The 41,276-nt window shown below is 68.9% G+C and carries 38 protein-coding genes and 1 pseudogene; 22 read left to right on the top strand and 17 right to left on the bottom strand.

Annotation, left to right across the window (positions count from 1 at the left end; translation table 11 throughout):
• Nucleotides 1–486: 486 nt before the first annotated feature.
• Entirely contained in the window at nucleotides 487–1,875 is a 1,389-nt protein-coding gene (locus tag DPV79_RS38070; protein WP_042977444.1) for a nucleobase:cation symporter-2 family protein, read from the bottom strand.
• A 150-nt stretch (nucleotides 1,876–2,025) separates the two neighbouring features.
• Complete coding sequence (locus tag DPV79_RS38065; RefSeq protein ID WP_113047828.1) at nucleotides 2,026–2,982, bottom strand: LysR family transcriptional regulator; 957 nt, start codon at nucleotides 2,980–2,982, stop codon at nucleotides 2,026–2,028.
• A gap of 103 nt (nucleotides 2,983–3,085) precedes the next feature.
• On the opposite strand from DPV79_RS38065, the gene DPV79_RS38060 reads away from it, so the two are divergent.
• Nucleotides 3,086–3,823 carry an SDR family oxidoreductase gene (locus DPV79_RS38060; protein ID WP_113047827.1) on the top strand — a complete coding sequence of 246 codons (738 nt, stop codon included), beginning with the start codon at nucleotides 3,086–3,088 and terminating at the stop codon, nucleotides 3,821–3,823.
• A gap of 8 nt (nucleotides 3,824–3,831) precedes the next feature.
• Here DPV79_RS38060 and DPV79_RS38055 read toward each other — a convergent pair whose 3' ends face one another.
• Nucleotides 3,832–4,827: a LysR family transcriptional regulator gene (locus DPV79_RS38055; protein ID WP_113047826.1), complete on the bottom strand. Its 996-nt coding sequence runs from the start codon at nucleotides 4,825–4,827 to the stop codon at nucleotides 3,832–3,834.
• 133 nt (nucleotides 4,828–4,960) lie between these two features.
• Here DPV79_RS38055 and DPV79_RS38050 point away from each other — a divergent pair, with 133 nt between their 5' ends.
• The 3 genes from DPV79_RS38050 (at nucleotide 4,961) to DPV79_RS38040 (ending at nucleotide 7,394) form a co-directional block, all read left to right on the top strand.
• A complete protein-coding gene (locus tag DPV79_RS38050; protein WP_113047825.1) occupies nucleotides 4,961–5,677 on the top strand; it encodes an SDR family oxidoreductase in 717 nt (238 codons plus the stop codon).
• Between the two features lie 227 nt (nucleotides 5,678–5,904).
• Nucleotides 5,905–6,237 carry a putative quinol monooxygenase gene (locus tag DPV79_RS38045; RefSeq protein ID WP_048026491.1) on the top strand — a complete coding sequence of 111 codons (333 nt, stop codon included), beginning with the start codon at nucleotides 5,905–5,907 and terminating at the stop codon, nucleotides 6,235–6,237.
• Nucleotides 6,237–7,394, top strand: a complete 1,158-nt coding sequence (locus DPV79_RS38040; protein WP_113047824.1) for an iron-containing alcohol dehydrogenase — start codon at nucleotides 6,237–6,239, stop codon at nucleotides 7,392–7,394. The genes DPV79_RS38045 and DPV79_RS38040 overlap by 1 nt, the downstream gene beginning before the upstream one ends.
• Nucleotides 7,395–7,490: 96 nt before the next feature.
• Here DPV79_RS38040 and DPV79_RS38035 read toward each other — a convergent pair whose 3' ends face one another.
• Nucleotides 7,491–9,671: an ornithine decarboxylase gene (locus DPV79_RS38035; protein WP_165843617.1), complete on the bottom strand. Its 2,181-nt coding sequence runs from the start codon at nucleotides 9,669–9,671 to the stop codon at nucleotides 7,491–7,493.
• Nucleotides 9,672–9,780: 109 nt separating this feature from the next.
• Between DPV79_RS38035 and DPV79_RS38030 the strand changes: the two genes are divergently transcribed.
• The 3 genes from DPV79_RS38030 (at nucleotide 9,781) to potE (ending at nucleotide 13,992) form a co-directional block, all read left to right on the top strand.
• Nucleotides 9,781–9,987: a hypothetical protein gene (locus DPV79_RS38030; RefSeq protein ID WP_244321875.1), complete on the top strand. Its 207-nt coding sequence runs from the start codon at nucleotides 9,781–9,783 to the stop codon at nucleotides 9,985–9,987.
• Between the two features lie 200 nt (nucleotides 9,988–10,187).
• On the top strand, nucleotides 10,188–12,488 hold the full coding sequence (locus DPV79_RS38025) for an Orn/Lys/Arg family decarboxylase (protein WP_048026489.1): 2,301 nt from the start codon (nucleotides 10,188–10,190) through the stop codon (nucleotides 12,486–12,488).
• A gap of 118 nt (nucleotides 12,489–12,606) precedes the next feature.
• Nucleotides 12,607–13,992: a putrescine-ornithine antiporter gene (potE, locus tag DPV79_RS38020; RefSeq protein ID WP_021162888.1), complete on the top strand. Its 1,386-nt coding sequence runs from the start codon at nucleotides 12,607–12,609 to the stop codon at nucleotides 13,990–13,992.
• Nucleotides 13,993–14,007: 15 nt separating this feature from the next.
• On the opposite strand, the gene DPV79_RS38015 is transcribed toward potE, so the two are convergent.
• Nucleotides 14,008–14,916 (bottom strand): LysR family transcriptional regulator, encoded by a 909-nt coding sequence (locus tag DPV79_RS38015; RefSeq protein ID WP_113047823.1) that lies wholly within the window; start codon nucleotides 14,914–14,916, stop codon nucleotides 14,008–14,010.
• A 174-nt stretch (nucleotides 14,917–15,090) separates the two neighbouring features.
• Between DPV79_RS38015 and DPV79_RS38010 the strand changes: the two genes are divergently transcribed.
• Nucleotides 15,091–15,675 carry a putative glycolipid-binding domain-containing protein gene (locus DPV79_RS38010; RefSeq protein WP_113047822.1) on the top strand — a complete coding sequence of 195 codons (585 nt, stop codon included), beginning with the start codon at nucleotides 15,091–15,093 and terminating at the stop codon, nucleotides 15,673–15,675.
• Between the two features lie 39 nt (nucleotides 15,676–15,714).
• On the opposite strand, the gene DPV79_RS38005 is transcribed toward DPV79_RS38010, so the two are convergent.
• Both DPV79_RS38005 and DPV79_RS38000 read right to left on the bottom strand, forming a co-directional pair.
• Complete coding sequence (locus tag DPV79_RS38005) at nucleotides 15,715–16,707, bottom strand: sulfonate ABC transporter substrate-binding protein (RefSeq protein ID WP_060065589.1); 993 nt, start codon at nucleotides 16,705–16,707, stop codon at nucleotides 15,715–15,717.
• A 384-nt stretch (nucleotides 16,708–17,091) separates the two neighbouring features.
• Nucleotides 17,092–17,499: a DUF427 domain-containing protein gene (locus tag DPV79_RS38000; protein WP_027791198.1), complete on the bottom strand. Its 408-nt coding sequence runs from the start codon at nucleotides 17,497–17,499 to the stop codon at nucleotides 17,092–17,094.
• 265 nt (nucleotides 17,500–17,764) lie between these two features.
• Here DPV79_RS38000 and DPV79_RS37995 point away from each other — a divergent pair, with 265 nt between their 5' ends.
• Nucleotides 17,765–19,426, top strand: a complete 1,662-nt coding sequence (locus tag DPV79_RS37995; protein ID WP_113047821.1) for an ABC transporter substrate-binding protein — start codon at nucleotides 17,765–17,767, stop codon at nucleotides 19,424–19,426.
• 100 nt (nucleotides 19,427–19,526) lie between these two features.
• On the opposite strand, the gene DPV79_RS37990 is transcribed toward DPV79_RS37995, so the two are convergent.
• The 6 genes from DPV79_RS37990 to DPV79_RS37965 all read right to left on the bottom strand — a co-directional run bounded on the left by DPV79_RS37990 (nucleotide 19,527) and on the right by DPV79_RS37965 (nucleotide 25,413).
• Nucleotides 19,527–20,474 (bottom strand): TauD/TfdA dioxygenase family protein, encoded by a 948-nt coding sequence (locus DPV79_RS37990; RefSeq protein WP_021162895.1) that lies wholly within the window; start codon nucleotides 20,472–20,474, stop codon nucleotides 19,527–19,529.
• Nucleotides 20,475–20,630: 156 nt separating this feature from the next.
• On the bottom strand, nucleotides 20,631–21,584 hold the full coding sequence (locus DPV79_RS37985; RefSeq protein ID WP_021162896.1) for a TauD/TfdA dioxygenase family protein: 954 nt from the start codon (nucleotides 21,582–21,584) through the stop codon (nucleotides 20,631–20,633).
• A 148-nt stretch (nucleotides 21,585–21,732) separates the two neighbouring features.
• On the bottom strand, nucleotides 21,733–22,578 hold the full coding sequence (locus DPV79_RS37980) for an ABC transporter ATP-binding protein (RefSeq protein ID WP_113047820.1): 846 nt from the start codon (nucleotides 22,576–22,578) through the stop codon (nucleotides 21,733–21,735).
• A gap of 34 nt (nucleotides 22,579–22,612) precedes the next feature.
• Nucleotides 22,613–23,431 (bottom strand): ABC transporter permease, encoded by an 819-nt coding sequence (locus DPV79_RS37975; protein ID WP_113047819.1) that lies wholly within the window; start codon nucleotides 23,429–23,431, stop codon nucleotides 22,613–22,615.
• A 48-nt stretch (nucleotides 23,432–23,479) separates the two neighbouring features.
• Nucleotides 23,480–24,331, bottom strand: a complete 852-nt coding sequence (locus DPV79_RS37970; RefSeq protein ID WP_059552944.1) for an ABC transporter permease — start codon at nucleotides 24,329–24,331, stop codon at nucleotides 23,480–23,482.
• A 14-nt stretch (nucleotides 24,332–24,345) separates the two neighbouring features.
• Nucleotides 24,346–25,413 (bottom strand): ABC transporter substrate-binding protein, encoded by a 1,068-nt coding sequence (locus DPV79_RS37965; RefSeq protein WP_059484247.1) that lies wholly within the window; start codon nucleotides 25,411–25,413, stop codon nucleotides 24,346–24,348.
• Between the two features lie 99 nt (nucleotides 25,414–25,512).
• Between DPV79_RS37965 and DPV79_RS42355 the strand changes: the two genes are divergently transcribed.
• From DPV79_RS42355 to DPV79_RS37905, 13 genes are all read left to right on the top strand, one after another.
• Entirely contained in the window at nucleotides 25,513–25,932 is a 420-nt protein-coding gene (locus DPV79_RS42355; RefSeq protein ID WP_133295766.1) for a hypothetical protein, read from the top strand.
• Nucleotides 25,933–26,276: 344 nt separating this feature from the next.
• The gene (locus DPV79_RS37960; RefSeq protein WP_021162901.1) at nucleotides 26,277–26,459 is read left to right on the top strand and encodes a Flp family type IVb pilin; all 183 of its coding nucleotides are present in this window, start codon (nucleotides 26,277–26,279) and stop codon (nucleotides 26,457–26,459) included.
• Between the two features lie 90 nt (nucleotides 26,460–26,549).
• Nucleotides 26,550–27,023 (top strand): A24 family peptidase, encoded by a 474-nt coding sequence (locus tag DPV79_RS37955; protein ID WP_113047818.1) that lies wholly within the window; start codon nucleotides 26,550–26,552, stop codon nucleotides 27,021–27,023.
• A 20-nt stretch (nucleotides 27,024–27,043) separates the two neighbouring features.
• A complete protein-coding gene (cpaB, locus tag DPV79_RS37950) occupies nucleotides 27,044–28,063 on the top strand; it encodes a Flp pilus assembly protein CpaB (RefSeq protein ID WP_113047817.1) in 1,020 nt (339 codons plus the stop codon).
• A gap of 54 nt (nucleotides 28,064–28,117) precedes the next feature.
• The gene (locus tag DPV79_RS37945; protein WP_021164088.1) at nucleotides 28,118–29,500 is read left to right on the top strand and encodes a type II and III secretion system protein family protein; all 1,383 of its coding nucleotides are present in this window, start codon (nucleotides 28,118–28,120) and stop codon (nucleotides 29,498–29,500) included.
• Nucleotides 29,501–29,515: 15 nt separating this feature from the next.
• Nucleotides 29,516–29,896 (top strand): CpaD family pilus assembly lipoprotein, encoded by a 381-nt coding sequence (locus DPV79_RS37940; protein ID WP_113047816.1) that lies wholly within the window; start codon nucleotides 29,516–29,518, stop codon nucleotides 29,894–29,896.
• 21 nt (nucleotides 29,897–29,917) lie between these two features.
• Nucleotides 29,918–31,141 carry a CpaE/TadZ family protein gene (locus DPV79_RS37935; protein ID WP_113047815.1) on the top strand — a complete coding sequence of 408 codons (1,224 nt, stop codon included), beginning with the start codon at nucleotides 29,918–29,920 and terminating at the stop codon, nucleotides 31,139–31,141.
• Entirely contained in the window at nucleotides 31,138–32,562 is a 1,425-nt protein-coding gene (locus DPV79_RS37930; RefSeq protein WP_113047829.1) for a TadA family conjugal transfer-associated ATPase, read from the top strand. The genes DPV79_RS37935 and DPV79_RS37930 overlap by 4 nt, the downstream gene beginning before the upstream one ends.
• The gene (locus DPV79_RS37925) at nucleotides 32,559–33,536 is read left to right on the top strand and encodes a type II secretion system F family protein (protein ID WP_113047814.1); all 978 of its coding nucleotides are present in this window, start codon (nucleotides 32,559–32,561) and stop codon (nucleotides 33,534–33,536) included. Before DPV79_RS37930 ends, DPV79_RS37925 begins: the two co-directional genes overlap by 4 nt.
• A complete protein-coding gene (locus DPV79_RS37920) occupies nucleotides 33,533–34,477 on the top strand; it encodes a type II secretion system F family protein (RefSeq protein ID WP_059621998.1) in 945 nt (314 codons plus the stop codon). Before DPV79_RS37925 ends, DPV79_RS37920 begins: the two co-directional genes overlap by 4 nt.
• Complete coding sequence (locus DPV79_RS37915) at nucleotides 34,474–35,355, top strand: tetratricopeptide repeat protein (RefSeq protein ID WP_048026465.1); 882 nt, start codon at nucleotides 34,474–34,476, stop codon at nucleotides 35,353–35,355. Before DPV79_RS37920 ends, DPV79_RS37915 begins: the two co-directional genes overlap by 4 nt.
• On the top strand, nucleotides 35,352–35,780 hold the full coding sequence (locus DPV79_RS37910) for a TadE/TadG family type IV pilus assembly protein (RefSeq protein ID WP_021162502.1): 429 nt from the start codon (nucleotides 35,352–35,354) through the stop codon (nucleotides 35,778–35,780). Before DPV79_RS37915 ends, DPV79_RS37910 begins: the two co-directional genes overlap by 4 nt.
• Nucleotides 35,773–36,813, top strand: coding sequence for a TadG family pilus assembly protein (locus tag DPV79_RS37905; protein WP_113047813.1), 1,041 nt, complete (start codon nucleotides 35,773–35,775; stop codon nucleotides 36,811–36,813). Before DPV79_RS37910 ends, DPV79_RS37905 begins: the two co-directional genes overlap by 8 nt.
• Here DPV79_RS37905 and DPV79_RS37900 read toward each other — a convergent pair.
• From DPV79_RS37900 to DPV79_RS37885, 4 genes and pseudogenes are all read right to left on the bottom strand, one after another.
• Nucleotides 36,786–38,039: a glycosyltransferase family 87 protein gene (locus DPV79_RS37900; protein WP_113047812.1), complete on the bottom strand. Its 1,254-nt coding sequence runs from the start codon at nucleotides 38,037–38,039 to the stop codon at nucleotides 36,786–36,788. The genes DPV79_RS37905 and DPV79_RS37900 overlap by 28 nt on opposite strands.
• Nucleotides 38,040–38,054: 15 nt before the next feature.
• Nucleotides 38,055–39,134: a glycosyltransferase family 2 protein gene (locus DPV79_RS37895; RefSeq protein ID WP_113047811.1), complete on the bottom strand. Its 1,080-nt coding sequence runs from the start codon at nucleotides 39,132–39,134 to the stop codon at nucleotides 38,055–38,057.
• 259 nt (nucleotides 39,135–39,393) lie between these two features.
• The gene (locus DPV79_RS37890; protein ID WP_060331960.1) at nucleotides 39,394–40,656 is read right to left on the bottom strand and encodes a glycosyltransferase family 87 protein; all 1,263 of its coding nucleotides are present in this window, start codon (nucleotides 40,654–40,656) and stop codon (nucleotides 39,394–39,396) included.
• Between the two features lie 6 nt (nucleotides 40,657–40,662).
• Nucleotides 40,663–41,276: pseudogene (locus DPV79_RS37885) on the bottom strand (glycosyltransferase); the annotation flags it as partial.

Genomic DNA, 41,276 nt, shown 5'->3' with positions numbered 1-41,276 from the left:
GAGACAGGTTGGGGGCAGGGGCGCGGGGCATGTCGTGATTCTAACCAGCCCAAATTGATCGGCCAAGGCGGCATGACCGAGTTTGACCTTTGATCGCCGCCGACACGGGGTCGATAAACCCGGGGTACGCTGAAAGCGCAGTTCGGCGTGTGCGTTTCGTGGGGGGTGGCTGGTGGCTTGTGCCGCGCCGGACGCCCTTGCGATGGCGGGCTGCTGCCGGTTCACGACGTGGTGGCTGTCGTGCGTACGCTGCTTCAATTCTCCGATGCGGCGTTCGTACGGGAACCGGTGATGCCGGCGACAGCGGCCGAGCGGTTCCAGGCGCGCCGCGGCGCCGCGTGGAATCGGGGCAACGGGTGGCGCGAGCGGAGTCGGCCGGTTGGCGATACGCCGATTGCGTTGCCCGCACCGGGCGCCGCGGATGCCGGCCGGTACGACGCGCGGTGCGGCCCGTCAGGCGTACCGCGCGTCGTGGGGCTCATCCGCTTACTTCTTTTCCGGCAGGAACCAGTTCATCACGAGCGCGCAGATGCCGCCCGTCGCCACGCCCGATTCCAGCACGTTCTTCAGCGCGTGCGGCAGGCTGTTGAGGATGTCCGGCACCTGCGACACGCCGAGGCCGAGCGCGAGCGACACCGCGATGATCAGCAGCGCGCGGCGATCGAGCTGGACGCCCGCGAGGATGTTGATGCCCGATGCGGCCACCGCGCCGAACATCACCATCGCCGCGCCGCCGAGCACGGGTTCCGGCACGGCCTGCAGCACGCCGGCGACGACCGGGAACAGGCCGAGCACCACGAGCATGCCCGCGATCCAGATGCCGACGTGGCGGCTCGCGACGCCGGTGATCTGGATCACGCCGTTGTTCTGCGCGAACACCGAGCTCGGAAACGTGTTGAACACACCGGCCAGCAGCGAGTTCGCGCCGTTGACGAGCACGCCGCCCTTGATCCGCTGCATCCACACCGGCCCTTCGACCGGCTCGTTCGAGATCTTGCTGGTGGCTGTCACGTCGCCGATCGCTTCGAGCGACGTGACGAGGTAGATGATCAGCATCGGCACGAACAGCGACCACGAGAAGCCGATGCCGAAGTGCAGCGGCGTCGGGACCTGGAACAGCGCGGCCTGGTGCATGCCGGTGAAGTCGAGGCGGCCGAGGAACGCGGCCGCGAGATAACCGATGACGAGCGCGATGACGAGCGCGGTGCTGCGCACCCACACGATCGGCACGCGGTTCAGCAGGATGATCGTGCCGAGCACGAGGCCCGACAGCGTCAGGTTCTCCGCGCTCGCGAAGGTGCCGTTGGCCATCGCGCCGAAGCCGCCGCCCATGCTGATGAGGCCGACCTTGATCAGCGTGAGGCCGATCAGCAGCACGACGATGCCGGTGACGAGCGGCGTGATCAGGCGCTTCACGAACGGCAGGATGCGCGACACGCCCATTTCGACGAACGATCCGGCAATCACGACGCCGAAGATCGCGGCCATCACGGTTTCGACCGGCGTGCCTTGCTTGACCATCAGGCTGCCGCCGGCGATCAGCGGGCCGACGAAGTTGAAGCTGGTGCCCTGGACGATCAGCAGGCCGGCGCCCAGCGGGCCGAAGCGCTTGCACTGGACGAAGGTGGCGATGCCGGAAATCACCAGCGACATCGACACGATGAGGGTCGTATCGCGGCTGGACACGCCGAGCGCCTGGCAGATCAGCAGGCCGGGCGTGACGATCGGCACGATGATCGCCAGCAGGTGCTGCAGCGCTGCGATGAAGGCGACCATCGGCGCCGGCCGGTCGTTCGGGCCGTAGACGAGGTCGCGGGCCGCACCTGCGGCGTCGGCGCCATGGGCGGCGGGTTGGGCGGAGGAGGCGGGTTGCATGGCGAGCGGGCCGGACAAGGTGGAAAGTGCGGCATTTTAGCCGAACGGCCTGCCGCCGCCGCCGGGGGCGCCGCAATAGCGGGAATTCGGCGGATCGGGAAAACGGTGGCGGATCGGCACCCGGGCGCCCGTGACCGCGAGGCCCGCCGGTCAGCGGGGCTGCCGCGATGCGCGCGCGGCCGGGTTGGCGGTCGCGGCGGTCGTCGCATGGAACCCGGGCAGCCCGGGAATCCGCTGCTCCATGAACTGCAGGAACGTGCGGGTCCTGAGCGGCAGATACCGGCGCGACGCATACACGAGGTGCAGCGCATGCGGCGGCACCATGTCCCACTTCGGCAGCAACCGGACGAGTTGACCGCTGTCGATCAGGTCCTGAACCAGCCACGCCGGCCCGCTGCCCACCGCGTTCCCGGCGAGAAAGCATTCCCGCAGCGCCATCGAGCTGTTTACGCGATACCGGCCGCGCACCGGAACGGCGACCTGCTCGTCGCCGCGGGCGAATGCCAGTTCGTTGCCGATGTCCGCGCGTGCGTAGCCGACGTACTCGTGCCGAGCCAGGTCTTCCGGCCGGCGGAGCCTCGGTGCCTGCGCGACGTACTTCGGCGTGGCGACGAGCAGGCGGGGCGACGACGCGATGGGGCGCGCCACGACATCCGGCGGCAGCAGGTGGCCGAGGCGAATGGCGACGTCGACGCCTTCTTCGACCAGATCGATCACGCGATCGGTCAATTGCAGCTCGACCTCGATCTCCGGCCATGCGGCGAGGAATTCGAGCACGAGCGCATTCAGCCTCAGCTCGCCCAGCCCCAGCGGCGCATTGACGACCAGCTTGCCGACCGGCCGCACCGTTTGCCCGCGCACCTCGGCCACCGCGCTCGCGTATTCGTCGATCACGCGCTTGCAGCGATCGTAGAACCGGCGGCCTTCGTCGGTGGGCGCGAGGCTCGTGGTCGAGCGTTCGAGCAGGCGGACGCCCAGTTCCTTTTCGAACGCGGCGACGATCTTGCTGATCGTCGGCTGGCCGGTGCCTTCCTCGCGCGCGACCGCCGAGAAATTGCCGAGCTCGATGGCTCGGACGAACACGCGCATGGATCGCAGCGATTCCATCTTATTCCTTTCGGGAATGAACCTTATTCAAGTCTCCCACGTTCCTGCGCAATGGAGAATGACCTAACGTTCGCGAACCTTCAATCCCTGACGAGGAGTCGACATGAACGAGGCAACGCAATCTTCGGCACTGGACGGTGCGCACGTCGTGGTATTCGGCGGAAGCTCCGGAATCGGCCTCGATGCCGCGGCCGCCGCGAAGGCGAAAGGCGCGAGCGTCACGCTGGTCGGCCGGACCCGCGCGAAGCTCGAGGCCGCCGCGCAAGCGATCGGCGGCGCGCGCATCGCGGTGGCCGACATCGCGGACCGGCAGGCGGTGCAGGCCGTATTCGACTCGCTCACGCGCGTCGATCACCTGGTCGTCACGGCCGGCCGGTTCATTGCGGGCAAGCTGAACGAGACCGATCCCGATCACCTGCTCGCCGCGCTGCAGGAACGTATCGCCGGGCCGGTCTACGCGATCCGGGCCGCGTTGCCGCTGATGCCGGCAACCGGCTCGATCGTGCTGACCGGCGGGCAACTGTCGGATCGTCCGGCCGCCCACGGCACGTCCGTCATTGCCGCCGCCGTGCGCGGCGTCGAGGCGCTGGCGCAGTCGCTCGCGCTGGAACTGAAGCCGATTCGCGTGAACGTCGTCGCGCCCGGCTTCGTCGAGACGCCGCTCTACGACGCGTTCGGCGCGGAAGCGCGCGACACGATTCTCGCGGGTGCGGCGTCGGCTTTGCCCGGCGGCCGGGTCGGGCGCGCCGATGAAGTGGGGGAGGCGATCGCGTTCCTGCTGGGCAACGGCTTCATGAACGGCGAGATCCTGCACATCGACGGCGGCGGCCGGCTGGTCTGAACCGCGTGTCAGCCTGCGGCGCGCGGGCCGGTGCGGCGTGCCGGCGGGCGTGATGTGTGCGATGTGTGCGGTGTGCGGGAATCCGGATACGCGCGCTGGCAGACGGCGATGACCGCATCGCGCAGACGGCGATGCACGGGGTCGCCGTGCATGCGCGGATGCCACAGCGCGGAAACGAGGATCCCGGGCAGGCGCACCGGGATCTCGAAGCTGCGCAGCCCGAGGGCGTCCGTAAGCCCAGGCGAGAACGCGTTGCCGAGGCTCGAGCGCGGCACGAGCGCGATCAGGTCGGTGCTGGCCGCGACACGCATCGCATCGGGGTAGCCCGGTACGACGACGCGCACGGTGTCGCCCTGGCCGGCCCCGCCGGCCGGGTCGTCGACCGGCCCGCCGAAATCGCCGAGCTGCGACGCGATCACGTGACGGCAGGCCGCATAACGCGCGGGCGTGATCCTGCCCGATGCGAACAGCGGATGCCCGGCGCGTGCCACCGCGACGTGCCAGTCGTGAAACAGCATGCGTGTGTGCAGTTCGGGGGCATCGTCGCCGCGTTTGCCGATTTCCAGATCGACGGCGCCGTCGCGCAGCGCTTGCGGATCGCGGTCGGGTTTCGGGACGAAGCGGATGCGCACCTGCGGCGCGATTTCGCCGAGTGCGGCGACCACCGGGCCGGACAGCATTTCCATGAACGATGCGGCCGCGCGGATGGTGAACGTGGACGCGTGCGTCGCCAGATCCACGTCGGCCGTTGCCGGCCGCAGCACCGCGCGCGCATCGGTTGCGAGCGCGTGCACGCGGTCGCGCAACGCGGCTGCGTGCGGCGTCGGCACGAGCTTGCGCCCGGCGCGCACGAGCAGCTGATCGCCGGTGGACACCCGCAGCCGCGTGAGCGTGCGGCTCATCGCGGACGTGCTCAGGCCAAGCCGGCGCGCGGCGCCGGTCACGCTGCCTTCCGACAGCAGCACGTCGAGCGCGGTGACGAGGTTCAGGTCGATGTCTTCCATGGCGACAGGATACGCCACCGGACGATGTGACATGGCGTTCGGTGCAACTATGGTTTGAGTCGGGTGCGTCTGGCGCCTGTCGGGATGCGCACCTATAGTGGCTGCATGACGCAACCCGGCAAAGGCGGACACCATGCAATCGACTGTATCGAGTAAAAACGCACCGACGATCCTGCTCGTCGCGGCCTCGCGCGGCCTCGGGCTCGCGATGGCGGAGCAATTCCTGGGCAAGGGCTGGAGCGTCACGGGCACCGTGCGGGAAGGAGCGGGGCGCACGCGGCTGCACGATCTTGCCGACCGGTTCGACGGCCGGCTCGACATCGAGACGCTCGACATCTGCGAGCCGGCGCAACTGGCGGCGCTGCGCGAGCGGCTGTCGGGCCGGCGCTTCGACATGCTGTTCGTGAATGCGGGAACGACGAACGAGCCGACCGAAACGATCGGCGAAGTGACGACCGACGAGTTCGTGCGCGTGATGGTCACGAATGCGCTGGCGCCGATGCGCGTGATCGAGACGCTGCAGGATCGCGTGACCGCGGACGGCCTGATCGGTGCGATGTCGTCGGGGCAGGGCAGCGTCGCGAACAACGTCAGCGGGATGCGCGAGGTCTATCGCGGCAGCAAGGCCGCGCTGAACCAGTTCATGCGCAGCTTCGCGGCGCGCCAGGCCGATACGCGGCGTGCGATGGCGCTGATGGCACCCGGCTGGGTCCGCACGGAGCTGGGCGGGCCGGATGCGCGCCTGACGATCGAGGAAAGCGTGCCGAGCCTCGTCGACGTGCTGGTCGCCAAGCGGGCGCGCCCGGGGCTCGAGTATCTCGACTATCTGGGGCGCACGGTGCCGTGGTAATCGTCACGGCGGGCTCCCCGCTGCGATCCGCCGCCTCGTGATCGGGGCACGGGTTTCGCCGGGCCTTTTGCGGCCCGATGCCGGCTCTGCGAAGACCGTGCGGATTCAATACAATGCGACGACAAGCCAGTGACACGGCGTTGCGCCGTCGCGTTCGAATCCCCCGGTTCGCCGCGCATCGTGTGCGTCCCCGTCGTGACGGCCCCCAGTCGAACACGGAGCGCAACATGAACGAACCCTACCTGCAGGTCATCGCGCATTTCTTCGCCAAACCCGGCAACGGCGACCGCGTGCTCGAACTGCTCGCGGAACTGGCGCCGGCGACGCGCACCGAGCCGCAGAACCTCGACTACGCGTATTTCCGGTCGGCGGAGGACCCCGACCACATCGTGATCCTCGAACGCTACCGCTACGCGGACGGCCTCGACGTGCATCGGGATACGCCGCATTTCCAGCGGATCGGTGTCGGCGCGATCTTTCCGTTGCTCGATCGCCGCGACGTGTTGCGCTTCATGGTGCAGCCGGACACCGGCACGGCGACGTCGCCGGGAGGCGCCTGATGAACCCGTTTCAATTCCGTACCGTGCCGACGCAGGTCGTCGAATTCGGCGCCGCGCGCCGGCTCGGCGCGTTGTTGCGTGAACGCTTTCCGGCGCTCGTGCGGCTGTGCGTCGTCACCGATGCGTTCCTGCATCGCAGCGGCGTGCTCGCGCCGGCGCTGGAGAGCCTCGCCGCGCACGGCTGGCAGGTCACCGTGATCGACGACGTGATCGCCGATCCGCCCGAGCACGTGGTGCTGGACGCGACCGAGCGGGCCGTCGCGGCCGACGCCGAGATCGTGCTCGGCCTGGGCGGCGGATCGTCGATGGACGTCGCGAAGCTGATCGCGGTGCTCGTGCCCGGGCAGCAGGCGCTGGCCGACATGTACGGTGTCGACAAGGTCACGAGCGCGCGGCTGCCGCTCGTGCAGATGCCGACGACGGCCGGCACGGGTTCCGAAGTGACGGCCGTGTCGATCGTCACGGTCGGCGAGGCGCGCAAGATGGGCGTCGTGTCGCCGCACCTGTTCGCCGATGTCGCGATCCTCGACGCCGAACTGACGCTCGGCCTGCCGCGCGCGGCGACGGCCGCGACGGGCATCGACGCGATGGTGCATGCGATCGAGGCCTACACGTCCGCGCGGCTGAAGAACCCGGTGTCCGACATGCTGGCCGTGCACGCGCTGACGCTGCTGTCGCGCAACCTGCTCGCAGCGTGCGACGACGGCCACGACCGCCACGCGCGCGAGGCGATGCTGGTCGGCGCTATGTTCGCGGGGCAGGCGTTCGCGAATGCGCCGGTCGCCGCCGTGCACGCGCTGGCCTATCCGGTCGGCGGGATCTTCCATGTGCCGCACGGGCTGTCGAATGCGCTCGTGCTGCCGCACGTGCTGCGTTTCAACGCACCGGCCGCCGCACCGCTGTATGCGGAACTCGCGGCGATCGTCGCGCCGTCGGCGACGGGCAGCGACGAAGCGCGTACGCACGCGCTGATCGGCGAGATCGACCGGCTGATCGCCGCGACGGGCATTCCGCGCACGCTGCGCGAGGTCGGTATCGGCGAGGGCGACCTGCCGAGGATGGCATCGGACGCGATGCTGCAGACGCGCCTGCTCGTGAACAATCCGCGCGAGGTGACGGAAGCAGACGCGCTGGAGATTTACCGGCGGGCGTGGTGACGGGGCGGGCGCGGCGCGCCGCCCGCCACGCATTCACGTCACGATGCCCGCGCTGTCCGGCAGTCCCGAAGCACAGCTGCCGCACTGCCCGCCGGGTTATGCGCTCGACGCGTCGGCGCCGGCCGCCACCACGTACGCCGACGCCTGTTTCGTGCCGTCCGGCTGCGTTTGCAGATAGACGCCCTGGATTTCCGGCTCGAAACCCGGCAGCGCGTTGATCCCGGCTTCGAGCGCGCGGAAGTAGTCGAGCGCCGGGCCGCCCCAGACTTCGCCGGGCACCACGCAGAAGATGCCGGGCGGATAGGGCAGCGCGCCTTCCGTCGCGATCCGGCCTTCGATGCGATCGAGCGTGACGAGTTCGACGTTGTTGCGGATCAGCTCGGCGTTCGCGGCCTGCGGCAGCATCGCCTGCTTCGGAAATCGTGCGCGCCGGAACATCAGCTTCTGCAGATGCTTCATGTCGTGGCTGCGGTAGAAGTCGTGCATCCGCTGGCACAGCTGCCGCAGGCGCATGTTGCCGTACAGCTCCGGATACGCTTCGCACAGCGACGGAATCGCTTCGCGCAGCGGCGTGTCCTGGTCGAGATGCCGTTCGAACTGCGCGAGGTGCGCGATCAGGTGCTGCAGCTTGCCGAAGCTTTCCGACGGCGTGAGCAGGAACAGGATCGTGTACAGGTCGGCCTTCTCGGGCACGACGCCGTGCTCGCGCAGGTAGCGCGCGAGGATCGGCGCCGGCGCGCCGAACGGCGCGTACTCGTGCGTATCGCGATCGATGCCGGGTGTCGTCAGCAGCAGCTTGCACGGGTCGACGAAATACTGGTCGTCCGCATAACCCTCGAAGCCGTGCCAGGTGTCGGCCGGGTGGAAGCGGAAGAAGCGCAGGTCGTCGACGATCTGCTCGGTCGGGTAGTCGGCCCACGGGCGGCCGTCGACGTTCTGCGGCACGAACGGACGGATCTGGCGGCAGGTCTTGAGCAGCAGCTTGCGCGCGTCGACGCCGTGCGCGACGCAGTCGCGCCACAGGCGCTTGCCGGCCGGGCCCGCGTGCATCTGCGCGTTGACGTCGAGCGCCGCGAACATCGGGTAGAACGGGCTCGTCGACGCATGGATCATGTACGCGTTGTTGAAGCGCCGGTGATCGCAGAAGCGTTTCTGGCCTTCGATGTGGCTGTCCTTCTTGTGGATCTGCGACGTCTGCGAGAAGCCGGCCTGCTGCTTGTGCACCGACTGCGTGACGAAGATGCCGGGATCGTCGGGGCCGAGCGCGAGCATCAGCGGCGAGCAGTCCTGCATCATCGGGATGAACTGCTCGTAGCCGACCCACGCCGAATCGAACAGGATGTAGTCGCACAGATGCCCGATCCGGTCGACGATCTCGCGCGCGTTGTAGATCGTGCCGTCGTAGGTGCCGAGCTGGATCACCGCGAGCCGGAACGGGCGCGGCCGGTCGGCGCGCTCCGGCGCGACGTCGCGGATCGCGTCGCGAATGCGCGCCTCGTCGAGCGCCGCGCTGTCGACGCCGCCGATGAGGCCCCACGCGTTGCGCGCGGTTTCGAGGTAGACCGGGCGCGCGCCCGACAGCACGAGCGCGCCGAGATGCACCGACTTGTGGTTGTTGCGGTCGAACAGCACGAGATCGTCGGGGGCGAGCAGTGCGCTCGTGACGACCTTGTTCGACGTCGACGTGCCGTTCAGCACGAAATACGTCTTGTCCGCGTTGTAGATCCGCGCGGCATTGCGCTGCGCTTCCAGCGCGGGGCCTTCGTGGATCAGCAGGTCGCCGAGCCGGACATCCGCGTTGCAGAGGTCGGCACGAAAGATCGTCTCGCCGAAGAAGTCGAAGAACATCCGGCCGAGCGGATGATTCGAGAAGAACTGGCCGCCTTGATGGCCGGGGCAGTCGAACTCCACATAGCCGCGCTGCACGTATTCGCGCATCACCTTGAAGAACGGCGGCAACAGGTTGTCGCTGTAGATGTCGGCGGCGGCGGAGATCTGCCGGCCGTAGTAGTGGCGGCCGCCATGACGGAGCTGGATCACGCCGCTCGCGCTCGGCAGGACCGACGGCGGCACTTCCTGGCCGGGCTCGACCGCGACGAAGAACGGAATCGCGAACCCGGTCCGTTCGACGGTTTTCAGCACCTGTTGCGCCGAATCGATTCCGACCACGATTGCCGCGATATTCGTGAAATCAGTCTGAAATACATCGACCTGTTCATGCGTGGTGAGGTAGGCGCCGATCAGCGCCGGCTCGACTGCGATTTTCAACAGGCTCACGCGAATTCTCCCGTAAATGTGCTCAAACGGGAGCCGCATTCGCACGGGCGCGTAATCCGCATAATCCGGCACGCGCCGCAGCCGATTGAAATGCTCCCGCGAATGCTGAATGCCGAATCACGCACGGCGCGCCGTGCGAAGAAGCCTTGCGCGGCGCCGCGCAGCCGCCGCCGGTCAACGCACGGCGCAGCCGATCGTAGCAACAAAACCGTGCGAATTCAATCGACCGGAATCGCCGATCCGGCTGCCGGATGAAAACAATCGAATCATCGGGAATGCGCGTGTTGCAATGCACATCAAAATGAACCGGGCGTGAAATGCGATTTGAAAATGGCCGACAGTTTCACCGAATCGTCTGCTTTTCATCAAAAGGCATCTATGGCATAGTCGGCTCCGAATTGGATGGCGAATCAAACCGGATTGGCGAGCGTCTCACGCCGCGGCCCGTGGCCTGCTGTCCGCGTGCTCGTGAGACGGATCACACTAACGAAGCATCGGAACAACGAGGGCAACAACATGAATACGTCCGTCGGTGGCATTCGTCGTCTCGGCATGCGCGCGCTTCTGGTCGACGACGAGATCACGCAGGAAACGGCGACCGGGCGCGCGGTCCGCACGCTGAGCGCGGAGCTCGCACAGCGCGACATCGACGTGCTCACGGCAACCTCGGCCGACGATGCGATCATGCTGATCCGCTCCGATCCGTCGATCCAGTGCGTGCTGCTCGACTGGGATCTCGGCGTGGACGGCCACGGGCCGTCCGAGGCCGTGCTCGACGCGGTCCGCCATCGCAACGGCAAGGTGCCGATCTTCCTGCTGGCCGACCGCAGCGTCGCATCGACGGTGCCGTCCGCGGTGATGGGCCAGGTCGACGATTTCGTGTGGCTGCTCGAAGATACCGCCGACTTCATCGGCGGGCGCATCCATGCGGCGATCGAACGCTATCGCGCCACCGTGCTGCCGCCGATGTTCGGCGCGCTCGCGAAATTCTCGCGCGTCTACGAATACTCGTGGCATACACCCGGCCACACGGGCGGCACGGGTTTCCTGAAATCGCCGGTGGGCCGCGCGTTCTTCGAATACTTCGGCGAAGCGCTGTTCCGTTCCGACCTGTCGATCTCGGTCGGCGAGCTCGGTTCGCTGCTCGACCACTCGGGGCCGATCGGCGAGAGCGAGCGCTACGCGGCACGCGTGTTCGGCGCGCATCGCACGTATCACGTGACGAACGGCTCGTCGACGTCGAACCGCATCATCCTGATGGCGAGCGTGAGCCGCGACCAGATCGCGCTGTGCGACCGCAACTGCCACAAGTCGGCCGAACACGCGATGACGATGTCCGGTGCGATCCCGACCTACCTCGTGCCGACGCGCAACCGCTACGGGATCATCGGGCCGATCGCGTCCGAGCGCCTCACGCAGACGGCGATCCGCGAGGCGATCGCGTCGAACCCGCTCACGGCCGGGCTCGCCGATCGCCAGCCGAAGCATGCGATCGTCACCAACTCGACGTACGACGGCCTGTGCTACAACGTCGCGCGCGTCGAGGAGCTGCTCGGCGCGAGCGTCGATCGATTGCATTTCGACGAGGCCTGGTATGGCTACGCGCGTTTCAATCCGCTCTACCGCGATCGCCACGCGATGCACGGCGACCCGCGCGACCACCATGCGGACCGCCCGACGGTGTTCGCGACGCAGTCGACACACAAGCTGCTGACCGCGCTGTCGCAGGCGTCGTACATCCACGTGCGCGACGGCCGCAATCCGATCCCGCATGGCCAGTTCAACGAAACATTCATGATGCACGCGTCGACGTCGCCGAACTACGCGATCATCGCGTCGAACGACGTCGCGGCCGCGATGATGGACGGCCCCGGCGGCGCGGCGCTCACGCACGAGTCGATCGAGGAGGCCGTCGCGTTCCGGCAGATGATCGCGCGAATGAACAGCGAGTTCGGCGCGAAAGGCGACTGGTTCTTCGAATGCTGGCAACCGGACACCGTGCTCGAGACGCGCACGGGCCGCACGCTCCCGTTCCACGATGCGCCGCCCGAGCTGCTCGCGAGCGATCCGTCGTGCTGGGTGCTGCGCCCCGGCGCGCAATGGCACGGCTTCGGCAACATCGAGGACGGCTACTGCATGCTCGATCCGATCAAGGTGTCGATCGTCACGCCGGGTGTCGCGCCGGCCGGCGGCCTGATGCCGGTCGGCATTCCGGCGAGCGTTCTGACCGCGTATCTCGATGCGCGCGGGATCGTCGTCGAGAAGACGACCGACTTCACGATCCTGTTCCTGTTCTCGATCGGCATCACGAAAGGCAAGTGGGGCTCGCTCGTCAGCGCGCTGTGCGACTTCAAGCGCGACTACGACGCGAACCTGCCGCTCGACATGGCGATTCCGTCGCTCGCGAAGGCGCATGGTTCGCGCTATGCGGGCATGGGGCTGAAGGACCTGGCCGACACGATGTTCGCGGCGATGGAGCAGCTCGGCACGACGCGGCTGATGTCGGAAGCCTTCTCGATCCTGCCGAAGCCGGAGATGAGCCCGGTGCGCGCGTACGAGCACCTGGTGCAGGGCCGCGTCGAGCAGGTCACGCTCGAGGAGCTGGCCGGGCGCACGGTCGCCACCGGCGTCGTGCCGTATCCGCCGGGCATTCCGCTGCTGATGCCCGGCGAGAACGCGGGGCCGGCCGGCGGCCCGGTGCTCGGTTACCTGAAGGCGCTCGAGGCGTATGACCGGCGCTTCCCGGGGTTCGCCCACGACACCCACGGCGTGGAAGTCGAGGACGGCACGTACCGCGTGTACTGCCTGACGGCCTGAGCATCCGGCCGAGCGAACGGGGCAACCCGCGAGCAGGCGAACACGCGAACACGCGAACACGCGAACACGCGAGCAGGCGACCGGCCGCGCGGCGGCCTCACATCGAAGGATCGACATCATGGAAAACGCAGCGCGCATGTCCGACGCGGCCACGGCGGCCGCGCCGAAGAACCGGATGAACGTCTGGCAGCTGACCATCCTCACGGCGGTCAACATGATGGGCTCCGGCATCATCCTGCTGCCGTCGAAGCTCGCGCAGGTCGGCACGATCTCGCTGCTGTCGTGGATCGTCACGGCCGGCGGCTCGCTCGCGCTGGCCTATGCGTTCGCGCGCTGCGGCATGCTGAGCCGCAAGCCGGGCGGGATGGGCGGCTACGCGGAATACGCGTTCGGCAAGGCCGGCAACTACATGGCGAACTACACATACGGGCTGTCGCTGGTGATCGCCAACGTCGCGATCGGCGTGACGGCAGTCGGCTACGGCACCGTGCTGTTCGACGCGACGCTGTCGCCGCTGCAAACCGGCCTGTGGACGATCTTCCTGCTCGTGCTCACGACGGTCGCGAACTTCGGCGGCTCGCGTATCACCGGCCGGATCGGCGCGGTGACCGTGTGGGGCGTGATCATTCCGGTCGTCGCCGTGTCGCTGATCGGCTGGTTCTGGTTCAGCGGTGCGACCTGGGGCGCCGCGTGGAATCCGAACAACCTGCCGTTCGGGCCGGCCGTCAGCAGCTCGATCGCGGTGACGCTGTGGGCGTTCCTCGGGCTCGAATCCGCGTGCGCGAACTCGGACGCGGTCGAGAATCCGGAGCGCAACGTGCCGATCGCCGTGCTCGGCGGCACGATCGCGTCGGCGATCTTCTACATCGTGTCGACCAACGTGATCGCGGGGATCGTGCCCAATGCGATCCTCGCGAAGTCGAACGCGCCGTTCGGCATCGCGTTCGCGACGATGTTCACGCCGACGGTCGGCACGATCGTCACCGCGCTGATGGTGATCGCGTGCATCGGCTCGCTGCTCGGCTGGCAGTTCACGGTCGCGCAGGTGTTCAAGAGTTCGGCGGACGTCGGTTATTTCCTGCCGGTGTTCGCGAAGGCGACCCGCACCGGCACGCCGATCGTCGGGATGGTGATCCTGCTCGTCGCGCAGGTCGCGCTCGCGCTGATGACGATCAGCCCGGAACTGAGCAGCCAGTTCCAGAAGATCGTCGATCTGGCCGTCGTCACGAACCTCGTGCCTTACGTGATGTCGATGGCCGCGCTGATCACGATCCAGAAGGTCGCGAAGGTGCCGCCGGCGAAGGCGCTGCTGACGAACGTGATCGCGATGGTGGCTACCGCGTACAGCTTCTATGCGCTGTTCAGCTCGGGCGAGCAGGCGCTGATGCTCGGCGGCCTGTGCGTGTTCCTGGGCTGGACGCTGTTCGGTTTCGTCAGCGCGCGCTTCTACCAGATGGAAGTCGACGCGCACGTGAAGGAGCCGGGGAAGTCGCTGCAGGCTTGACGGCGGCTGCCGTCGTCAGCGGGCGGCGCGGGCCAGCAGCGGCGGGATGTCCTGCTTCAGCAGGTCGACGACGGCCCGCACGCGCGGCGGCAGCGGCCGCTGCGCGTGGACGAGCACGTTGAGCGCGAAGTCGGGAATCGTGTAGCGCGGCAGGAGCTCGACGAGCGTGCCGGCCGCGAGCGCGTCGGCGCAGGCCGGGTGCTGGACCACGCCGATGCCGCCGCCCGCCGCGATCGTGTCGAACATCGGCCGCCAGTGGCTCGTCGTCATGATCGTGCGGATGCGCGCGTATTCGAGCGGGCCGCCGTCGTGCTGCACGGGCAGCCGTTCGCTCGCGAAGACGCCTTTCACGCGGATGAACGGATGGTTGGCCAGATCGGCCGCCGTGTCGATCGGGCCGCACCGGTCGAGATACGACGGCGCGGCGACGAGCCGGCGGCCCACCGCGCCGACCGGGTGCGCGACGAACCCGCCGTCGCCGAGCTGTCCGACGCGGATCGAGATGTCGACGCCTTCCGTGACCGGATCGACGATGTCGTCGTTCAGGACCAGATCGATGTGCAGGCCCGGATACGCGGTGCGGACATGCATCAGCACGCCCGGCAGCACGACCTCGCCGAAGCATTGCGGCGCCGCGAGGCGGATCGTGCCGTCGAGCGCGGTTTCCGTCTTCGAGACCGATGCGACCGCATCGTCGGCCGCTTCGAGCAGCGCCTTGCTGCGGTCGTAGAAGATCCGGCCTTCTTCCGTGCACACGAGGGTGCGCGCACTGCGCATCAGGAGCCGTGTGCCGAGATGCTTCTCGAGCCGTTCGATGCGCTCGCTGACGGCCGGCTGGCCCATGTCGAGATCGCGTGCCGCGCCGGACATCGTGCCGCGCTCGACGACCCTGACGTAGATGCGCATCGTCGCCAGCAAATCCATGAAGTCGCGCCCCTTGTCCGGTTCCGGTTGATGCCGATCGACGGATGGTACCAAAGCACGGCTGAATGAAGGTGTGGAGCGCCCCGATACTGACCATCGGTTGCGCAGGCCGCGTGTGTTCGCCGGTGCGATGGGCGACAATCGGCTTCCGTGCGATCGACTGGAGACGACGACATGACGCAACAGGATGAAGCGGTGCGCACGCGCTGCGTCGCATGGCAGATCGTGCAGACCTGGCAGGCGGCCGAATGGTGCAGGCTCGTCGAGTCGCGAACGGGTATCGGTTTGTCGGGGTCGGTGTCGGGCGCGATCGACGGCGCGCCGTTTCGTGTCGATTACGCGATCTCGTGCGGTGCCGACTGGCTCACGCGCGCGGCACGCATCACGCAGTGGGGCGGCACGCAGCCGCCACGGCAGCGGGATATCGCGTGCGACGCAGGGCGCTGGACGATCGACGGCGTCGACGTACCGGCGCTCGCGGGCGCGACCGATATCGATCTCGGTTTCAGCCCGTCGACGAACACGTTGCCGATCCGGCGGCTCGGGCTGGCCGTCGGCGAGGCGGCCGTGATCCATACCGCGTGGCTGCGCTTTCCCGAATTCGAGTTCGTGCGCGGCGAGCAGCGTTATACCCGCACGGCGGAGCACGTGTACCGCTACGAAAGCGGCACGTATGCGGCCGATATCGCGATCGACGAAGCGGGCCTCGTCACCGACTACGACGAATGGCGACGCATCGGCGCGGCTCCCGCGCGCTGACGCACGCGGGCCGCGCCGTGCGTCGGCGGCGGCAGTGCATCAGCGTGCGCTGGCCACCGACAGCTTGCCGGGAATCAGCTTCAGCGCGCTGAACGCGTCGGCGATGTTCTGCTGATACGCGAGCGTCGCGTCGCTGATCGGCTGCACGCCATAACCGGCGCGCTTGAGCGCGACTTCGAGCGTCGGCGCGTCGAGGCCGACGAGCGGCGACAGTTGCGCGGCGACTTCCGCCACATGGTCGCGTGCCCAGCGGTCGACCGCGTCGACTTCGTCGAGCAGCGCGCGCAGCACCTGCGGATGAGCGGCCGCGTATTTTCGTGCGGCGAGGTAGTACTGCGTATTGCGCACGAGCCCTTCGCCGTTCGCGATCACGCGCGCGCCGATCTGCCGCTCGGCGGCGGCCAGGTACGGATCCCAGATCACCCACGCATCGACGTTGCGCTGCACGAACGCGGCGCGCGCGTCGGCGGGCGTCAGGTAGATCGGCTGGATGTCGGCATACGTCAGGCCCGCGTGTTCGAGTGCCTTCACGAGCAGGTAGTGGACGTTCGAGCCTTTGTTGAACGCCACCTTCTTGCCGCGCAGCTGCGCGACGTTGCGGATCGGCGAATCGGGCAGCACGACGATCGCCTCGCCTTGCGGCGCGGGCGGCTCGTTGCCGATGTAGACGAAATCGACGCCGCCCGCCTGCGCGAAGATCGGTGGCGTCTCGCCGACCGTGCCGACGTCGATCGCGCCGGCGTTCAGGCCCTCGAGCAACTGCGGGCCGGCCGGAAATTCGAGCCATTGCACCGTGACGCCCTGGCTCGCGAGCCGCTTTTCCAGCGTGCCGCGTGCCTTGAGCACGACGAAGTTGCCGTATTTCTGGAAGCCGACGCGCAACCGCGTGCCGCTGTCTTGCGCGTGCGCGGGCAGGCCGGCGAGCGGGCCGAGCGCGAGCCCGGCCAGCCCGGCGGCCGCGCCTTGCAGCCACTGGCGGCGATGCGGGTTCGCCGGTGTCGGTTCAACGTCTGCGTGCGGTGTGTCGTTCATCGAGGCGTCCTGCGGGCGAAGGAGCGGGCCGCGCGCGAAAGGCGACGCGGTCGGCGCAGGGCGGGGCCGGATGCGGGCGCTGCACGCCACGGGCCGGCCCGCGCCGGACTCGTGACGATACGTCCGCCTGCACCGGCGGCCAACCAACGAATGCGCATATGCAAATCAGCGGTGGGCGCGTTGCGGGCGTTCGCTCCGGCGATCGGTGCAAAAACCCGCCGGGACGAGCCGGAACCCGCAGCGACGAGCCGAAACGTGGTCAAACCGCGGCCAAAACGCGGCCGGAACAGCGCGGCATGGCAGGCCGCCCCGGAGAAATCGCCGCCTCACACGCGTGGCCGCCCGGCGTTCGACGAGCCGCTGCCTGAACCGCTGCCGCGACGCTCAATCGGAGCCGGTCGGGCTTTCCTCGATCGAATCGACGCGATCCGGATAGAACGCGAGATGCCCGCGGATCGCGTCGACGGCCGGATAGGGCGCCTCGTAGGTCCAGACGGCATTGACCGAGCGTTCGCCGCCGACCGGGATCGAGTAGTACGCGCAGTCGCCCTTGTACGGGCAGTAGGTCGCGTGATCGGTGCGCAGCAGCAGCGTCAGGTCGGCGTCCTCGCGCGGGATGTACAGCACGGCCGGGTAGGCGGCTTCGCGCAGCGCCAGCGCACGGCGCGTGTCGGCGACGATCCGGCCGGCCGCCTTGACCACGACCCGCCGCGGGTGCGATTCGATCGTGATCGGGTGATCGGGGCCCGGCGTCTTCACCGGGCGGGCAGGCGTATCGGGGCTGACAGGCATGGTGTGTCCTCCTGGAATCGGCGGCGCGACGGGATGCGCGCCGGCGTTGGCCAGCCGATACGATGCGCCCATTTCGGCGAACCTGCACGGGGCCGGAAGAGACCGCGCGGGCCACGTGCCCGACGCTCGCACGGACATCCCCGTGCCGCGGCGGCGGGATGCCGATCCAGCGATAAGCAACGCGGAATTAATTGGTAAGCGATCGGCGGGCGACGCGCGAAGATCGGCCGTCGTCATCTGCATGACAGCCATCGATTCCGCCACCATGAAGACCTCTTTCGTTTCGCCCGCCGCGCGTCGCGTGCGGAAACCGCCGCGCGCCGCGACGGCCCTGCGCTGCATCGTGGCGTCGCTGCTGCTCGCCGGCGCGGCCACGCACGCGCTTGCCGCGCCCGCCGGCAAGACGCTCGTGTATTGCACCGAAGGCAGCCCGGCCGGCTTCGATCCGGGCCAGCACACGACGAGCACCGATTTCGACGCGAGCACGTTCACGATCTACAACGGGCTCGTGCAGTTCAAGCGCGGCACGCTCGATCTCGAACCGTCGCTCGCGACGAGCTGGGACGTGTCGCCCGACCAGCGCACGATCACGTTCCATTTGCGGCGCGGCGTGAAGTTCCAGACGACCGCGTGGTTCAAGCCGACGCGGCCGTTCCAGGCCGACGATGTCGTGTTCACGTTCCGCCGGATGCTCGATCGGGACGATCCGTTCCGCAAGGCCTATCCGGTCAGCTTCCCGTATTTCAGCGACCTCGGTTTCGACCGCAACATCGAACGCATCGACAAGGTCGACGACTACACGGTGCGCTTCGTGCTGAAGACGCCCGACGTCGTGTTCGTGCGCAATCTCGCGATGGCGTTCGCGTCGATCCTGTCGGCCGAGTACGCGTCGCAGCTCGCGGCGCGTCACCGCGAGGCCGACATCAACCAGTTCCCGGTCGGCACGGGGCCGTTCCTGCTGCGCACGTACCAGAAGGACGCGCTGATCCGCTACGACGCGAATCCGGACTACTGGAAGCCGGACGACGTGAAGCTCGCCCGTCTCGTGTTCGCGATCACGCCCGATCCGGCCGCGCGCCTGCAGAAGCTGGTGTCCGGCGAATGCCAGGTGTCGGTGTTCCCGCGGCCGGCCGACCTCGACACGGTGCGGCGCGACCCGAAGCTGTCGTTGTTCTCGGGGATGGGTTTCAACGTCGGCTTCGTCGCGTACAACACGCAGCATGCGCCGCTCGATCGCGTCGACGTGCGGCGCGCGCTCGACATCGCGATCGACAAGTCGGCGATCGTGAAGACCGTGTTCAACGGCGACGCGAAGATCGCGACGAACCCGATGCCGCCCGCGCAATGGTCGTACAACCCGCGCCTGAAGGATGCGCCGCGCGATCCGGCGGCCGCGAAGGCGCTGCTCGCGCAGGCCGGTTTCCCGAACGGTTTCGACCTCACGCTGTGGGCGATGCCCGTGCAGCGCCCGTACAACCCGAATGCGCAGCTGATGGCGCAGTTGATCCAGCAGGACTGGGCGAAGATCGGCGTGCGCGCGAAGATCGTCAGCTACGAATGGGGCGAATACAACCGCCGCGCGAAGCTCGAAGGGCAGCACGACGCGATCCTGTACGGCTGGTCGGGCGACAACGGCGATCCCGACAACTGGCTCGGCACGCTGCTCGGTTGCGACGCGGTGCACGGCAGCAATCTCGCGAAATGGTGCAATCAGGATTTCGAACGGCTGGTGGACGCCGCGCGTTCCAATGCGGACGTCGCGAAACGCACGGCGCTGTACGAACAGGCGCAGGTCGTGTTCAAGGACCAGGTTCCGTTCACGCCGATCGCGACGTCGATCGTGTCGCTGCCCGTGTCGAAGCGCGTGCACGGGCTGACGTTCTCGCCGCTCGGCGGGCACCGCTTCGACGGGGTCTGGCTGGATTGACGGACGGGCCGCGCACACGCGCGGCCCGCGCATTCATCGGCATGAGGTGACGGAAGTGACGGAAAGGCCGACTCGCCGCGGTGCGCCGGCTGCCGCCGGTTCAGTTGAGCGCGATCGCCGCCGCGGCCTCGACCGGCGAGCCTTCGAGCGCGACCGACGGCCGGCCGTCGGGGCCGACCGGCACGTCGCCGGTGAGCGTCGTGCGATAGAGCTGGCGGTCGAAGTCGAGATCGAAGATGTCGACCGGCGCGAGGTGGGCGGTCGCGCGGTTGTCCCAGAACGCGATGCTGCGCGGCTCCCACTTGAAGCGGATCGTGAATTCAGGCCGCGTCACGTGTTCCCACAGCAGTTCGAGCAGGGCCTGGCTCTCGCGCGGCGTCAGCCCGACGATCGATTTCAGGAAGCTCGGGCTCACGTACAGCGCGCGTTCGCCGGTCTCCGGGTGCACGCGCACGAGCGGATGCTCGGTCACGAGCGGGCGGCGTTCGACCGCGTCGTCGAACGCATCGGTTGCGCGCGCGCCGGCCGGCGGCGTGAAGCGATGAAGGCCGCGCAGGCCGTCGACGAAGCCGCGCAGCGGCGCGGACAGCGTTTCGTACGCGCGCACGAGGTTGGTCCAGTGCGTGTCGCCGCCGTAAGGCGGGATCGTCACGCCGCGCAGGATCGACGCCCACGGCGGGTTCACGGCGGCCGTCACGTCGGTGTGCCAGCCGGTCCACGGCCGGCGCACCGGTTCGCCTTCGAAGCGGGTTGCCTTGCGGTGTTTCGCGATCGAGTACACGGCGGGATGCCCGTCGACGTGCCCGAACACCGGGTGGCCGACCGTCGGCTCGCCGAACTGCGCGGAGAACGCGACGTGCTGCTCGTGCGTGAGGAACTGCTCGCGGAAGAAGATGACGCGCCATTTCAGCAGCGCGGCGCGAATCGCCGAGATCTGCGGCGTGGTCAACGGTTGCGTGAGGTCGACGCCGCGTATTTCCGCACCGATATGGGCGGACAGCGGGATCACGTCGATCGGCTCGGCGGCGGGTTCGAGTAAGGCGCTCATGCGACGCTCCTGGCGGAAGTGAACGGGGTGCGGGGCCGACATCGTTGCGCGTGCGCGCGTCGGTCCGGTGGCGGGAAAGGCATGGTCGGGTGTCCGGTGGCGGAGGAGGCAGGTACGGCGGCGCGCACGGAACGGCGCCGCCGCGTGACGCGGGCGTTATTGCAGCGTCGCGCCCGGCCCCTTCAGCACGACGCTCCGGCGGCCGTCGATGCCGACCGGCACGTCGCCGTGCACGGTCGCGCGGCGCACGACACGGCGCGCATCGCCGTAGTCGTTGATCGCGTAGTGCTGCGTCGCGCGGTTGTCCCAGATCGCGACGTCGCCTTCCTGCCAGTTCCAGCGCACGGTGTTCTCGAGACGCGTCACATGTTCGTGGAATACCTGCAGCAGGTGCGCGGAATCCTGCGCCGACAGCCCCTTGAGCCGCTGCACGAAATGCCCGAGCACGAGCGTGCGTTCGCCGGTTTCCGGATGGACGCGCACGACCGGGTGCTCGGTTTCGTAGACGGTCGACGTGAACACTTCGCGGTAGCGCTTCAGTTGCGCATCGTCGGCATGCACGTGCGTCGACGCGTAGTCGTATGCGTTGGTATGCAGCGCCCACAGCGTGTCGGCGAGTGCGCGCAGCGGGTCGGGCAGGTTCGCATAGGCGGCGGCCGTGTTGGCCCACACGGTATCGCCGCCGAACGGCGGAATCACGACCGCGCGCAGGATCGAGACCTTCGGGTACGCATCGACGAACGTCACGTCGGTGTGCCACGAATTGGCGCGCGCGCCGTGTGCGGAATCGAGTTCGAGCAGGTGCGCGCTGCCGTCGACGGACGGCACGGTCGGGTGGGCGACGGTCTCGCCGAAGCGGCGTGCGAACGCTTCCTGCGCGGTGTCGTCGAGGTGGTGCTGGCCACGGAAGAACAGCACCTTGTGGCGCAGCAGCGCGGCCTGGATCGCGTCGAACGTCGCGTCGTCGAGTGTACCCGACAGCCGCACGCCGGCGATCTCGGCGCCGATCCGGCCGGCGACCTGGCGAAGCTGGAGCGGGGTGGCGGCCGTGCGCGGCGCGGCGTGCGAAGCATGCGAAGACGGGTGAGCGGCGTGCTGGACTTCGGACATCGGGAGTCTCCTGGAGTCGGGTCGGTCGAGTCTCCATTCAAGCAGGGACCGTGCGCAACCGGAACCGATGAATCGTCACAACCTTAGCGTGCGCGCGGCGACGATCGATATGCGTCGTCGTGCTGAGCAAATCGAAGCGCCATGCGTGCTACCACGCAAGCCGCCATTCGCCGATCCGGTGCGGGCGCGGCGGGTCGATACGCTTGCCGCGCGGGTGATCGTCGCCCGGCGGTTCGCCGTCGTCGAAACCGGCGAGCACGGTGTCGCGCAGCCGTGCGAATTCCGGTGAATCGCGCCGGCGCGGGCGCGGCAGCGCGACGTCGACGATGCGCTCGATGCGGCCCGGGCGCGGCGCCATCGTCACGACACGGTCGCCGAGATACACGGCTTCGTCGACGTCGTGCGTGACGAGGACCATCGTGATGCGCTCCTGTTCCCAGATGCGCAGCAGCTCGTTCTGCATCCGCGCGCGCGTCTGCGCGTCGAGCGCGCCGAACGGCTCGTCGAGCAGCAGCACGCGCGGGCGGTTCACGAGGCCGCGTGCGATCGCGACGCGCTGCGCCATCCCGCCCGACAACTGGTTCGGATACGCATGCTCGAAGCCGTTCAGCCCGACGAGCGCGACGTGATCGGCGACCGCGCGGCGCTTCGCGGCCGCGTCGAGCGGCGCGTTGCGCAGCGCGGCCTCGATGTTCTGCGCGACGGTCAGCCACGGGAACAGCCGGTGATCCTGGAACACGATCCCGCGCTGCAGCGACGTGTCGCGGACGCGCTCGGCACCGGCACGGATCTCGCCCGCGTAATCGGTGTCGAGCCCGGCGATCAGGCGCAGCAGCGTCGACTTACCGCAACCGCTCGCGCCGACGATCGTGACGAACTCGCCGGCGCGCACGTGCAGCGACACGTCGTCGAGCACGGCGAGCGCGGCGCCGCGTTGCGCGTAGTGCTTGCTCACGTGGAGGATGTCGAGCGAATCGGAGGCGAGGGTCGTCATGGCGGGTCCGAGGAAGGGGGGAAGGAAGGGGCGATCAGCGCGGCAGGTCGCCGCGCCGGGCCAGCACCTTGCGCTCGATCGCGCGTGCGATCGCGTTCAGGGCCCAGCCGGTCACGCCGACGACGATGATCCCGAACAGCACGAGATCCATCCGGAACTGCTCGCTGCCGTCGATCAGCGTGTTGCCGATCCCGCTGCCGGCGACCAGCAGGTATTCGGCGCCGAGCGTCGCGAGCCACGAATAGATCAGGCCGAGATACAGCCCGGTGAAGATCGACGGCAGCGCGGCCGGCAGGATCACGTGGCGCACGAGCTGGAACCGCGAGTAGCGCAGCGCGCGGGCGACGTCGACATACGCGCGCGGCACCGCATGAATGCCGTCGCAGGTGTGCGCGGCAACGGGCAGCAGCGCGGCGAGCGACAGGAACACGACCTTGGCGACGTCGCCGAGGCCGAACCATACGGAAATCAGCGGAATCCACGCGAACAGCGAGATCTGCTTGAACGTGTCGAAGCTCGGGCCGACCATTCGCGCGGCGAGGCGCGACAACCCGAGCGCGGTGCCGAGCAGCAGCCCGCCGGCCGCGCCGATCGCGAAACCGCAGGCTTCGCGCGCGAGCGACGCGGACAGCGCGCGGCCGAGCGCGCCGCTCGTGGCTTGCGCCCATGCGGTGCGCAACACGTCGGCCGGGCCGACGAGCAGCCCGCTGTTCACGAGGTGCGCGGATGCGATGGCCCACCACAGCGCGAACGCGACGAGCGGCAGGACGAAGCCGCGCCAGTCGGGCGCACGCAGGCGGCGGGCGGCCGTGGCGGCCGGCGGTGCGGCGTCCGGCGAAGCGGAATGCGTCACGGGAGAATCTCCTTCGGTTGCGCGGGCAGGGCGGGCATGGTGCGTGGCTCAGCCCCGGAAGGCGGACGGCACGCCGCGGCGCAGGCGCGCCTCGAGCGCGTCGAGCAGCCGGTTGATCAGCAGGCCGACCGCCCCGACGACGATCACGGCGGCCATCACGAGATCGAGCTGGAACAGTTGCCGCCCGTACACGATCAGGTAGCCGAGCCCTTCGGACGACGCGACAAGCTCCACGACGACGAGCGCGAGCCACGACTTCGTGAACGCGAGCCGCACGCCGGTCGCGAGCGTCGGGATCGCGGCGGGCAGCACGACGTGCACGATGCGCTGGCGGCGCGTGTAGCCGAATACGCGCGCGACTTCGTCGAGCGCGGGCGGTGTCTGGCGAAACCCTTGCAGCGTGCTCAGCGTGACCGGAACGAGCGCCGCATGCGCGATCAGCAGGTACTTGAGCGGTTCGCCCACGCCGACGAGCAGCAGCAGGAACGGCAGCCAGCCGAGCACCGGAATCTGCACGAGCGCGTTGAAGCTCGGCAGCACGTAGGCTTCCAGCGTGCGCGACAGGCCGAGCGCGACGCCGGTCGCGAAGCCGAGCAGCGTGCCGGCGGCGAACCCGACCAGCACGCGCTGCAGGCTGATCAGCGTGTGGCGCACGAGGTCGCCGCTCGTCGCGAGATCCGCGAGCGCGTCGAACACGCGTTCCGGCGGCGGCAGGATCTGCGGCGCGATCCAGCCGCGCGCGCTGCCGACGCTCCACAGCGCGAACAGCAGCGCGGGCAGCAGCCACGGCGCGAGCCGCCACGACCATCGTTTCACGTGCGCCGCCGGGTGCGGCTGCGCGGCGAGCGCGGCGGGCGTGCGAGTGTCGGATGACGGGACGGAAAACGCGGTGTCGCTCATCGGGAAAGTCCGGGTCAGGAAAGGGGCTTGCCGGCCGCGTCGTATCGTTGCCAGTAGTTTTCGAGCTTCAGCGTGCGCAGCGCGTTGTCGAGATACTTCGGCTCGAACCAGCCGTCGACGTCGACCGGCTGGCGAATCAGTTTCAACGCGAGCGCATCCTGCGCGACGGACTTGTAGCGCGCGACGAAGAACGGATCGATCAGCGGCGACAAGCGGTCCTTCAGGCGCTGGTTCGCGTAGTCGGCCTGCCACGACGAAACCGGCACGCCGCTCTTCGCCCACAGCTTGAACAGCGCATCGCGGTTCGCCTCGTCGGACGACCATTGCGCGCTCTTGACGATCGCGGTGACGACACGCTGCACGATGTCCGGATGCGCGCGCTCGAAATCGTCGAGCACGAGCAGGTGGGTCTGGCGCGTGAACTGCGGGCCGTCGTTCTGCGATTCGTAGATGATCTTCGCGAGCCCCGCGTCGCGCAGCTTGTACAGCTGGTAGTCGCCCACCGACGCGTCGATGCCTTTCGACGCGAGCGCGGCGAGCGAGCTCGCGGCATCGAGGTTGATCACGCGCAGGTCGCGTTCGCCGAGGCCGTTTTTCGCGAGTGCGTTGTCGGCGACGAGCTGCAGGTTGGTGCCGCGGAAGATCGACACGCGGCGGTCCTTCAGGTCCTTGATCGAGCGGATCGTGGAGTCGGGCGGCACCGCGATCTTGACGCCCGAGCGCACGCTCGCGGCGAGCAGCAGGCGCGTCTTGATTCCGTTCGCACGCGCGAGCACGGCGGGCAGGTCGCCCTGGTACGCGAAGTCGAGCGCCTTGTTGGCGATCGCCTCGTTGACGGCAGGCCCCGCGCCCTTGAAGAACAGCCATTCCACCTTGATGCCGTCCGCCGCGAACGCCTTTTCGACCTGTTGCTGCAACTGCGCGGTGGCGGGGCTCGATCCGCCGAACGTCGGCGGATCGCCCGCGCCTTGCTGGGCGACGCCGATGCGGATGGTGGCGGGTTTGTCGGCGTGCGCGGCGGCGGCCGGCAACGCAATGAGGGACGCAATGAGCAGCGATCGCAGCAGGCGCAGTGGAAGCATGAATCGACAGGTCCGGAACGTTGAGGAACAAGGCCGGGCCGCAGCCCGTCGAGGCATTCTCGATGACGTGCCGGGGCCGGACAAGAAACGATTTGAACTATGCTTATCGCCGCTTTACGGGTTGCCGCGCCGCGCGTTCCGTTCTTTGCGACGGAGAACCGCATTCACATGCATTGGAGATTCATTCAGGATTCCCATCATGTCGATTGCGGCCCGATGCGGAATCGGGAAATCGTCGATTTGAAAATCGAAATGGCGACGTGGATGGATTTGCGTAAGGATCGCTGGACGAATCCGGGCGGAAAGATGGAGGCAGGTAATCGGGGAAATGCGATGCGGGCCGGTCAATTTTGCCGGGAAGGCACGCTGGATAAGGAGAAACAAGCCACTGTCGATCGATCCGGCATGCCGACAAATCGAATGGAAACGGTTCGATGGCCGGTCGGAAAATCATGCGCCGCAACAGTGGCTATGCCTGTTCAGATAGGTGAACCACGCGAAATACCGCGCGAAAAATGAAGGCAAATGAGCGATATGACTTTCATCGTTGCAGCATGAAATCCATAAATGCACTCCGACGCCAAATCATTTGAATTCGCCTGAAAAATTGTCTATACCCTAGACGAATCAGCGCGGTTGCATCGTGCGGGAAGATCGCACCAGGGATGCGGGCACGCAACGGTCGAAGTCATCGTTGCACGCCGCGTGTTGTCGTGATCGAGAGTATTCCGGGGGATGCGAACGACCCAGTGCCAGGGTCGCCCGCAGGCATCGCAATGGGCGAATGTCCTGCGCAACCGCCGGAGCAAGGGTGCGTCTTTGCGTTCAACGGTCGGTCACCGACCCGTTACTCGGAGGTTGCCATGCTGCAATACGTCAAGTCCCTGCTGCGTGACGAACGCGGCGTCAGCTCGCTCGAATACGCAGTGCTGGCCGGCATCGTCGTGGTCGCGCTGGCGGCGGTCGGCGTGATCCTCAGCAGCACCAGCGGCGGCTTGCCGAGCATATTCACGACGCTGATCAACAAGGTGACGAGCCTGATCTGATCCGCTGAACCCGCGCGCCACCGACGAACACCGGGATCCGCAGCGGTAGAACGTATCCGCGGCCGGTGCGTGTCGACGGACGGCTCTCCCATGCTCACGCTCGTGCAGTCGGTGGCCACGGTCTTGCTGGCCTCGCTCGCCGCGCAGGATCTGCGCGACCGGCGGCTGTCCAATCGCGTGGTGCTCGCGTTCGCGGCGCTGTATTTCGTCGCGGCGGCGCTCGCGCGCGACGGCTTCGCACCGCTGGCCGGGCATGTCGCGATCGGCGCGGCGACGCTGCTGCTGTTCGGCGCGATTCGTCACGCGGGCTGGATCGGCGGAGGCGACGTCAAGCTCGCGGCGGCGGTATGCCTGTGGGCCGGCCCGGCGCTGGTGTTTCCGGTGCTGGCGAGTGTCGGCGCGGGCGGTGCGCTGTGCGGCGTCGCGTTGCTGGTATCGCGGTCGCGGCGTGCCACGCCGGTGCACGCGATCGACGCGCGCGGCGTGCCGTACGGCGTGGCGCTCGCGCTCGGCGGCACGCTGGCCGTCTGGGCGTCGTTTCCACACACGGTTTCGCTTACCTAGCCCGGGGGACGCACGCCGCCATGCCCAAACCGCTGAGAATGGCCGTGCTCGTCGTTGCCGCCGGCATCGGTGCGTTCATCCTGCGCGAACTGTACGTCGCCGCGTCGACGCCGTCGGTGCCCGTAGAAACGGATCAGGCGCGTGTGCGGGTCGCCGCCGCCGACCTGCCGGAAGGGCTGCTGCTGCGCGACAACGATCTCGCGTGGAAACGCATGCCGCGCGCGCAGGTGCCGGCCGGCGCGTTCGTCGAGTCGCAGCCGGGCGCGGACCTGAAGGGCGCGCTGCTGCGCAATCACGTGGGCGCGGGCGCGCCGATTCGCGTCGAGAACGTGATTCCGGCCGGCGCGCCGGATTTTCTCGCGGCCGCGCTGCAACCCGGCATGCGCGCGATCTCGGTGCCGGTCGACGACGTGTCGGGCAACGCGGGGCTGATCCAGCCGGGCGACTTCGTCGACGTGTTGCTGACGCAGCAGATCGGCGGCTCGGCGACGTCGCCGGGCACGTTCGAAGCGGAGACGGTGGTGCGGCGCGCGCGTGTGCTCGCGGTCGGTTCCGACTTCCTGCGCGCGAAGGCGCCCGCGAGCGCGCCGGACGCGACGGCGCGTGCGCGCACGGTCACGCTCGAGGTCGCGCCGCGCACCGCGCAGGTCGTGCTGGTGGCGACCCGCCTCGGCTCGCTGTCGCTCGCGCTGCGCAGCTTCGCGACGAGCGACCGGCGGCAGCCGGCGGGCGGCGACGAGCAGGAGGCCGATACCCAGCCGGTGTGGGCCGGCGACGTGTCGCGCGCGGCTCGCGAGACCGCGCGCGAGCCGTCCGCCGGGCCGGATGCGGGCGCGCGGCCGGCGTGGCGGAACAACGCGGTCGTGATCTATCGCGGTTCGTCGGTCGACGACGGATCGCACGGCGGCGGAACCGGCACGCCGGGCCTGCCGCCGCTGCCGACCGGGCTGCCGTCGTGGCCGGCGATGCCCGCGGTTTCGGGCGGTGCCAATGTCGCGGCGCAGGCGGGTGCGCCGCCGCCGGGAGCGACGGTGCAGTGACGGATTGACGATTCGGGCCGTCCGTCCGGCGGCCGGCATTTGACGGGAACACGCATGGTGCGCATGGTTCGTTGGATCGCTTTCCTGGGCCTGGCCTGCGGCATCGCGTCCGGGGGCGCCGCCGCGCAGGTCGCGCGGGCGCCGGACGCGGGCGCGGCGCTGTCGATCGCGACCGGCAAGGGGGAACTGCTGTCGCTGCCCGAGCCTGCAACCGCGATGTTCGTCGCCGATCCTGCCATCGCGGACATCCAGGTGCCGTCGCCGCGTACCGTATTCGTGTTCGGCAAGAAGGCGGGCACGACCACGCTGATCGCGCTCGGCGCGAACCATCGTCCGATCCTGCGCAAGACGGTGATCGTGCAGGTCGACACGGCGTCGCTGCAGGGCGTGCTCGACAGCCGCTTTCCGCAACTGAAGCTGTCGGTGTCCGGTGCGCCGGGCTCGCTGATGGTGTCGGGCAAGGTGCCGAGCGCGGCCGACGCCGACGCCGTGATGCAGTCGCTCACGCCGTACCTGCACGACAAGGAAAAGATCGTCAACCGGCTCACGCTGTCGCGCCCGATCCAGGTGAACCTGCGTGTGCGGGTGACGGAGGTGAGCCGCAACATCACGCAGCAGCTCGGCATCAACTGGAGTTCGCTGGGCGGGGCCGGCAACTTCGTCGGCGGGCTGTTCAACGGGCGCACGCTGTTCGATCCGACGACCAGCCTGTTCAACCTGTCGCCGACGGGCGCGTTCTCGGTGCTCGGCGGGTTCCGCGCGGGGCGCTGGTCGATCGACGTGGTGCTCGACGCACTCGACCAGGAGGGCCTGATCACGATGCTCGCCGAGCCGAACCTCACCGCGATGTCCGGCGAGACCGCGAGCTTCCTCGCGGGCGGCGAGATCCCGATCCCGGTCGCGCAGGCCGGCTCGTCGACCGGCGCGATCACGGTCGAGTTCAAGCCGTTCGGCGTGTCGCTCGATTTCACGCCGACCGTGCTTGCCGACAACCGGATCAGCCTGAAGGTGCGGCCGGAAGTGAGCGAGGTCGATGCGAACAACAGTGTGACGACCGGCGGCGTCAAGGTGCCGGGGCTCACGGTGCGGCGCGTCGAGACGACGGTCGAGCTGTCGAGCGGGCAGAGCTTCGCGATCGGCGGGCTGCTGCAGAGCCAGACGGCCGACACCGTGTCGCAGATCCCGGGGCTCGGCCGGCTGCCGATCATCGGCCGGCTGTTTTCGTCGAAGAACTTCCAGGACAACAAGACCGAGGTGGTCGTCATCGTCACGCCGTACATCGTGCAGCCGGCCGGGCCCGGCCAGCTCGAGCAGGCGATCGACACGGTCGCGCGGCCGAGCAGCGACCTGGAGTTCGCGGTGCAGCGCAACCTGGGGCTCGACCTGCTGTCGGGCGATACGCCGCGCCTCGTCGGCGCCGCGGGCTTCGTGTACTGAACCGGAGGCGCGCCCATGCGAACCCGATCGATCGTTGCCGCACTGCTGCCGCTGGGGCTCGCGGGCTGCCTGTCGGCGCCGCCGCCGGTCAACCTGCCCGATGCGCGGACGATCGGCTTCGACGGCGCGCGCGCGGTGCCGCCCGATTGCGCGACGCTGATGCAGCCGTCGCATCTCGTCGACGCGGGGTACGCGCGGCCCGGCGTGCCGTTCGGCTGCGCGACCTACTCGAACCTCGCGGCGATGCTCGCGCGGCCGGAGGATCTCGTCGCGCCCGTGCCTTACGGCGGCGCGGACGCGCAGGCCGCGGCCGACGCGGTGCGCCGCTACGTCGAGGATCGCGTGAAGCAGCCGACACCCGGCAAGACGCTGATGACCGGCTCGCCCGGCCATTGAACCGACCCGGATGCCATCACGATGCCGCCCATGAACCTCCTCGATCGCCAGCACACCCGGCGCGCCGCGTCCGCGGGAGCGGCCGATCTCGTCGCGGTCGTCGCCGATCCGGGCAGCGAGGACGTGATACGCCGCGTCGCGCAGGAGCTGTCGATCACGCGCACCCATCTGCAGGCGGGCACCTGCGACGATGCGATCCGGCTGCTGCAGCAGTACGAGCGTTCGCCGCGCCAGCTGGTCATCGACGTGTCGGATTCGGTGCTGCCGGTGTCGGACCTGGTGCGGCTCGCCGACGTGTGCGACCCGTCGGTGCGCGTCATCGCGATCGGCACGCAGAACGACGTCGGGCTGTTTCGCAACCTGCTCGGCATCGGCGTGCAGGACTACATCGTCAAGCCGCTGACCGTCGAGTTGATGCGGCGCGCGCTGACGGCCACGGAATCGGTCGTCCAGGCGCGTACCGGCAAGGTCGTCAGCTTCGTCGGCGCCCGCGGCGGCGTCGGCGCGACCACGATCACGGTGAGCCTCGCGCGCTTCCTGGCGGGCGAGAAGCGCCGCCGCGTGGCCTATGTCGACCTGAACCTGCATGGCGGCGGCGCGAACTCGATGTTCGGGCTGTCCAGCAACAACGGGCTGATCGAACTGCTGAACATGGGCCAGCGCCCCGACGACGCGTTGTTCGAGCGCATGTTCGTCACGAAGGGCGACCGGCTGCACGTGCTGTCCGCCGAGCTGGCGTATGGCGCCGACGCCCCGGTGGGCGACGAGGCCGTCGCGCGCCTGGTCGACATGCTGAAGGACCGCTTCCACTACGTGCTGTTCGACGTCGGGAGCGGCGCCGGCAAGCTGCTCGAGGACGCGCTCGTCGCGTCCGATCTCGTCCATGTCGTGGTCGACCGCTCGGTGCATGCCGCATACGAGGCTGCGCGGCTCGTGCGTTTCGTGCGGGAACTGCCCGGCGAGCGGCTGCTGTCGATGGTGCTGAACAACCCGCTCGCGCCCGTCGCGGGCCGGGTCGAGCCGGTCGATTTCGAGGAGGCGTTCGGCGGCGCGCCGCTGCACGAACTGCCGCACGAGCCGCAGACGCTCGCCGTCGCCGAGAATCTCGGCGAGCCGATCGACGGCGCGAAGCGGCACGGCTTCGTGGATCAGATCCGGCAGCTCGCGAACGGCATCACCGGCGAGCCGATGGCCGTCGCCGAGCCGTGGTATGCGCGGCTCGTCAAGTGGAGGAAGGGATCGTGACGTTCGGTACCCGCAACCGGCCGCCGGCGAACCCCGTGCCGGCCGCGACGCCCGCCGTGGCGCACGAGCCGGCACCGGCACCGGCGCCGGCTCCGGCGGAAGCACCTGTGCCCGCGTCGGCATCGGCCCGTGCGCCCGTGGCGGCCGATACCCACGAGGCGCTGATCCGGTCGAGCAAGTTCGATGCGATCCGCCATGCGGTGTTCACGTCGATGAACATGTCGGCGGCGCTGATGAAGACGCGCGACGAGGTGCGCGCGGGCATCGAGCAGGTGGCCGCGCACACGGTCGAGCGCGAGCGCCTGAAGATCACGGCCGGCGAGCAGGTGCTGATCGTCGATGCGATCCTGAACGACATGTTCGGCGTCGGGCCGATCGAGCCGCTGCTGGCCGACGACACGGTCACCGACATCCTCGTCAACGGGCCCGACCAGGTGTACGTCGAGCGCGCGGGCCGGCTCGAGCTCACGTCGCTGAAGTTCCGCGACGACGCGCACGTGGCGAGCGTCGCGCAGCGGATCGCGGCGGCGGTGGGGCGGCGCGTCGACGAGAGCAGCCCGATGGTCGATGCGCGGCTCGCCGACGGCAGCCGCGTGAACGTCGTGCTGCCGCCGATCGCGATGCGCGGCCCGTCGATCTCGATCCGCAAGTTCGCGAAGCGCGACATCACGCTCGCGCGGATGGCGCAGCAGGGCAACATCTCGCATCCGATGCTGCAGGTGCTGAAGGTCGCGTGCGCGTGCCGGCTGAACATCGTGATCTCGGGCGGCACCGGCTCGGGCAAGACGACGCTGCTCAACGCGCTGTCGCAGCATATCGAGCAGCACGAACGGATCGTGACGATCGAGGATGCCGCCGAGCTGCAGTTGCTGCAGCCGCACGTCGTGAGCCTCGAGACCCGCCCGGAAAATACCGAGGGGCTCGGCGGGATCTCGCAGCGCGATCTCGTGCGCAACGCGCTGCGGATGCGGCCCGACCGCATCATCCTCGGCGAGATTCGCGGCCCCGAGGCGTTCGACGTGCTCCAGGCGATGAACACGGGGCACGACGGCTCGATGACGACGATTCACGCGAATTCGCCGCGCGACGCGATCAGCCGGCTCGAGAGCATGGTCATGATGGCGAACGCGAACCTGCAGCTGCTGTCGATCCGCCGCCAGATCGCGAGCGCCGTGCACCTGTTCGTGCAGATCGAACGGATGCGCGACGGGGTGCGGCGCGTGACGCGGATCACCGAGATCGTCGGGATGGAAGGCGAGGTGGTCATCACGCAGGACCTGTTCGTGTTCCGCCAGGAAGGCGACACGACGCGCGATGCGGTGAAGGGCGTGTTCGAGGCATCGCCGTTGCGGCCGGGATTCGCGGCGCGTGCCGCGTATTACGGCGTCGAGGATGCGCTCGCCGAGGTCTTCCGGCAATGAGGGCCGCCGACCTGTTCGCGGTGGGCGGGTTCGTGACGATCCTCGCGATCGGGCTCGTGCTGTCGTCGCTGTTCGATCGCGCGAGCCATCACCCGGCGCAGCGCATCCGCGCACGGATGCGAAAGCTGTCGCCGTCGCTCGCCGGGCACGCCGGGCACGCGTCCGCCGCGCCCGGCGTCGCGCTGTTCAACCTCGAGCGCCGGCAAGGCCGCTTGCGCGCATGGCTGCAACGCCGCGTGACGCGGGTGCGCGCGGTAGGCGGCAAGGGTGGGGTGAGGATCGTCGTCGCGAGCACGATCGCCGGTGCGATCGCGGCGATCGTCGCGGTGAAGCTGATCGGGCCGCCGGGTATCCTGCGTCCGCTGATCTATGTCGGGTTGCCGCTGGTCGCGATGCGCGCCGGCTACCGTGCGCTGGTCGACCGCTTCCGGGTGCGTTTTCTCGAAGCGTTCCCGGACGCGATCGACGTGATCGTGCGGGCCGTGCGCGCGGGCATTCCGGTCACGCAGGCGATCAGCATGGTCGGCGACGGCGCGGCCGAGCCGGTGCGCGCGACGTTCCGTTCGATGGGCGACAGCCTGCGCGTCGGCGCGGATCTCAAGGACGTGCTGACGCAGGCGGCGGACCGGCTGATGATCGCGGACTTCTCGTTCTTCACCGTCTACCTGCTGCTGCAGCGCGAGACCGGCGGCAGCCTCGGCGAAACGCTCGACGAGCTGTCGAGCATCATCCGCACGCGCCGCGACATCCGCCTGAAGACCCGCGCGCTGACCGCCGAAGGGCGCATCACGACGAACATCATTTCAGCGGTGCCGTTCGTGATGATCGGCGCGCTGTTCCTCGTGAACCGCGACTACGTGATGCTGCTGTTCTCGACGCACGCGGGGCACACGATGCTGACGATCGCGGCCGGATTGCTGACGGTCGGCCTGCTGGTGATCCGCAAGATCTCGAAACTGGATACCGCGCGATGACGATGTCGATACTGGCCGCCCGCGGCTTCGAATTGCTGCTGTTGCTCGCCTGTGTCGCGGCGGCGCTCGGCAGACCCGGCGGCGGCACCCGCCAGCGGATCGCCGCGCGCGTGCGGCAGGCTGCCGGGCAGCACCCGCCGGCACCCGTGACGGGGTGGCTGCAGCCGGGCGGCGTTCGCCAGGACCTGACGCGCCGGCTCGCGCAGCTGGGCGAACGGTTGCCGGTGCTCGACCCGATGCAGCGCGTGAAGCTCGGCCTGCAACTGACGCGCGCGGGCTTTCGCGAGCGCCGCGCGGTGTCGTCGATGATCGGGATCAAGCTGAGCTGCGGCGTGCTGTTCGCATGCGGCGCGATCGTGTTCAGCCCGCTGATTCCGCGCTTCGGCGAATACTTCGTGATCCGGGCGCTGGCGATGGTCGCCGCGTTCGTGGTCGGCGTGATCGTGCCGGAGTACGTGCTCGGCGCGATGATCCGGCGGCGGCGGCGGATCATCGCCGCGTGCTTTCCGGACGCGCTCGACCTGCTGGTGATCTGCACGATGGCCGGCAACAGCCTCGCGTCGGGCATCCGGCGCGTCGCGCACGAACTGTCGCGCATCTGCCCGCCGCTCGCCGACGAGCTGACGGTGTGCGCGGACGAGCTCACGCTGAGCGGCGACGTGTCCGCGACGCTCGCGCATTTCGCGACGCGCGTCGATTTCACGTCGGCGCGGTCGCTCGCGACGACGCTCACGCAGTCGCAGCGCTTCGGCACGCCGATCACGCAGGCGCTGCGCACCCTGTCGCGCACCGAGCGCACCGAGCAGATCGTCGCGCTCGAGGAACGGGCCGCGAAGCTGGCGCCGAAGATCACGTTGCCGATGATGCTGTTCATCCTGCCGACGGTGTGCCTGATCGCGGCGGGCCCGGCGGCGATTCGCCTGCTCGAGGTATTCAGATGACACGATCCGTCATACGCGCGTTCGCGTTCGCGGCCGTGCTGCCGGTGCTGGCCGGCGGCTGCGCGCCGGGCATCCAGACGCGGCCGGTGCTGTCGCACAAGAGCGACGACCCGCAGGCCGAGCTGCGCATCGCGGACAGCGCGCTTGCCGGCGGCAACGTCGATCTCGCATCGACGCTGTACGAGAAGGTGCTCGCGAAGCATCCCGAATCGCTCGCGGCGCGCCTGGGGCTCGGCGACGTCAACTACCGCGCGGGCGACCTTGAGCGTGCGCGGATCCTCTACGACGACGCGCAGCGGCAGGCGCCCGCGGAGCTCGGCCCGCGGCTCGGGCTCGCGCGCGTCGCGTTGCGGCAGCGGCGTCTCGACGAAGCCGCGCAGCGCTATCGCGACCTGCTGGCCGCGCAGCCGAATCATCCGCTCGCGGCGGAAGGGCTCGGCACCGTGCTCGACCTGCAGGGGCGTCATGCGGATGCGCAGGTCGTGTATCGCGACGCGCTGCGCGCGCACCCGGACGCGCAGGGGCTGCGCGTCGACCTCGGGCTGTCGCTCGTGCTGAGCAACCGGCCGCGCGAGGGCGTGAACGTCCTGCTCGACGTCGCCGGGCTGCCGTCCGCGCCGTGGCAGGCGCGCCAGAACCTCGCGTTCGCGTACGGCGTGCTCGGCAATACCGATTCGGCGAAGAAGCTGCTGTCCGCGGATTTGCCCGCGTCGGCGGTGGCCGACAACCTGCGCTTCTACCAGGCGGTGCGCGCGCGGCTCGCGTCGCGCGGGGGCGGCGGCAGTGCAGGTGGTGCCGGTGCCGGTGCCGCGCCGCCGATGTCCGGCGCGGCGCTGGAGCCGGGCGTCGCACCACCGGGTGCGGGGGCCGCAAAATGACACGCGGGGCGACCGGCGCCCGCCGCGCGCGCGGCGTCGTGTCTCTCGAATTCGTGCTGATGCTGCCGTTCCTGCTGATGGTGCTGATCGGCATCATCGACACGAGCCTGATCCTGTGCGACAAGGCCGTCATCACGAACGCGAGCCGCGAGGCCGCGCGGGCCGGTGTCGTGCTGCGCGTGCCGATGCTGACCACGACGCAGATCGCGGGCATCGCGCAGAACGCGATGCAGAACAGCCTGATCACCGGCGGCACCGCGACCACCCCGGCGGTGACCGTGACGCAGGCGAACGGCACGACGTCGGGCACCGCGCTGACGGTGACCGTGACCTACACGTATACGGGGCTCGTGCTGGGTTCCGCGTTCAGCGCGCTCACCGGCCCGGTGACGGTTTCGGCGACTTCGGTGATGCTTTATGAATGACGCGCGCGCAACGCAACCCGCCGGCCCCGCGCGGCAGCGCGGTTCGGTCGCGCTGTTCTTCCTGATGTTCCTGATTCCGCTGCTGTCGTTCGGCGCGCTGGCGATCGACATCGCGTGGGTGGTCACGGTGAACAACCAGTTGCAGAACGCGGCCGATGCGGCCGCGCTCGCGGGGGCCGATGCGATGATGTCGCCGAGCGGCGGCGCGGTGAACTGGTCGCAGGCCGCGCCGGCGGCGAACGGCGTGATCGCGCGGAACTCGGCGGCCGGTGCGGCGCTGTCGACCGGCACGGTGACCACCGGATACTGGAACGTGACGCGCAATCCCGCGTCGATGCAGCCGACGACGATCACGCCCGGCACCTACGACGTGCCGGCGGTGCAGGTCACCGTGTCGCGCGCGCCGGGCGTGAACGGCGGCTCGATTCCGCTGCTGCTCGGCGGGCTGCTGGGGATTCCCGGCGCCTCCGGCAGCGCGACCGCGGTGGCGGTGCTGGCGGCGCCGGGCGGGGTGGCGGCCGGCGCTCTGTTTCCGGTTGCGATCGACCAGTGCGTGTACAACCTGTACTGGAACGCCGCGACCAACCAGCCGCTGATCAATCCGCTGACCGGCCAGCCGTACGAGTTCTCGATCACGAACGGCCAGGTCTACGGCCTGCTCTGCATGGGCGGGCAGTGGACCTCGTTCCAGTCGACCGCGACCGACACGACGACGATGGGCAACCTGATGGCGACCGGCAACCCGACGGCGCTCAACATCGGCGACAGCATCAATCTCGCGACCGGCGTGAAGGCGACGCTCTATACGTCGGTGCCGGTCGGCACGACGGTGGTGCTGCCGGTCGTCACGCAGACCGCGACCAGCACCACCGTGCCGATCGTCGCGTTCGCGCCGTTCCATGTCGACGTGTCGCTCGGCGGCTCGTACAAGTACATCCAGGGCCACTTCGTCGCCGGCGTGAAGATGACGGGCTCAGGGACCGGCGTCGGGCCGTACTACGGCGTCTACGTGCCGCCGCGGCTCGCGTTGTGAGCACGCGGGCCGGCGCGGCGCAGCAGGACGAGGAGCGCGAACAGCGTCACGGCCGGGCCGATCTGCGGCCATTGCAGCCACGGGTTCAGGTATTCGATGATCGGCAGCAGCCACATGAGCGCGATCGCGGCCTGCTCGCCGCGCAGCCAGCCGTCCTGCCAGCCGGTCGCCAGCATGCACGCGATCGCGATGCCGAGCCACGCGAGCTCGTAGTGCCACACGTACGGGTTTGCCGCGAGCGTCGCGACCGCCAGCACGGCGGCACGCATGCGGAGGTCGCGCGAACGCGTCCACACGATGCAGGCGGCTGCGATCGCCAGCGCCGCGATGCACGCCTGCGCGGCATACGCGAGCCCGGGCGTCAGGCCCGCGAGCCGGAAGGCGGCGAACGGCGCCGGCGACGCGAGCCAGAACACGACACCTTGCTCGAGGAGGAGTGACCGCGCGAGCGCGGTGCCGGCGACGAACCGATGGAGCGACTCGACGCCGCAGACGAAGACGCTCAATGCGGCGAACGCGATGGTGGCGAGCGCGGCCCACGCGATCGTGCGCCATGCGCGCGTGGCGACCAGCACGAACGGGAACAGCAGCGCCAGTTGCGGCTTGGCCGACAGCAGGCCGATGCAGAGGCCGGCCCACATCGGCCGGCGGTCCGCCCAGCAGACGGCCAGCGCCGCGCACGACGCGGTCAGGAACGCGTTTTGCCCGAACATCCCGGTGACGAACACGCACGGGGCGGCGACCAGCGCGAACCCGCCGACGCGCGCAGCGCCAGGAATCGCGCCGAGGCCCGATACGCGCGATGCGGCGAAACCGAACGCGGCGACACCGAACGCGACGAACAGCGGATAGCCGATCGCAAAAGGCAGCAGCGCGAGCGGCGTCACGAGCAGCAGGTTGGTGGGCGGGTACAGCCACGCGACGAGGTCTTCGCGGCGGAACTGCGGGAACAGGTCGGCGGCCAGCCGTGTGAAGGTCGGCACATCGTACGCTTGCCATGGCGAGCCATGCAGCATCACGTACGACGCTGTCCAGAACACCGCGTAGTCGGGGCCCGGGCGCGACGGGGCGGTGGCCGGCGCATGACGGACGACGGATACCCAGATCGCGACGAACAGCGCGTAGCACGCGAGCGCGACCACGCTGTACGCAACGACGCGCCGCGGTGTCAGCCATGCGCGGACGGGATGGTTCGCCGATCGCGTCGTGTGCAGGGGGAGATCCATGCGGCGTGTACGCGGTTACTTGACGGAGATTTTCCGCGCACCGTGGCCGGCGGCAGTCGCGGGGAGCGGCGTCCGGCGGCGGGCCGCGTGCGTGCGCTTGAGCGGGAACTGCAGCAGCTTCGACGCAGGATGCGCGGCGGTGTCCCGCTGCGCGCGATAACGGCGCCGCACGAGATAGACGGGGCGCTGCTTCGACTCGTGATAGATGCGGCCGAGGTATTCACCGATCACGCCGATGCCGATCAGCTGGATGCCGCCGACGAACAGCATCACGGAGATGAGCGACGCGTAGCCGTGCACGGGGTTGCCGAACAGCAGCGTGCGCATGACGATGAAGGCGCCGTAAATGAACGAGAGGGCGGCGAACGCGAGGCCGATGTAGGTCCAGACGCGCAGCGGCACGGTGCTGAAGCTCGTGATGCCTTCGAGCGCGAAGTTCCAGCGTCGCCATCCGGAGAATTTCGAGCGGCCGCCGCTGCGTGGCGCACGCGTGTATTCGATGATCTCGGTGCGATAGCCGACCCACGCGAACAGGCCTTTCATGAAACGCCGCCGCTCGGGCAGCGCGCGCAGCGCGTCGACGACCTGGCGGTCCATCAGCCGGAAATCGCCGACATTCTCGGGCATCTCGACTTCGGAGAGGCGGTTGTGCACGCGGTAGTAGAGCGCGGCGGCCACGCGCTGCATCAGCGGATCGCACATGCGGTCGGTGCGCTTCGCGGCGACGACCTCGGCGCCGGCGAGCCAGCGTTCGACCATCGCGGGGATCAGGGCGGGTGGATCCTGCAGGTCGGCATCGATCAGGATCACGGCGGTGCCGGCGGCTTCGTCGATGCCGGCGGTGAGCGCGGCCTCCTTGCCGAAGCGCCGGGTGAGATCGACGATGCGCACGCGCGGGTCGCCGGCCGCGACGTCGATCAGCCTGTCCAGCGTGTCGTCGCGGCTGCCGTCGTTGATGCAGACGATCTCGAAACGGATCGTATCGACCGATTCGAGGATCGGCAGCGTTGCCGCAAAGAATGCGTCGATTGTTTCCGCCTCGTCGTGGAACGGTACGACGAGCGATACCAGCGGCCTTCTGGCGTGCGCGGACATACGTCCCCCGAGAGATCCGGCTCGTGCTGCGCCGTATGGATCAGGTCGTCGTCCGCTGCAGGCCGGACGACAGGCGTTCTGATCATTGTAGGCAGGAATCGGGGATTCGTAACACGAATTGATGCGGGTGTGGTGGGGCGGGTGGCAGCCTGATTTGCCGGATACCGATGTCGACGCTGCCCGAGCGCGACCCGGGGCGTGATTGCCAGGCGCGGCAGTCGGCATGGGCAGGGTGCCGGCGTGGTGCGCGCCTATCGGCTCACGGGGCGCGAACGTGCGCGGCGCGCGTACCGCGACTGGCAAACCGTCCGCGCCGCAGCAGCATGAGCAGCGCGATCGACGTCACGAGCGGCCCGATCTGCGGCAGATGCATCCACGGATTCAGAAACTCGTAAAGCGGCAGCGCCCACAGGATGGCCACGAAACCTTGCTCGCCGCGCAGCCAGCCGTCCTGCGAGCCGATGGCGATCATGCACGCGATCGGGACGCACAGCCAGGACAGTTCGTAGTGCCAGACATAGGGATTCACGGCGAGCGTCGCGATGAACAGTGTCGCGACGCGCAGCCGCGCATCCTGGTGGCGATGCCAGACGAAGCACGCGGCCGCGATCGCAACCGCGGCGATGCCGGCCTGCCCAACATAGGCGAGCGCCGGCGACAAGCCGGCGAGACGAAACGCCGCGAACGGCGTCGGCGACGCAAACCAGAACGGAACGCCATGCTCGATGATCAGCGAACGCAGCGCGCCCGCGTTCTGCATGAAGAGATGGAGCGATTCGATGCCGCCTGTCGCGATGCCCAGCGCGGTGAAGGCGGTCGCGAAGGCCGCGGCCCACGCGAATGCGCGCCACGCACGCGCCGCGATCAGCACGAACGGGAACAGCAACGCGAGTTGCGGCTTGACCGACAGGAGTCCCATAAAGAAGCCGGCCAGCACCGGCCGTCGATCGACGAAATGCACGGCGAGCGCGGCGCACGTCGCAGTCAGCATCGCGTTCTGTCCGTACGTCGCGGTGACGAGCACGCCCGGAGATGCGAGCAGCGCGAGCCAGCCGATACGTTTCGCGCCGGGCGTCGCCGCGAGCCCCGACACGCGCCAGGTCGACACGCCGAGCAGCACGATGCCGAGCGCGATGAACAGCGGATAGCCGATCGCATAGGGCAGCAGCGAGAACGGCGCCACCACGAGCAGATACGAAGGCGGGTACAGCCATGGCAGGAACGCATGGCCGGCTGTGATCGGGAACAGGTCGGCGAGCGCCCGCGAAAACGCGGGGACATCGTAGACCTGCCACGGCGAGCCATGGCGCATCAGATGGGACGCGGACCAGAACACCGTGAACCCCGAGCCGGGGCGGAACAAGCCCGGGTCGGTCGAGTGGAAGCCAACCCGGACCATGATCGACACGAACAGCACGCCGATCGTGAGCATGACCGCGCTGTAAAGCGCGATGCGTCCGGGCGTCAGCCAGACGCGGACAGGGCGTTCGTCAGCTTGTATCGATGAGCTGGGAATATCCATGCTGCGCTACTTCACCGACAGGTTGCGTGCTGCTGCCGCGGTCGCGGCGGCCGTCTGCCGTCGTCGGGCAGGGGCGACGCGCCGAACCGGAAACGGCAGCAGCTTCGACGCGTCCGGCTGCGCGACGTGCCGCGCCGGATGTTGGCCCGTCAGGGCGGCGGCGCGGTAACGGCGCCGGACGAGATAGACAGGGCGCTGCTTCGACTCGTGATAGATGCGGCCGAGGTATTCGCCGATGACGCCGATGCCGATCAGCTGGATGCCGCCGACGAACAGCATCACGGAGATGAGCGACGCGTAGCCGTGCACGGGGTTGCCGAACAGCAGCGTGCGCATGACGATGAAGGCGCCGTAGATGAACGAGAGGGCGGCGAACGCGAGGCCGATGTAAGTCCATACGCGCAGCGGCACGGTGCTGAAGCTCGTGATGCCTTCAAGCGCGAAGTTCCAGCGCCGCCATCCGGAGAATTTCGAGCGGCCGCCGCTACGCGGGGCACGCGTGTATTCGATGATCTCGGTGCGATAGCCGACCCACGCGAACAGGCCTTTCATGAAACGCCGCCGCTCGGGCAGCGCGCGCAGCGCGTCGACGACCTGGCGGTCCATCAGCCGGAAATCGC

It is taken from the genome of Burkholderia reimsis (genome assembly GCF_003294055.1).
Taxonomy (GTDB): domain Bacteria; phylum Pseudomonadota; class Gammaproteobacteria; order Burkholderiales; family Burkholderiaceae; genus Burkholderia; species Burkholderia cepacia.
This window is presented reverse-complemented; position numbering and strand designations above follow the sequence as displayed.

What these genes read in the sequence shown, in the direction of transcription:
- DPV79_RS37890 (WP_060331960.1), bottom strand. Translation starts at nt 40,656, where the DNA reads ATGGATATTCCCAGCTCATCGATACAAGCTGACGAACGCCCTGTCCGC.
- DPV79_RS38010 (WP_113047822.1), top strand. Translation starts at nt 15,091, where the DNA reads ATGACGCAACAGGATGAAGCGGTGCGCACGCGCTGCGTCGCATGGCAG.
- DPV79_RS37995 (WP_113047821.1), top strand. Translation starts at nt 17,765, where the DNA reads ATGAAGACCTCTTTCGTTTCGCCCGCCGCGCGTCGCGTGCGGAAACCG.
- DPV79_RS38045 (WP_048026491.1), top strand. Translation starts at nt 5,905, where the DNA reads ATGAACGAACCCTACCTGCAGGTCATCGCGCATTTCTTCGCCAAACCC.
- DPV79_RS37945 (WP_021164088.1), top strand. Translation starts at nt 28,118, where the DNA reads ATGGTGCGCATGGTTCGTTGGATCGCTTTCCTGGGCCTGGCCTGCGGC.
- DPV79_RS37965 (WP_059484247.1), bottom strand. Translation starts at nt 25,413, where the DNA reads ATGCTTCCACTGCGCCTGCTGCGATCGCTGCTCATTGCGTCCCTCATT.
- DPV79_RS38050 (WP_113047825.1), top strand. Translation starts at nt 4,961, where the DNA reads ATGCAATCGACTGTATCGAGTAAAAACGCACCGACGATCCTGCTCGTC.
- DPV79_RS37940 (WP_113047816.1), top strand. Translation starts at nt 29,516, where the DNA reads ATGCGAACCCGATCGATCGTTGCCGCACTGCTGCCGCTGGGGCTCGCG.
- DPV79_RS37955 (WP_113047818.1), top strand. Translation starts at nt 26,550, where the DNA reads ATGCTCACGCTCGTGCAGTCGGTGGCCACGGTCTTGCTGGCCTCGCTC.
- cpaB (WP_113047817.1), top strand. Translation starts at nt 27,044, where the DNA reads ATGCCCAAACCGCTGAGAATGGCCGTGCTCGTCGTTGCCGCCGGCATC.
- DPV79_RS37960 (WP_021162901.1), top strand. Translation starts at nt 26,277, where the DNA reads ATGCTGCAATACGTCAAGTCCCTGCTGCGTGACGAACGCGGCGTCAGC.
- DPV79_RS42355 (WP_133295766.1), top strand. Translation starts at nt 25,513, where the DNA reads ATGCTTATCGCCGCTTTACGGGTTGCCGCGCCGCGCGTTCCGTTCTTT.
- DPV79_RS38065 (WP_113047828.1), bottom strand. Translation starts at nt 2,982, where the DNA reads ATGGAATCGCTGCGATCCATGCGCGTGTTCGTCCGAGCCATCGAGCTC.
- DPV79_RS37895 (WP_113047811.1), bottom strand. Translation starts at nt 39,134, where the DNA reads ATGTCCGCGCACGCCAGAAGGCCGCTGGTATCGCTCGTCGTACCGTTC.
- DPV79_RS37980 (WP_113047820.1), bottom strand. Translation starts at nt 22,578, where the DNA reads ATGACGACCCTCGCCTCCGATTCGCTCGACATCCTCCACGTGAGCAAG.
- DPV79_RS37910 (WP_021162502.1), top strand. Translation starts at nt 35,352, where the DNA reads ATGACACGCGGGGCGACCGGCGCCCGCCGCGCGCGCGGCGTCGTGTCT.
- DPV79_RS37905 (WP_113047813.1), top strand. Translation starts at nt 35,773, where the DNA reads ATGAATGACGCGCGCGCAACGCAACCCGCCGGCCCCGCGCGGCAGCGC.
- DPV79_RS38015 (WP_113047823.1), bottom strand. Translation starts at nt 14,916, where the DNA reads ATGGATTTGCTGGCGACGATGCGCATCTACGTCAGGGTCGTCGAGCGC.
- DPV79_RS37985 (WP_021162896.1), bottom strand. Translation starts at nt 21,584, where the DNA reads ATGTCCGAAGTCCAGCACGCCGCTCACCCGTCTTCGCATGCTTCGCAC.
- DPV79_RS38055 (WP_113047826.1), bottom strand. Translation starts at nt 4,827, where the DNA reads ATGGAAGACATCGACCTGAACCTCGTCACCGCGCTCGACGTGCTGCTG.
- DPV79_RS37935 (WP_113047815.1), top strand. Translation starts at nt 29,918, where the DNA reads ATGCCGCCCATGAACCTCCTCGATCGCCAGCACACCCGGCGCGCCGCG.
- DPV79_RS38000 (WP_027791198.1), bottom strand. Translation starts at nt 17,499, where the DNA reads ATGCCTGTCAGCCCCGATACGCCTGCCCGCCCGGTGAAGACGCCGGGC.
- DPV79_RS38070 (WP_042977444.1), bottom strand. Translation starts at nt 1,875, where the DNA reads ATGCAACCCGCCTCCTCCGCCCAACCCGCCGCCCATGGCGCCGACGCC.
- DPV79_RS38040 (WP_113047824.1), top strand. Translation starts at nt 6,237, where the DNA reads ATGAACCCGTTTCAATTCCGTACCGTGCCGACGCAGGTCGTCGAATTC.
- DPV79_RS38060 (WP_113047827.1), top strand. Translation starts at nt 3,086, where the DNA reads ATGAACGAGGCAACGCAATCTTCGGCACTGGACGGTGCGCACGTCGTG.
- DPV79_RS37990 (WP_021162895.1), bottom strand. Translation starts at nt 20,474, where the DNA reads ATGAGCGCCTTACTCGAACCCGCCGCCGAGCCGATCGACGTGATCCCG.
- DPV79_RS37915 (WP_048026465.1), top strand. Translation starts at nt 34,474, where the DNA reads ATGACACGATCCGTCATACGCGCGTTCGCGTTCGCGGCCGTGCTGCCG.
- DPV79_RS38030 (WP_244321875.1), top strand. Translation starts at nt 9,781, where the DNA reads ATGCCGAATCACGCACGGCGCGCCGTGCGAAGAAGCCTTGCGCGGCGC.
- DPV79_RS38005 (WP_060065589.1), bottom strand. Translation starts at nt 16,707, where the DNA reads ATGAACGACACACCGCACGCAGACGTTGAACCGACACCGGCGAACCCG.
- DPV79_RS37900 (WP_113047812.1), bottom strand. Translation starts at nt 38,039, where the DNA reads ATGGATCTCCCCCTGCACACGACGCGATCGGCGAACCATCCCGTCCGC.
- potE (WP_021162888.1), top strand. Translation starts at nt 12,607, where the DNA reads ATGGAAAACGCAGCGCGCATGTCCGACGCGGCCACGGCGGCCGCGCCG.
- DPV79_RS37970 (WP_059552944.1), bottom strand. Translation starts at nt 24,331, where the DNA reads ATGAGCGACACCGCGTTTTCCGTCCCGTCATCCGACACTCGCACGCCC.
- DPV79_RS37920 (WP_059621998.1), top strand. Translation starts at nt 33,533, where the DNA reads ATGACGATGTCGATACTGGCCGCCCGCGGCTTCGAATTGCTGCTGTTG.
- DPV79_RS37925 (WP_113047814.1), top strand. Translation starts at nt 32,559, where the DNA reads ATGAGGGCCGCCGACCTGTTCGCGGTGGGCGGGTTCGTGACGATCCTC.
- DPV79_RS38025 (WP_048026489.1), top strand. Translation starts at nt 10,188, where the DNA reads ATGAATACGTCCGTCGGTGGCATTCGTCGTCTCGGCATGCGCGCGCTT.